The organism is Acetobacterium wieringae (genome assembly GCF_001766835.1).
In the GTDB taxonomy this organism is placed as follows: Bacteria; Bacillota; Clostridia; order Eubacteriales; family Eubacteriaceae; genus Acetobacterium; species Acetobacterium wieringae.
Window position 1 is genome coordinate 1 of record NZ_LKEU01000042.1, and the last position, 56,189, is coordinate 56,189.

The 56,189-nt window shown below is 42.9% G+C and carries 66 protein-coding genes and 3 riboswitches (1 of these 69 running past the window's edge); of the genes, 55 read left to right on the plus strand and 11 right to left on the minus strand.

All coding sequences use genetic code 11. The annotated features are described in order from the left end of the window. From ACWI_RS15695 to ACWI_RS15710, 4 genes are all read right to left on the minus strand, one after another. Positions 1-332 (minus strand): ATP-binding protein (locus ACWI_RS15695; protein ID WP_175440965.1); only part of this gene is annotated, 332 nt, incomplete at its 3' end. 89 nt (positions 333-421) lie between these two features. After that, entirely contained in the window at positions 422-1,444 is a 1,023-nt protein-coding gene (locus ACWI_RS15700) for a site-specific integrase (RefSeq protein WP_070372397.1), read from the minus strand. Next, positions 1,431-2,405 carry a tyrosine-type recombinase/integrase gene (locus ACWI_RS15705; protein WP_070372398.1) on the minus strand — a complete coding sequence of 325 codons (975 nt, stop codon included), beginning with the start codon at positions 2,403-2,405 and terminating at the stop codon, positions 1,431-1,433. Before ACWI_RS15705 ends, ACWI_RS15700 begins: the two co-directional genes overlap by 14 nt. Next, complete coding sequence (locus ACWI_RS15710) at positions 2,402-3,646, minus strand: site-specific integrase (RefSeq protein ID WP_070372399.1); 1,245 nt, start codon at positions 3,644-3,646, stop codon at positions 2,402-2,404. Before ACWI_RS15710 ends, ACWI_RS15705 begins: the two co-directional genes overlap by 4 nt. A 137-nt stretch (positions 3,647-3,783) precedes the next feature. Between ACWI_RS15710 and ACWI_RS15715 the strand changes: the two genes are divergently transcribed. The 16 genes from ACWI_RS15715 (at position 3,784) to ACWI_RS15795 (ending at position 17,282) form a co-directional block, all read left to right on the plus strand. Continuing rightward, positions 3,784-3,978: an ATP-binding protein gene (locus ACWI_RS15715; RefSeq protein WP_070372400.1), complete on the plus strand. Its 195-nt coding sequence runs from the start codon at positions 3,784-3,786 to the stop codon at positions 3,976-3,978. Between the two features lie 7 nt (positions 3,979-3,985). Further along, positions 3,986-4,381 carry an ATP-binding protein gene (locus tag ACWI_RS15720; protein ID WP_070372401.1) on the plus strand — a complete coding sequence of 132 codons (396 nt, stop codon included), beginning with the start codon at positions 3,986-3,988 and terminating at the stop codon, positions 4,379-4,381. 236 nt (positions 4,382-4,617) lie between these two features. Beyond that, positions 4,618-4,713, plus strand: a complete 96-nt coding sequence (locus tag ACWI_RS18640; protein WP_341465164.1) for a cyclic lactone autoinducer peptide — start codon at positions 4,618-4,620, stop codon at positions 4,711-4,713. 8 nt (positions 4,714-4,721) lie between these two features. Then, the gene (locus ACWI_RS15730; protein WP_070372498.1) at positions 4,722-5,273 is read left to right on the plus strand and encodes an accessory gene regulator B family protein; all 552 of its coding nucleotides are present in this window, start codon (positions 4,722-4,724) and stop codon (positions 5,271-5,273) included. 257 nt (positions 5,274-5,530) lie between these two features. Next, entirely contained in the window at positions 5,531-6,316 is a 786-nt protein-coding gene (locus ACWI_RS15735) for a hypothetical protein (RefSeq protein ID WP_070372403.1), read from the plus strand. A 512-nt stretch (positions 6,317-6,828) separates the two neighbouring features. Then, positions 6,829-7,233 carry a hypothetical protein gene (locus ACWI_RS15740; RefSeq protein ID WP_070372404.1) on the plus strand — a complete coding sequence of 135 codons (405 nt, stop codon included), beginning with the start codon at positions 6,829-6,831 and terminating at the stop codon, positions 7,231-7,233. Between the two features lie 296 nt (positions 7,234-7,529). After that, on the plus strand, positions 7,530-8,126 hold the full coding sequence (locus ACWI_RS15750) for a DUF3267 domain-containing protein (RefSeq protein WP_084633755.1): 597 nt from the start codon (positions 7,530-7,532) through the stop codon (positions 8,124-8,126). Between the two features lie 18 nt (positions 8,127-8,144). Then, positions 8,145-8,681 (plus strand): hypothetical protein, encoded by a 537-nt coding sequence (locus ACWI_RS15755; RefSeq protein ID WP_070372407.1) that lies wholly within the window; start codon positions 8,145-8,147, stop codon positions 8,679-8,681. A 101-nt stretch (positions 8,682-8,782) separates the two neighbouring features. Further along, a complete protein-coding gene (locus tag ACWI_RS15760) occupies positions 8,783-9,217 on the plus strand; it encodes a hypothetical protein (RefSeq protein WP_070372408.1) in 435 nt (144 codons plus the stop codon). A gap of 60 nt (positions 9,218-9,277) precedes the next feature. Continuing rightward, positions 9,278-9,736 (plus strand): hypothetical protein, encoded by a 459-nt coding sequence (locus ACWI_RS15765; protein ID WP_070372409.1) that lies wholly within the window; start codon positions 9,278-9,280, stop codon positions 9,734-9,736. Positions 9,737-9,879: 143 nt separating this feature from the next. Beyond that, complete coding sequence (locus ACWI_RS15770; RefSeq protein WP_070372410.1) at positions 9,880-11,100, plus strand: exonuclease SbcCD subunit D; 1,221 nt, start codon at positions 9,880-9,882, stop codon at positions 11,098-11,100. Then, the gene (locus ACWI_RS15775; protein WP_070372411.1) at positions 11,097-14,609 is read left to right on the plus strand and encodes an AAA family ATPase; all 3,513 of its coding nucleotides are present in this window, start codon (positions 11,097-11,099) and stop codon (positions 14,607-14,609) included. Before ACWI_RS15770 ends, ACWI_RS15775 begins: the two co-directional genes overlap by 4 nt. 26 nt (positions 14,610-14,635) lie before the next feature. Next, entirely contained in the window at positions 14,636-15,316 is a 681-nt protein-coding gene (locus ACWI_RS15780) for a M48 family metallopeptidase (RefSeq protein WP_070372412.1), read from the plus strand. A 112-nt stretch (positions 15,317-15,428) separates the two neighbouring features. Beyond that, entirely contained in the window at positions 15,429-15,803 is a 375-nt protein-coding gene (locus ACWI_RS15785) for a GntR family transcriptional regulator (protein WP_070372413.1), read from the plus strand. Between the two features lies 1 nt (position 15,804). Beyond that, positions 15,805-16,662, plus strand: a complete 858-nt coding sequence (locus ACWI_RS15790) for an ABC transporter ATP-binding protein (protein ID WP_070372414.1) — start codon at positions 15,805-15,807, stop codon at positions 16,660-16,662. Then, positions 16,662-17,282: an ABC-2 transporter permease gene (locus ACWI_RS15795; protein WP_070372415.1), complete on the plus strand. Its 621-nt coding sequence runs from the start codon at positions 16,662-16,664 to the stop codon at positions 17,280-17,282. The genes ACWI_RS15790 and ACWI_RS15795 overlap by 1 nt, the downstream gene beginning before the upstream one ends. 115 nt (positions 17,283-17,397) lie before the next feature. Here ACWI_RS15795 and ACWI_RS15800 read toward each other — a convergent pair whose 3' ends face one another. Further along, entirely contained in the window at positions 17,398-18,261 is an 864-nt protein-coding gene (locus ACWI_RS15800) for a 4Fe-4S binding protein (RefSeq protein ID WP_084633756.1), read from the minus strand. A gap of 218 nt (positions 18,262-18,479) precedes the next feature. On the opposite strand from ACWI_RS15800, the gene ACWI_RS15805 reads away from it, so the two are divergent. From ACWI_RS15805 to ACWI_RS15855, 11 genes are all read left to right on the plus strand, one after another. Next, complete coding sequence (locus tag ACWI_RS15805) at positions 18,480-19,202, plus strand: ABC transporter ATP-binding protein (protein WP_070372416.1); 723 nt, start codon at positions 18,480-18,482, stop codon at positions 19,200-19,202. Further along, positions 19,202-20,890: an ABC-2 transporter permease gene (locus tag ACWI_RS15810; RefSeq protein ID WP_070372417.1), complete on the plus strand. Its 1,689-nt coding sequence runs from the start codon at positions 19,202-19,204 to the stop codon at positions 20,888-20,890. The genes ACWI_RS15805 and ACWI_RS15810 overlap by 1 nt, the downstream gene beginning before the upstream one ends. Before the next feature lie 65 nt (positions 20,891-20,955). After that, positions 20,956-23,016, plus strand: coding sequence for a thioredoxin domain-containing protein (locus ACWI_RS15815; protein WP_070372418.1), 2,061 nt, complete (start codon positions 20,956-20,958; stop codon positions 23,014-23,016). Positions 23,017-23,073: 57 nt separating this feature from the next. Further along, positions 23,074-23,517 carry a peptide-methionine (R)-S-oxide reductase MsrB gene (msrB, locus tag ACWI_RS15820; protein WP_084633757.1) on the plus strand — a complete coding sequence of 148 codons (444 nt, stop codon included), beginning with the start codon at positions 23,074-23,076 and terminating at the stop codon, positions 23,515-23,517. Between the two features lie 35 nt (positions 23,518-23,552). Then, positions 23,553-24,056 carry a ferritin-like domain-containing protein gene (locus ACWI_RS15825; RefSeq protein ID WP_338076031.1) on the plus strand — a complete coding sequence of 168 codons (504 nt, stop codon included), beginning with the start codon at positions 23,553-23,555 and terminating at the stop codon, positions 24,054-24,056. A gap of 157 nt (positions 24,057-24,213) precedes the next feature. Beyond that, positions 24,214-24,825, plus strand: a complete 612-nt coding sequence (locus ACWI_RS15830; protein WP_070372419.1) for a 4'-phosphopantetheinyl transferase family protein — start codon at positions 24,214-24,216, stop codon at positions 24,823-24,825. A gap of 74 nt (positions 24,826-24,899) precedes the next feature. Then, positions 24,900-25,092: riboswitch (cobalamin riboswitch) on the plus strand. 115 nt (positions 25,093-25,207) lie between these two features. After that, positions 25,208-25,984 (plus strand): precorrin-6A reductase, encoded by a 777-nt coding sequence (cobK, locus tag ACWI_RS15835; protein ID WP_070372420.1) that lies wholly within the window; start codon positions 25,208-25,210, stop codon positions 25,982-25,984. A 46-nt stretch (positions 25,985-26,030) separates the two neighbouring features. After that, a complete protein-coding gene (cbiQ, locus tag ACWI_RS15840; RefSeq protein ID WP_070372421.1) occupies positions 26,031-26,909 on the plus strand; it encodes a cobalt ECF transporter T component CbiQ in 879 nt (292 codons plus the stop codon). 24 nt (positions 26,910-26,933) lie between these two features. Then, positions 26,934-27,797, plus strand: a complete 864-nt coding sequence (locus ACWI_RS15845; protein WP_070372422.1) for an energy-coupling factor ABC transporter ATP-binding protein — start codon at positions 26,934-26,936, stop codon at positions 27,795-27,797. Between the two features lie 115 nt (positions 27,798-27,912). After that, positions 27,913-28,677 (plus strand): energy-coupling factor ABC transporter permease, encoded by a 765-nt coding sequence (locus tag ACWI_RS15850; protein WP_070372423.1) that lies wholly within the window; start codon positions 27,913-27,915, stop codon positions 28,675-28,677. After that, entirely contained in the window at positions 28,677-29,009 is a 333-nt protein-coding gene (locus ACWI_RS15855; protein WP_070372424.1) for an energy-coupling factor ABC transporter substrate-binding protein, read from the plus strand. The genes ACWI_RS15850 and ACWI_RS15855 overlap by 1 nt, the downstream gene beginning before the upstream one ends. A 252-nt stretch (positions 29,010-29,261) precedes the next feature. On the opposite strand, the gene ACWI_RS15860 is transcribed toward ACWI_RS15855, so the two are convergent. The 3 genes from ACWI_RS15860 to ACWI_RS15870 form a co-directional block, all read right to left on the minus strand. Then, positions 29,262-29,723, minus strand: coding sequence for a EutP/PduV family microcompartment system protein (locus ACWI_RS15860; RefSeq protein ID WP_084633758.1), 462 nt, complete (start codon positions 29,721-29,723; stop codon positions 29,262-29,264). A 12-nt stretch (positions 29,724-29,735) separates the two neighbouring features. Beyond that, complete coding sequence (locus tag ACWI_RS15865; RefSeq protein WP_070372425.1) at positions 29,736-30,383, minus strand: hypothetical protein; 648 nt, start codon at positions 30,381-30,383, stop codon at positions 29,736-29,738. Between the two features lie 174 nt (positions 30,384-30,557). Then, a riboswitch (cobalamin riboswitch) is annotated at positions 30,558-30,732 on the minus strand. Between the two features lie 168 nt (positions 30,733-30,900). Next, positions 30,901-31,110 (minus strand): TOBE domain-containing protein, encoded by a 210-nt coding sequence (locus ACWI_RS15870; RefSeq protein ID WP_070372426.1) that lies wholly within the window; start codon positions 31,108-31,110, stop codon positions 30,901-30,903. A 193-nt stretch (positions 31,111-31,303) separates the two neighbouring features. Here ACWI_RS15870 and ACWI_RS15875 point away from each other — a divergent pair, with 193 nt between their 5' ends. The 7 genes from ACWI_RS15875 (at position 31,304) to ACWI_RS15905 (ending at position 35,832) form a co-directional block, all read left to right on the plus strand. Beyond that, positions 31,304-32,095: a substrate-binding domain-containing protein gene (locus ACWI_RS15875; RefSeq protein WP_242871636.1), complete on the plus strand. Its 792-nt coding sequence runs from the start codon at positions 31,304-31,306 to the stop codon at positions 32,093-32,095. 9 nt (positions 32,096-32,104) lie between these two features. Continuing rightward, the gene (locus ACWI_RS15880; RefSeq protein ID WP_070372427.1) at positions 32,105-32,929 is read left to right on the plus strand and encodes an ABC transporter permease; all 825 of its coding nucleotides are present in this window, start codon (positions 32,105-32,107) and stop codon (positions 32,927-32,929) included. Then, positions 32,923-33,660, plus strand: a complete 738-nt coding sequence (locus ACWI_RS15885; RefSeq protein ID WP_070372428.1) for an ATP-binding cassette domain-containing protein — start codon at positions 32,923-32,925, stop codon at positions 33,658-33,660. The genes ACWI_RS15880 and ACWI_RS15885 overlap by 7 nt, the downstream gene beginning before the upstream one ends. Next, positions 33,657-33,875, plus strand: a complete 219-nt coding sequence (locus ACWI_RS15890; protein WP_070372429.1) for a heavy-metal-associated domain-containing protein — start codon at positions 33,657-33,659, stop codon at positions 33,873-33,875. The genes ACWI_RS15885 and ACWI_RS15890 overlap by 4 nt, the downstream gene beginning before the upstream one ends. Before the next feature lie 15 nt (positions 33,876-33,890). Next, a complete protein-coding gene (gene modD / locus ACWI_RS15895) occupies positions 33,891-34,733 on the plus strand; it encodes a ModD protein (protein WP_070372430.1) in 843 nt (280 codons plus the stop codon). Between the two features lie 180 nt (positions 34,734-34,913). Continuing rightward, positions 34,914-35,432 carry a C-GCAxxG-C-C family protein gene (locus tag ACWI_RS15900; RefSeq protein WP_242871637.1) on the plus strand — a complete coding sequence of 173 codons (519 nt, stop codon included), beginning with the start codon at positions 34,914-34,916 and terminating at the stop codon, positions 35,430-35,432. Between the two features lie 28 nt (positions 35,433-35,460). Beyond that, positions 35,461-35,832: a NifB/NifX family molybdenum-iron cluster-binding protein gene (locus ACWI_RS15905; protein ID WP_070372432.1), complete on the plus strand. Its 372-nt coding sequence runs from the start codon at positions 35,461-35,463 to the stop codon at positions 35,830-35,832. Positions 35,833-35,987: 155 nt separating this feature from the next. Here ACWI_RS15905 and ACWI_RS15910 read toward each other — a convergent pair whose 3' ends face one another. Beyond that, a complete protein-coding gene (locus tag ACWI_RS15910; RefSeq protein WP_070372433.1) occupies positions 35,988-36,362 on the minus strand; it encodes an LIM domain-containing protein in 375 nt (124 codons plus the stop codon). 263 nt (positions 36,363-36,625) lie between these two features. Between ACWI_RS15910 and ACWI_RS15915 the strand changes: the two genes are divergently transcribed. The 11 genes from ACWI_RS15915 (at position 36,626) to ACWI_RS15965 (ending at position 43,358) form a co-directional block, all read left to right on the plus strand. Continuing rightward, complete coding sequence (locus tag ACWI_RS15915) at positions 36,626-37,150, plus strand: C-GCAxxG-C-C family protein (protein ID WP_070372434.1); 525 nt, start codon at positions 36,626-36,628, stop codon at positions 37,148-37,150. A gap of 135 nt (positions 37,151-37,285) precedes the next feature. After that, positions 37,286-37,654, plus strand: a complete 369-nt coding sequence (locus tag ACWI_RS15920; RefSeq protein WP_070372435.1) for a NifB/NifX family molybdenum-iron cluster-binding protein — start codon at positions 37,286-37,288, stop codon at positions 37,652-37,654. Between the two features lie 3 nt (positions 37,655-37,657). After that, entirely contained in the window at positions 37,658-37,960 is a 303-nt protein-coding gene (locus ACWI_RS15925) for a BMC domain-containing protein (RefSeq protein WP_070372436.1), read from the plus strand. Next, on the plus strand, positions 37,957-38,811 hold the full coding sequence (locus ACWI_RS15930) for a nucleotide-binding protein (RefSeq protein ID WP_070372437.1): 855 nt from the start codon (positions 37,957-37,959) through the stop codon (positions 38,809-38,811). Before ACWI_RS15925 ends, ACWI_RS15930 begins: the two co-directional genes overlap by 4 nt. After that, complete coding sequence (locus ACWI_RS15935; protein WP_070372438.1) at positions 38,789-39,652, plus strand: ATP-binding protein; 864 nt, start codon at positions 38,789-38,791, stop codon at positions 39,650-39,652. Before ACWI_RS15930 ends, ACWI_RS15935 begins: the two co-directional genes overlap by 23 nt. A 62-nt stretch (positions 39,653-39,714) precedes the next feature. Beyond that, on the plus strand, positions 39,715-40,074 hold the full coding sequence (locus tag ACWI_RS15940; RefSeq protein ID WP_070372439.1) for a NifB/NifX family molybdenum-iron cluster-binding protein: 360 nt from the start codon (positions 39,715-39,717) through the stop codon (positions 40,072-40,074). Positions 40,075-40,279: 205 nt separating this feature from the next. After that, positions 40,280-40,648, plus strand: a complete 369-nt coding sequence (locus tag ACWI_RS15945; RefSeq protein WP_070372440.1) for a NifB/NifX family molybdenum-iron cluster-binding protein — start codon at positions 40,280-40,282, stop codon at positions 40,646-40,648. A gap of 38 nt (positions 40,649-40,686) precedes the next feature. Then, complete coding sequence (locus tag ACWI_RS15950) at positions 40,687-41,058, plus strand: DUF134 domain-containing protein (RefSeq protein ID WP_070372441.1); 372 nt, start codon at positions 40,687-40,689, stop codon at positions 41,056-41,058. Positions 41,059-41,157: 99 nt separating this feature from the next. Continuing rightward, positions 41,158-42,051 carry an Mrp/NBP35 family ATP-binding protein gene (locus ACWI_RS15955; protein ID WP_084633759.1) on the plus strand — a complete coding sequence of 298 codons (894 nt, stop codon included), beginning with the start codon at positions 41,158-41,160 and terminating at the stop codon, positions 42,049-42,051. Between the two features lie 172 nt (positions 42,052-42,223). Beyond that, complete coding sequence (locus ACWI_RS15960; protein ID WP_070372442.1) at positions 42,224-42,760, plus strand: ECF transporter S component; 537 nt, start codon at positions 42,224-42,226, stop codon at positions 42,758-42,760. Positions 42,761-42,770: 10 nt separating this feature from the next. Next, on the plus strand, positions 42,771-43,358 hold the full coding sequence (locus ACWI_RS15965; protein ID WP_070372443.1) for a class I SAM-dependent methyltransferase: 588 nt from the start codon (positions 42,771-42,773) through the stop codon (positions 43,356-43,358). A gap of 107 nt (positions 43,359-43,465) precedes the next feature. Here the strand turns inward: ACWI_RS15965 and ACWI_RS15970 are convergent, their stop codons facing one another. Then, a complete protein-coding gene (locus ACWI_RS15970) occupies positions 43,466-44,398 on the minus strand; it encodes a LysR family transcriptional regulator (RefSeq protein WP_070372444.1) in 933 nt (310 codons plus the stop codon). An 88-nt stretch (positions 44,399-44,486) separates the two neighbouring features. Then, positions 44,487-44,681: riboswitch (cobalamin riboswitch) on the plus strand. 91 nt (positions 44,682-44,772) lie between these two features. Here ACWI_RS15970 and ACWI_RS15975 point away from each other — a divergent pair. The 10 genes from ACWI_RS15975 (at position 44,773) to ACWI_RS16020 (ending at position 55,516) form a co-directional block, all read left to right on the plus strand. Continuing rightward, complete coding sequence (locus ACWI_RS15975) at positions 44,773-45,615, plus strand: nucleotide-binding protein (RefSeq protein WP_070372445.1); 843 nt, start codon at positions 44,773-44,775, stop codon at positions 45,613-45,615. Continuing rightward, the gene (locus ACWI_RS15980; protein ID WP_070372446.1) at positions 45,612-47,198 is read left to right on the plus strand and encodes a nitrogenase component 1; all 1,587 of its coding nucleotides are present in this window, start codon (positions 45,612-45,614) and stop codon (positions 47,196-47,198) included. The genes ACWI_RS15975 and ACWI_RS15980 overlap by 4 nt, the downstream gene beginning before the upstream one ends. A 37-nt stretch (positions 47,199-47,235) precedes the next feature. Beyond that, entirely contained in the window at positions 47,236-48,324 is a 1,089-nt protein-coding gene (locus tag ACWI_RS15985) for an ABC transporter substrate-binding protein (RefSeq protein WP_070372447.1), read from the plus strand. Positions 48,325-48,358: 34 nt separating this feature from the next. After that, on the plus strand, positions 48,359-49,414 hold the full coding sequence (locus ACWI_RS15990; protein ID WP_084633760.1) for a FecCD family ABC transporter permease: 1,056 nt from the start codon (positions 48,359-48,361) through the stop codon (positions 49,412-49,414). Beyond that, entirely contained in the window at positions 49,411-50,184 is a 774-nt protein-coding gene (locus ACWI_RS15995; protein WP_070372448.1) for an ABC transporter ATP-binding protein, read from the plus strand. Before ACWI_RS15990 ends, ACWI_RS15995 begins: the two co-directional genes overlap by 4 nt. Before the next feature lie 368 nt (positions 50,185-50,552). Further along, positions 50,553-51,077 carry an FmdE family protein gene (locus tag ACWI_RS16000; protein WP_070372449.1) on the plus strand — a complete coding sequence of 175 codons (525 nt, stop codon included), beginning with the start codon at positions 50,553-50,555 and terminating at the stop codon, positions 51,075-51,077. Positions 51,078-51,124: 47 nt separating this feature from the next. Then, the gene (locus tag ACWI_RS16005) at positions 51,125-52,234 is read left to right on the plus strand and encodes an ABC transporter substrate-binding protein (protein WP_070372450.1); all 1,110 of its coding nucleotides are present in this window, start codon (positions 51,125-51,127) and stop codon (positions 52,232-52,234) included. Then, positions 52,234-53,316: a FecCD family ABC transporter permease gene (locus ACWI_RS16010; protein ID WP_070372451.1), complete on the plus strand. Its 1,083-nt coding sequence runs from the start codon at positions 52,234-52,236 to the stop codon at positions 53,314-53,316. Before ACWI_RS16005 ends, ACWI_RS16010 begins: the two co-directional genes overlap by 1 nt. Further along, positions 53,303-54,058 (plus strand): ABC transporter ATP-binding protein, encoded by a 756-nt coding sequence (locus ACWI_RS16015; protein WP_070372452.1) that lies wholly within the window; start codon positions 53,303-53,305, stop codon positions 54,056-54,058. The genes ACWI_RS16010 and ACWI_RS16015 overlap by 14 nt, the downstream gene beginning before the upstream one ends. A 126-nt stretch (positions 54,059-54,184) precedes the next feature. Then, a complete protein-coding gene (locus ACWI_RS16020) occupies positions 54,185-55,516 on the plus strand; it encodes an HdeD family acid-resistance protein (protein ID WP_070372453.1) in 1,332 nt (443 codons plus the stop codon). 26 nt (positions 55,517-55,542) lie between these two features. Here the strand turns inward: ACWI_RS16020 and ACWI_RS16025 are convergent, their stop codons facing one another. Next, positions 55,543-56,189 carry the 3' portion of a Crp/Fnr family transcriptional regulator gene (locus ACWI_RS16025; RefSeq protein WP_070372454.1) on the minus strand. 10 nt of this gene lie beyond the right edge of the window, so the window shows 647 of its 657 coding nt (coding positions 11-657); the start codon falls outside the window, past its right edge — the gene reads right to left on this strand; the stop codon is at positions 55,543-55,545.

The window sequence follows — 56,189 nt, forward strand, 5'->3', positions numbered from 1 at the left end:
GGATTGATGCGTTCATACCAGCCTTCCATCTCGTATTGTGTGCAGAAGATAATGGAACCTTCCTTACAGCGGGTTTCGACAATCTCAAGCAGATCATAGGCTTCCTGTGGTTCCAGGGTGCGGATCAGCCATTCGTCGAGAATCAGCAGTTCAACCTTCTGATAGGTTTTGATGGTCTTTCTCAAGGTGCCACAACCCTTGGCAACACTCAGCTCATCCAGCAGTTCCGGCATCCGGATGTAGCGGACCGATTTGAATTTCCGGCAGGCGGCATTGCCCAGAGCATTGCTGAGGTAGGTTTTGCCATTATGTGAATCTTTACATAATGGCAATTATGCGAAGTTTTATGTTATGTAAAGTCGAAAGCGAAAATCATTGATAGCATCTCTTTTTTCCGCCTTTAACTTTACATAATAATTACTCATTTGCAAATGTTTTTTAGCCATACCATCAGATTTTTATCATCGTTCCAGTCCGGTTGCATTGGAGCTTCTGCGTTTACATAAGCAGCTTCAAGAGCTTTACGTTTTGTTTCCGAATCGGCTTTTGCATAAATTTCCGTGGTTGTAATACTTACATGTCCTAAGAAATCGCGTATATAAATTAAATTTATATTTGACTGCAACAAGTGCATGGCTTTGGTATGTCGAAATACATGGGGAGTAACCTTCTCGGGAAAAATGATCTCGGTATTGTTCTTGGCTGCATCTACATACTTCTGTATAATATATGTAATACCTGCTCGCGTCAGTCGTTCATTCCTGCTATTAAAAAATAACGGCGAATCTAGTTTTTGGGGTATTTCCCAAAACTGCTGCTCCTTTAAATATTGAACCAGCATCTTGTTTGTCCGACTCATTAAAGGTATACTTCGTATTTTTCTACCCTTTCCCAAAAGGGTAATGGTGGCCGGGGCTGATGTTCGAACGTCCTTTACAGAAAGATTGATTAGTTCCTGAACACGGGCACCGCTATCATAAAGCAGTGTGAGAAGCATTAGGTCTCTGCGACCATGTTTTGTTGAAATATCCGGTTCATTCAAAAGTACAGACATCGCTTCAACGGAAAGATAAGTCATGTTTTCGTGAGTGCATTTTTTTGATGGTATTGCCATGATCTTCTGGAGTTCAAAGAGATTTTCAGGAAGCTCCGTTTCAACATATCGCACAAACGCATGAATACAGGCAAGTCGCTGATTTCGTGTAGAAACAGAGCAATTTCTCTCTTTTTCCAGCCAGTCAAGAAAACCTGAAATCAGTTCAGTATTGAATTGTTTCATAGACAGACGCTCAATCCGGTTGCCGGCGGTGCTTTGGTAATACTGTAAAAACAAACGAAACGTATCGCTATAGGAACTGACGGTGTTTGAACTGACATTTCTCAGAGTCGGCAGATACGATCCAAGGAATGAGGTCAGATATCTGGCAAAATCAGTTGTCTTCATCAATATCCACCTCAGGTATGACCCAACCATAGTCAACATCCAAAGTATTTACAATATCCGGATACAATTCTGCTGTCAGACGTAGGTAATACTGGCTACTTCGAATACCGGAATGCCCCATGTATGCGGACAGGTAAGGAAGGGCCGTAGTCAAATCTTTTCCGCTTCGAACCCAGTTTCTCAGGCAATGTACTGCAAAAGTGTGACGAAGATCGTGAACTCTCGGTCCTTTTCCACGCCCACCATGGGATATGCCAGCAGTTTTGAGAATCAACCGATATGGATGATAGATATCTTTTAAAGATGTGCCTTGACTATTGAAAAAGAAATGCTCTGATTGTTGCCATTGTCCATAACTACGAATATATCTGTCATAATTTTGACTTTGTTGTAATATTGTTTCATTAAGGGGGATGAAACGTTCCTTTTTAAACTTCGTTTCACGGATATGGAGGATACCGGTATCAAGATCAACATCATTCTTTTTCAACTGCATAAGTTCGCTACTTCGCATGCCGGTGCTGTATAGCATCTTCAAGATCAGTGTATACTGCCTGCTTCGAAATGGATACTTCTCTGTATCACTCATTTTAGCTGCCGATTGGAAAAGTTCTGCCAGTTCATCATTGGTAAAAATATGTGGCTCGTAGGTGTCGTTTAGAAATATTCGTGATTCCACCGAATAAACATAGGCCTGATAACCAAGTCGAATCATATAATCTGCCAGACCCCGTATAACACCAATGCGATATTGGCGGTTCTTTTCTGTCTCATAAACTGTTTTGGAAATCCAGATTTTCACAAGTGCTTCATCCAGTTGCGGTTTTGTATATCCCTCCTGTTCTGCAAGGCGAATAAATCGGTTTAATACTTGCTCATTTTTGTCATACTTAAATCCGAGGCTACGTTTTTCTTCAATGTAGTGTGATACAACCTTCTCAAGCGTTAACGGTTTATTCATCTATCAAACACCTCCTCGGGATTGAGCGCACATTCTCTCAAGCGGGCATAATCGATATGCAGATAAATTTCCGTAGATTTGAGATTGGAATGGCCCAGAATTTCTGATATAACAGGAAGTGGTATATTTTCCTCAAGGAGAGTACTCGCCAGTGTATGTCTCAAAGAATGCATTCCCAATGGTGTTTCTCTTGTAACCGGAATACCGGCTTCCCTGATATATTTTACAAGAATCCTGCTTAACGCTGAATTCGGAGTAAATGCTTCAAAAGGAGCAACATGCCTGACGAATACATACTCGGATTTTGTTCTCGGGCGGCCAGTTTTTAAATAATCAATCAAAGCCCATCCAACATCACGAAGAAGGGGAAACGATACGGGATTGCCTGTTTTGTGCTGAATTATCTGGATTGTACTGTCATGCCATTGCAGATTTTCGAGCTTAAGATTTTTAATATCTGAACATCGAAGACCATATCTTGCTACCATTAAAAGAATCGCATAATCCCGCTTTCCGGTAGGGTTTCCACGGTCTATGCATGAAAGAACTTTTGTCACCTCCTCAGTTTTCCATGTTTTTGGCATCGCTGGCGCATAGTAGTTTTTGATTTTTGGAAGGGAATCCGCCATATTCTGAGAAGTCAGTTCATTCAGGTAAAGATATTGAAGAAAACAACGAATCGCTACCATAGTTGAAGTCACTGACTTACTTGAATAATTGATGAATGTTCTGATATATTCTGCAAGTATTGTTGCATCGATACGATTGCAGTCATCAATCCCATGCTCATTCAGATAAAAAATAAAATGTCTGATGCGATTCATTCTGCTATAGTTTCCCTGTTCGGACAGATTTCTGCTTTTGCATTCTTCAAGGTAACCATTGAAGGCAGTCTGAAACTGTTTCGGGCAAACGGATGCCGCAGTCGGACCAAGCTTCCTGCGAAGAATAATCCCATGGATTTGATAATCCCCCAATACGCGAATATAGCGTACCTGTACACAGATCTTTTTTGTTGGTGAATTCTCGTGGATAGTATCATGTGTACAACCATAGTTTTCCAACAAAAACGAGCTTCCAAGATTCTCGGTGAAATAGACTTCGTTTCGCTCATTCGCAAAATTTAGAAATCGGCGGTAAAAACGCTGATAGTTGAGAATTGTTTGTTTTGCGTAGTCCATTTCACGCATTTTTTGAAGAACTGTATCAATCAATTCTTCAAGGGTTAATAATCCTTCCATTGTTTACATCCTCCTATAGAAATATTTGAGCTCTGCTCTAAATACATTCTATAGGGTTATGTAAAGTTCAAGACAAAAAAACTCTGATTTTTAGTGATTTCTGCCCTCAACTTTACATAACGCATGACTTTACATAATTGCCATTATGTGAATCTTTACATAAGGGTAAAACCCATCTGGCCGTAGGGTTGGCGGTTTGTGCGATCAAAAGTGGCTATACCGCTTATTTTCTCAGTGCTCATGAACTGATTTCAATGATTCAGGAAAATATTGTTTCCGGGCGCATTCATCGCAAACTTAAAACACTGAATAAACCCAATATCCTGAATTGACAGTATTTTGAATTTAAAAATCCAGGCAGCAGAACAACAAAATATAAAAATCGCACTTGATTTGAGTATTCCCGAAAAAATGGACATATCATCATTTGATTTGGCGATAATTTTAGGAAACTTACTGGATAACGCTATTGAGGCCGTTGCTGAGTTGGAAAAAGAAAGACAGATAAAAACCAAAATAAACTATGATAAAGGGCGTTTAATTATTCTGGTGGAAAATCCCTATCAGGGTGAACGTGTAAAAGTCGGGAATCGTTATCTGACAACAAATAAAGAGCCAAGCCAACATGGTTTAGGCCTGGAAAATGTGAAAAGTGTTTTACAAAAATACGATGGGTCGATGGATATTAACCAGCGGAGTAATATCTTCTCGGTTTCCCTGCTGTTATTTGTTTAGATGATTGCTGCGAGCATGCTTTTAATAAGCTTGCACGTTTTTTATTTGAATAAAAAAACTTAGTTCACTACAAAAAAATATATTAATTTTAACATAATCTGGCACAAGTGAAAATATATGGTAGATTTAGGACATGAAAGATAAAAAGAGGAGGTTGCTTTGAAAAATCTATTATTAAAGTGCTGTCGGGTGATTGCAGCTATGGCGTTGGTCGGGTGATTGCAGCTATGGCGTTGATGGTAACAACGTTAAACGTCAATACGGCCTGCTGGTTTTTTATGCACCAGCCAAAACTCCCGGAGGGTGCAGAAAAACTCAAAAAGTTCAAGTGAAAAGTGCAATGACGGAGAGAATCACAGATATCCTTATTAGCAATGAAATCATCATAGCAGAGAACAGAAATTTATATACCTATGGTTTACAGCAAGGACTGTTGATGATCCTCAATGTTGCTACGATTATTGGAATCGGAATTGTGTTAAACATGGTGTGGGAAAGTATTATCTTTCTTTTAACATTTGTGCCACTTCGTTTCAACGCCGGTGGTTACCATGCAAAAACACAGCTAAGATGCTATTTGTATTCAGTCGCAATGATTACAGCCACTTTGATGGGTATTAAGATTATCCCCTGGACGGGGATTATTTGTATAGCTCTGACACTATTTGTGGGAACAATCATCTTTTTCCTTGCGCCAGTGGAGGCTGCAAATAAACCGTTAGGTCAAGTCGAAAAAGCTGTGTATAAAAAAAGAACACGTTTCACTTTGGTTGTGTTTGTGTTTCTGGTTTTGCTATTTTGTTATATTGGTCAATTAGTGATTTCAGTTTGTATAATGATGGGAATTGTTATAGTTGGGATTGTGCTTGTGTTGGGAAGAGTGACGAGTTAATTACAAAGAAGTATTTAACACAAAAAGTAAAATTGAAAACATACGTAGGAAGATTGGTTGGTGGAAATTGAGTTTTTAATGATCATGAATCATTGATGTATTTAATAAGTTAATAAAAATAAGAGCTTAAGTTTTACTGCTAATAATACGAATTCAGAAATAGATTATTTTGAGGAGGTTAAAATAAAGTCGTTTTTAGAAAGATTATTCGGTTTGGATGGTATTTGTTCTTTTAAAGAGAGAGGAAAACAAATAAAATGGAAAAATGTAAATTTAGAAATTTAATAATTGGTTTAGTATTATTTGCGTTTTTGTTGAGCATGTCTTCGGTACACGCAATGGATAATTCTTCAGAACGAATTGACGAAATAGCAAATTTGAAAACTGGCAATATTGTTTTAACAGAGGAATATACAGGGAAAACCGTCTATGTTGAACCATCTGTAATTTCGGAACCGGAGGTTATTTCTTCAAATCAAAATCAACTTTTGTCAGTTATGGGTATTGAAGAAACTACAACTGAATACAAACAAGATATACAGGCAGAAATCCCAACATTAGCAACATTATTAAGTACAACTGATAATGTTGTGATATCTAATGCTGAGAGGTACGACTCTACTTATAGTATGACTGCTTATGTAACTGTTTATTTTCAAAGACAAAATATAACTGCAGGACAGTATAGTACAACACAAGAAAAAATTACAAAAGTTTCTGTATCTTATAAAGTTTCTGACAGTAACACTTGGTTTACAAATGCTTATGTTGGATATTTATCTAAAGGGCATCAATTACTGAATAATGGGAATTTCACGTATAATGAAGGCTATGACGATAAGCTTATAACTAATTCTCCTAGGTCTTGTAGTTATGCGGAAATAGTTGCTAATAAATCCGTTTGGGTTGATAAAAATGAATCAACACCGACAAATCGAGGAATTTTATATGGAACTCTTTACAATTCATCTAGAAATAGATCTTGGCTTGTAAAGTGTCCAGTAGACCTTAATGATAACTATGCACCTGGCGAACTCAATTAGGTAGCTTAATATCCAATATTTCTTTACTGAGCTTTTTTCTTAACATAGTATACTGTCGTGTTACATTAATTACTCTCATATAGGAGTAATTAATGTAACACGACAGTATTTATATGAATTTTTGGGGAGATACCACAACAATATCGTAAGTTAGTTCCAATCAATCCGCGTTAGTACCTATAGTTCTAATCCACCATTGTTTTCTTTGATTATACAAGAAGACATTCTGATCTATCAGGATTGTTGTGTGCACTGCCAGGTGACTCTGTGCCCTTAGCTGCGCAGAATGCTTTTTGTTTGAGTAATTATAATGTTTAGTTTTGATTTAAACAAATCGGAATCATAAAAAACTAAACTCCAGTTTTATTGAAGCCAGGCGACGGGCAGGTTGGTTTTTACATCCGCAATATTCAATTTTTACGTACATTGCATGAATCAGTTCTGCTTGCTATAATAAACTAAGTACATAATCTGAGGAGATTAAGTAGTATTTTTAAAATGAGGAGTCTGTAGTGAAATATTTTGAAATATTAAAACCATATCTGATTATAATCATCCTTTTTATTTATGTCATAGTTATTGGTAATGGGAAGTCTGTAGACCAATCTTTATTTTATGAAGTAATTATTAGACCAATTGAAGGTGCATTATTTGGTACATTTCTGTATATGTTAAATCTACGAGATTCAAAAATGACTTTCAAATTAAAATTTCATTATTTAATAATTGCCTTAATTTTGGTCTTGATTTATTATTCACGATACATCTCAATGTTAGCTTTTTATGCAAATTATTCGATTGAAGTGCCATATTTATTAATTACTTCACCGATTATATTATATATTTGTCCTGTACTAGTCGGTTACTATCTATCTAAAGGATTAATTTCAGAAAATATTCATTTTATCAAGAAATAGAGATTAATATCATATCTTGTGATGAATGTTTGATCAGTTATACTTAAAAACATTCTGGCGGCAAGAGAAATAATCTTTGACTGGTGAACAAAGAGCGGGAAATTTAAAAAACGTTTTTTATTTCGGATTTCCTGATGTTTTTATCATCTTTCGTAGCCATATATCCGAAATTCCTGCTGGTGGTCTGAGAATTAATCCAGTGCAATTCGTAGGAAACGTAGGTGTAATCTGGCTAATTCTATTTTATTTGTCTAAAGTGTTTCGAAAGCTAGTGTTGATGGGAAGAAAAAAGAAAGATGACGAAAGAAAGAAGGCATAGTATCATGAGATTTCTATTTGAAAAAATTCCGGAAAACAACGACTTTGATCCTGAGAATGAGGGTTATCATGCCATCGATGAGCCAAGCTTTTTAAAACGTTGTTTGATGTCAATTCCAGTTATTCTCATTTCCATGTTTATTATTGGGCTGATGTTAAAGATCCGGCTGGGAGCGGATTATCATTTGAATATGACAAACAGTTGGCGAGACGTTTTTTTGTTCGTAGTTTTGATCCCAATTCACGAAATGCTGCATGTAATACTTTATCCGGATCGGATTTTGTTTACAGAATTTATTGGTGGTTATAAAGGGTCGATTTATCGATCATTTTTTGGCGATATAAAAAAGGAAAGGCTGTTATTACTGCTGATATTTCCGGTCATTATTTTAACGGTTATACCCGTTCTATTTTTAATGATCTCAACTATAAATAATCCTCTTTTGTCAAAAATTGTTATAATGAATATGGTTTTATCGAGTATGGATGTCCTGTCATTTTATGGGATTTTGACCAAAATTCCGGCGAATGCAAAAATTCGAAATAAAGAGACACGCTCATACTGGAAATTTTAATCGCGGAGGTACTTGAAAATGAAAAAACAATATTATCTGGATTTGGGACTACTAATCATAATCCTGGGATTATCGGTTTACTTATTGTTTCAGGTTGATAATCCTATTGACACCATAATTTTGATTGGCTTTGCCGTCATATTCACCTATATCAATCGAAGATTTAGAATTATCTTTAAATATCCCTATGAGGGTAAGCTAAGTATTGGCAATTATTCCGGCTATTTTCAAATTCTGTTGGGAAAGCTGTTGTACATCATTGGCCTATTAAGTCTTACAAATGCGGATTTTGATAAGCCGCATCATTTAATTATCTACGGTTTTATTCCCGTAATCTGGTATCTATCGATCTTCCACAATACGGCTTATATCTGTAACAATTATTTAATCTACAATTTTTCAAGGGTTATTGATATCAAGGATATTGACCGGTACGAGACGAAGAAAAAAACGTTGGATATATATTCTCTAGTTGTCCATATGAAAAACAAAGAAGTGCTTAAACTGGGCCTGAATGATTTTAATTATCACAAATTAAAATTGCTGATTGAGTAATAAGAACTGCACCAGACAGAATTATAAAAGGGGAGAAAAGTCTGCCCAGCCCTGGTTGCGGCAGTAGCAGACGGTGTTGTTCAGACAAGGAGAATGATGATATGAAGGAAAAAATGATAAACGTTGCTTTAATGATCGGGTATCTGCTATTTTTTATACTGATGGATACTTGGGTCATATCCATCCAGAACAGCTTTAATACGATGGAATCGCTGAGTTATGGTTTTTATTCAAGTCGCTATTGGGGGATGATGCTGATTGGTTTTTTAAAATGGTTTATGCTTGGCTTTCTGCTGCATTTTATGAGTAAGAGTGGAAAGCTGCGACTTAAAGTTGATCTATTCTATGTTGTGATTGCGCTTATAGGTGCAGCGATATATTTTATGATACATCTAGGTATCCTTGTGCCAATGCCAGCGATTATTTATAGTGAAAAATTTATGACCCAATTAATATGCCTGATTCCGATTTTATCTGGATTCTTTATGTTTGAGAGTTTGTTTTCAGGTAGGCTGGCTGCAAGCACCGACCAATAAATTATAATGATGGATAGCTGAAAAATAGTGAAGCGTTTTTATAGAAAGGAAGCCCTTGTTTTGCGAATTTTAGAAAAGATTTATCCGTATCTGGTTATACCATCAATGATAATCTATATAGGTATTATTGAAAAGGTGAAATTTGTAGTAAAGAATAGTCCGATCGATTCAAACTTTAATTCAACCTTGCCATTTTTTTTCAGTGATGTTTTTTTCTTTATGGCTATTACGCTGCCTCTGATTAGCATGATGTTTGGAATGTTGTTAGAATTATTGACCAGAAAACCAGCAACACTTAAAATTAAAATAAACGGACCGTTTCTGATTATTGCATTTATTGTTGGCTTTTTATATTATATGCCTTACACACCGGCAGCTATTCTTTTTTCATATATGAATTTCAACTCGGCTTTGATTACAAATGCGCCAGCTTTCTATCTCATCCCGACCCTGGCTGGATTTTATTTGACAAGAGGCTTATTTGCTTCAAAAGAGAGTGCAATGACAAACTTTGATTAATGATTATACGCTTTAGCAGAACAATGGTGATAGAAGCACACAATAACCTCTCGCTCCGGCATTTGTCGGAGCTTTTTTTAGTCTATACAAAAAAAAGCGGCTGTGGGATAATAAACAAAACGGATACGAGTGAGGACACCCAAATGAGAATATTACATACCGCCGATTGGCATTTAGGCAAAAATATTGAAGGTCATAGCCGGATGGATGAGCAGGCCTGCTTTCTGGCGGACTTTGTTAAAATCGTCAAGGACGAAAAAATAGATCTGCTGATCATCGCCGGGGATGTTTATGACAGCTATAATCCACCAGCCCGGGCCGAAGAATTGTTTTATGAGACCCTAAAGCAATTGTCCGACGGTGGCAAACGGCTGATTCTGGTGATTGCTGGCAATCACGACAATCCCCAGCGGCTTGAAGCGCCGGGACCGTTGGCCCGGGATCATGGTATTCTGATGGCCGGAGTACCCAAAACGATCATCCCCACCGGGGCTTACGGCCAGCATCAGGTGGTGGAAGCGGGAGAAGGTTATGTGGAACTGGAGATCAACAGCGAGCGGGCCGTGATTCTGCTCTTGCCCTATCCCAGTGAAAAACGGCTCAATGAGGTTTTATATGATCTGACCACCGCCGAAGACGAAAATCAAAAGTCCTACAGTGATCGGATTCACAGCTATTTTTCGCAACTGGAGTGCCATTTCAGAGACGATACCATCAATCTGGTGACCACTCACATCTTTGCCATGGGCAGCGAGGAAGCCGGTTCAGAGCGAACCATTCAGCTGGGCGGCACCTATATTGTCGATGGCCAGTGCTTTCCCGAAAAAGCCCATTATATCGCATTGGGACACATTCATAAACCACAGGTAATTCCCGGTACCAATGGCCGGGGCCGCTATGCCGGGTCACCGATTCATTTTAACCGCCGGGAAATTGCCTACGGGAAAAAATGCATAATCGCTGAAATTGTTGTTAGCAATGGCGTTACAGTCAAAAATGAAATCAGTGAAATAGATCTGAAAGTATACAAGCCCATCGAAGTCTGGAAATGTGACAATGTCGATGATGCCATCGCCCGATGCGCGGCCAATGCGGATCGATCCTGCTGGGTTTATCTGGAAATTGAGACGGATCATTATATCCGGGAAGATGAAATCAAAAAAATGAAGGCCCATAAGAATGATATTCTGGAAGTAATCCCCCGGCTGACCACTTTAGAAACTGAGGCTAGCCTGGAAGCCTTGACAGAGAAATCCTTTGGCGATGTCTTTAAAGAATTTTACCGCCGGGAACGGGGCACCGAAGCCGATGATGAGGTGCTGGAACTGCTGCTGTCGCTGGTTGTTGAGGAGGATAAACAATGAGACCGATAAGGCTAAAAATTAAAGGCATTAACAGTTTTCAGGACGAACAGCAAATTGATTTTGAAACCCTGACCGAGGCGGGTATTTTTGGCATTTTTGGCCCTACCGGTAGCGGTAAATCGACGATTCTCGATGGCATTACCCTGGCGCTTTATGGCAAGCTGTCCCGCAACAGCTCCAATTACATCAATGTCAACGACGACAAGGCCAGTGTCGTCTATGAGTTTGTCATCGACGGTGCGGAGGAAAAAACCTATCAGGTCAGTCGGGAGTTTAAGCGCAATAAAAACGAAGGCATCAATCAGGGAAAATGCCAGTTATTGGAATTAAGACCGCAAGGGCCGCTGGTGTTGGCGGATAAAACCACCGAGGTGACCAATGCCTGCGAGGAAATCATTGGCCTGGGTCTGACCGATTTTACCCGAACCGTGGTGCTGCCCCAGGGTAAATTCAGCGATTTTCTGAAGCTGGAGGGCAAGCCCCGCCGGGATATGCTGGAGCGGCTGTTTAATTTGTCCAAATATGGGGATGATCTTGCCAATCGGCTCAAGTCCGAGCGGATCAGGGAAGTGGAAAAGCAAAACCAAATCCTCGGCAGCATGAATACCTATGAGGGTGTTACTCCGGAAGCGCTGGCCGAAAAAAAGCACAGTTATGAAGAAAATCAGCGCCAGCTTCAAACAAACCGGGAAAAGTTTAATACGCTCGATATCCAGTTGTTAGAAGCAAAAAAATTAATGGCCTTGCTGGCAGAGCAAAAAGATACCAAAGCAGCACTTACGGACCTGGAAGCGAGAAGTGCTGAAATAAAAAGCAAGGAACAGCAACTGCGGCTGGGAAAAAAGGCATTAGAGGTGCGTCCCTTTCTGGAAGCCTTTGAAACGCTAAAAACCCAGGTTGAAAGGGGTCGGCGCAGCCTGGCTGACAGCGAAGAAAAGCTGTCCCAATTGTTTGATGAAAAAGAGACATGTGAAAAAAGCTTTAATCAAACCGATAACTATAAAACCGAAAACCTCTTCAAATTTCAGAGCAAGCTGGAAAAGGTGGATGATGCCATTGGCTGGAAACAAGCTCAGCTGGCCCTGGATAAAGAAATTCGTGAGATGAATAAAAAAATGGATGAGGCGAATCATCAAAAAATCAACCTGGAAAATGACAAGACCAGGTTGCAGGAAGAACTGGAAAAAGAAAAAAAACAACTGATTGCCCAGCGACGGGAAGAAAAACAATGTCGGATCGAACCGGACTATCGCCAAAAAATCACCCGGGGGATGGCCGTTACCGAAGAAATAATCCGATTAAAAAATGAAATAGCGGACGATCAAATACGCCTTAATAAAAACCAGACTGAGATCAATACATTGCTTGAAAGCGAGAAGAACCTGGAAGCGCAGAAGCAGGTAAAAGAAGCCGAGCAAGCAGTTGTTGAGCAGGAGCTTATTGCTCTCGAAAAGGCCCGGCCAGCGAGCTGGGATAGTATCGGAAAGGAAAAGGAAGCGGCGCTTCACTGCCAGAATCTTTTTCTTAAACAACAACAGGCAAATGCAAGTATGATTGCGTTGGAAAGTCAGATCGATGCCCTGATTCAGACCATTGGGACAAAAAAGGCGGCGGAAAAGCTGTTAAAAGAAAAGATGGCAGCAGTGGAAGAAGAACTGATCCAGCTGGAAAACAAGAATTTCGGCCTTAAACTAAGAGAATTGTTAAAGGATGGAAAACCCTGCCCGGTTTGCGGCGCAACAAAACATCCTTTCGCCGAGGATCGGGATGAATCGGATGACGCCATTCGCAAGGCGGTGATAAAAAAAGCCCACCAGCAACAGGAGCAGGAATTAAGCGAACTGACTGCTGAAATTGCCCAGCTAACCGGCAGTTTCACCACCTTGGTAGAAAATCAGAAGCAGCTAAAAACTGAAATTGCCAGTCTTGGTGAAGCGATACCCGAAGGACAGCCGGAATTGCTGGTGGCTGCCAATACGAAGCGGAGTCAGGAACTGGAAGTTTGGGAAGAACGTTTAAAAAAGCTGGAAGCCCGAAATCAGGAGGCCAAAAACCAGTTACTGAAGCTGGAAGGGGATCTTAAAGAAAAAAACGCAAGTCGGGAAGCGCTACTGCTTCAGACCCGGGAATTGGAAGTGCTTAAAAGCAAAAAAGAAACAGCTTGTGCAGAGCTGGAGACAGAAGGGGCGGAATTAAGAAAGCAGCTCAAGGTTAATAAAGCTTATGATTTTTACGCCGCCAATGAAACCATAAAAAAGCTCGATCAGCGTCGCAGCGAATTGATGGATCATCTTGAAAAACTGGAAACGGCCGTTAATGACCAACAGCAACAGCTGGAAAAACAGAGTGAAGTCATTCATGGGGTCAACCGACAGGTTCAGGAATTTTTGCTGCTGATCGGCCAAAAGGCTCAGCAGTTTAAGGAAAAGAAAAGTGCCATTGAGGAAAAACTGGGAAAAGACTACCCATTGCCTGAGCTGGATGAACTGAAAAATAAGTTTCAAGGTAATATAAAATGGATCGAAAACGCCTGGAATACGGCCAGAACAAAGCTGGATGCGGCGCGGGAAGCCTACGAGAAAACACAGGAAATGGTAACCATTCAAAAAGCAAATCTGACAACGCTGGAAAGCCAATACGATATCACCGCGGCAGGGTTAAAAAAACAACTGATGGCGCATGGCTTTCTTGATTTGATCGCCGCTTTAAACGCCTGTATCCCGGATCAAACCATTAAAAATCTGGAAATGGAAATAGAGGGTTATCGTCAGAGTCACACCAAATTAGCGGGCAGGCTGGAAGATCTGAACCAGAAAATTAATGGCCGGGAAATGACCGATGTCGCCTATGCTGAGATTTGCTCGGTTCATCAGCGCCTGGAAGCAGATATCGAAACACAGAAAGTTCTGGATATCCGCTTAAAAGCCAGTGTTGATGAGCTGGAAAAGCGACTGGCTGAATTGGCGAGCTATTTAGAGCAAAAGGAACAGGTGGATCACCGGCTGGGCCTGATAGCTGATCTGGAGAAATTGTTTTCGGGCAAGCGATTTGTCGAATTTGTGGCCGTTTCCCGACTTAAGTACATCTCCATTGCGGCATCCAAACGGCTCACTGAGATCAGCAACGGTAATTACGGACTGGAAGCTGACGATGAGGGGAAATTCATTATCCGGGACTACAAAAATGGCGGCGCGGCCCGGGACGCCTCAACCCTGTCCGGTGGGGAAACCTTTCTGGCCTCATTAGCATTGGCGCTGGCGCTGTCCGCCGAAATCCAGTTAAAAGGACGGGCCCCGCTGGAATTTTTCTTTCTCGATGAGGGTTTTGGTTCGCTCCATGAAGATGCCCTGGAGGTGGTGATGAATTCCATCGAAATGCTGCATAACGATCGCCTGAAGGTGGGGATCATCAGCCATGTGGAATCGATCAAGAACCGGATGCCGGTTAAACTGCTGATTACCCCCGGTGAAGCCGGTGTTGGCGGCAGCAAGGTACGAATTGAAAAATAAATGGATTAAAATATAAAAGGACAACAATGACAAGGGATTATACAATCAAGTATTCAAAACGAAAAACGATGGGACTCTATATCACTAAGAACGCTGAAATTGAGGTGCGGGTTCCCAATGGAATCCCGCAAAAGGTCGTAGCGGATTTTGTAGCCCAGCACCAACATTGGATTGACACCCACCACGGGGCGGTGGCCCAACAGGTGGCAGAGCGGGAAAATTTTGCATTGCGGTTTGGGGCCAAGCTCCTATTCCTGGGCCACGAATTTCCTCTGGAGCCAATCGAAAAACCAGCTTTCGGCTTTGATGGCCAGCGTTTTTACGCCTATGCCCAGATGTCCACCGAGGAATTAAAAGCCAGTCAGGTCGATATCTACCGCTCTCTGGCCAAAAAAGTGCTCAGCGATATGGTAAAAGATCTGGCCAAACATATGGGACTAAAGCCCAAGGCTGTCAAAATAAACGGTGCCCGCACTCGTTGGGGTTCCTGCTCCAGCGCCGGTAATCTCAATTTTTCCTGGTATCTGGTGATGGCCGAAGAGGCCACCATTCGCTATGTGGTCGTTCACGAGCTGGCCCATCTGATTGAAATGAATCATTCCCCCAACTTCTGGCGAATCGTTGAGCAGGTACTCCCCAATTACAAATCGGAACGGGAAAAGCTGAAACTCCTCCAGAAAAAACTAAGCGTTCAGTGCTGGGAATAAGCGAGATCATCTCGCTTATTTTTTTTGATTAAAAACTTGACAGGTAAGGAAAAAGAGCTTATAGTGTATATATAGTATATATACACTAAGACAAGCGAAATGAGGTGGTAAGTTGAATATTGTCATTAGCAATTCCAGTGACAAACCGATTTATGAACAGATTGCCCAGCAAATCAAGAAGATGATTATCAGCGGGGAACTGAGTTCAGGGGAAGCTTTGCCAAGTATGCGCTTTCTGGCCAAGGAGCTGCGCATCAGTGTGATTACCACCAAGCGGGCCTACTCGGATCTGGAGCGGGATGGCTTTATTGAAACTGTCACCGGTAAAGGCAGTTTTGTGGCCAACCAGAATTTATCATTTATCCGGGAAGAGCAACTGCGGCTGGCCGAGGAGTTTTTGCAGAAAGCGGTGGATATTGCCAGAAGCAGCGATATTTCCTGGGCCGAACTCAGTGAATTATTGGAACTATTGTATAAGGGAGAATAACATGACGAATGCCATTGAAATTAAAAATTTAAACAAAAACTATCAGGATTTTCAACTCAAAGATGTCAGTTTTAAAGTGCCCAGAGGCAGTATTGTCGGCTTTATCGGTGAGAATGGCGCTGGTAAAACCACGACCATTAAAGCGATCCTGAATCTGGTTAGTCGCGATGAGGGAACCATCGAGCTACTGGGCATGGATAGCTTAACCGATGAGAAAAAAATCAAAGAGTCTGTCGGGGTTGTGATGGACGGGTGCAACTTTCACGATAATTTAAAGACCGGTGATATTTCAAAAATGATGAAGAGTATTTATAAAAACTGGAATCAGCAAATGTTTCAGCACTATCTGAAAGAATTCAAGCTGCCAGATAATAAAATCATCAAAGAATTTTCCCGGGGGATGAAAATGAAGCTGCAGATTGCCGTGGCGTTGTCCCACGAAGCGGAGTTGCTGATTCTGGACGAAGCCACCAGCGGACTGGATCCGATTGTCCGGGAGGAAATTCTTGATGTTTTTATGGAATTTATCCAGGATGAAAAACATGCCATTTTGATATCGTCACATATTACCAGTGATCTTGATAAGATTGCGGACTATATTGTCTTTATTCACCAGGGCGAAATTCTGCTTGACGAAGAAAAAGAGACCCTGCTTTCCCAAATGGGGATTTTGAAATGCGGCGAAGAAGACTTCCGCAAACTCGAGGGCAGTGAGTTTATCCGTTATCGCAAGAATCAGTTCAGTTTTGAGGTGCTGGTGACAGATAAGGCGGCTATCCGTAAAAAATATCCGGAGGCGGTTGTGGATGGGGTAACCATTGAAGAAATTATGTTATTTTATGTAAGGGGGCAAAAATAATGAAAGGATTGATCTTAAAAGATCTGCTTAATTTAAAAAGCACATTTAAAATGCTGAGCGTGATGATGGTCTTTTTCGCCGTTGTTTTCTTGCCACAAGGCAATGGTTTTATCTTTGGGATGATTATATTGATGTTTGCCATGATGGTGGTGACCACGATCAGCTATGATGATCTGGCCAAGTGGGACGCTTATGCGTTAACCATGCCGGTGACCCGAGCCGAAATGGTGCTCAGTAAATATCTGGTGATGGTCATCTTAAACACCCTGGGGGCGGTTTTGTCACTGACTGTTGGATTTGTTGGCAGCATTATCATGGGCAAAAGCTTTGATCTGGAAATCCTGGCTATTGTTGGGGTAATCTATCTGGTGGCCTTAATCTTTGGTTCGGTGATTATTCCCCTGATATATAAGTTTGGGACTGAAAAAGCCCGACTGATGCTGTTCCTTTGTGCGCTGCTGCCTACGGCCTTGATTCTATTGTTGGAACAGTTCAATGTCCCCATGCCAACCACCGGAAATCCGTGGATTTATTTATTCTTGTTAATCGGCCTTTCTGTCGCTGGTGTGATCCTTTCTTATCTGATCTCACTTAAGATTTATACAAAAAAAGAGTTTTAGAAAGAACCATTTTAAACGATACCACTTAACGAATTTAATGTGCGTATTGAATACAAAAAGGGGGCTGAGAAATCAGCCCTTTTGGATGTTCGGTATCATTGTAAACGTTCGGTAATTAGTCTTCCAGCCGTTCCTGCAAGGCATCTTCGAAGGCACTGATCCCGATGCGGTCGAGTACGCCACAAATCCGTTCCCCGTCTTTACCGAGCTCCAGATAGGTTTCCAGAATTTTATCAATCAGATTGGGAATCTCTTCGGCTGCATAAAGGTCGGTTAAACGGTCACCAAACCGGTACCCCCGACCCATTCGGCCACCCAGATAGACGGCAATGCCGCGAACCTCCTCGGTGATGGCACCAGTGGTGCAGGCCTGGGCGCATTTTCCACAATTAACGCACTGGCGTTCATTCCAAAGTAGTTTTTGATTGAGCATTGTCAGCGACTGGGTTCGACAGACTTTGGTGCATTTACCGCAGTTTAGGCAGGCATCCCAATCAAACTGGATGTAGGCCTGTCCCACCAGGCCAATATCGTTGGTGTTGGCCTTGGCACAATTGTTGGGGCAGCCCACAAAGGTGATTTTTGTTTTGGCATGAAGATCCCGGCCAAAAAATTGGTCATGGCAGATGCCGCACAGTTTCTGGGTGTCATAAAGGCCATGCTGACAAACCGTGCCCTTACAGGCTACCAGGGGCCGGATCTTTTTTCCGGTGCCGCCGAAAACCAGTCCACCAGCGGTGAGGGCTGATTTAACGGCATCCAGGTTTTCATAAGAGATCCAGGGAATTTCAATGGCTAAGCGAGTGGTTTCGCCCAGATAGCCCCGGCCGTATGTTTCGGCAATTTCGGCCAGGGTCTTTAATTCAGCTGAGGTCAAATTTCCGGCCCGGCTTAAAACCCGAATCGAAAAATATCCTTCCTGTTGCTGGGCTAAGATCCCCTGGGCTTTCAATTCTGCAATTTCGTTTTTTGTGATCACGCAATTACCTGCTTTCCTAAAGGTGTGAGGCAATTCAAAAAAATAAGTGGTCGCAAATAAAAAAAACTTTTCGCCGCCGACCAGTTATCCGTTTTGAATGCTGATATGTATTGTCTCTATTGTATGCCTTATTTCTAAAAACAATATTAAATTTTATCGTCGCAAACGGCTAGAGTTGTGTTAAAATAAACAGAATCACCAAGAAAAAAGGAGCGACTATGCTGATACTTGAACATATCTCAAAAACCTATGGCAATAAAAACGAAAAAGCTGTCGATGATGTCAGCTTTGAAGTACATCCTGGAGAAATTTTCGGATTTGTCGGGCCCAATGGAGCGGGAAAAACCACTACCATCAAAATGATTGTCAGTTTGCTGGCACCCAACAGCGGGAAGATAAGGATCAACGGCATCGATAATCAGACGGACATTTTGGGAGCAAAAAAACAGTTCAGCTATGTACCGGACAATCCGGAGCTGTTTGAAAAGATTAAGGGCATTGAGTATCTAAAATTCATGGCCGACGTTTATCAGGTGCCCGCTTCTGACCGACAGGAACGGATTGAACGATATCTGGACATTTTTGAAATCAAAAATGCCGTCAATGATCCGATTGGATCCTTTTCCCATGGGATGAAGCAGAAGCTGGCCCTGGTGGGAGCACTGATTCATGATCCGCAGGTTTTTATTCTGGACGAACCAATGGTCGGTTTGGATCCCAAGGCATCCTTTGAGCTAAAAAAAATCATGCGGGAACATTGCGACCGGGGCCGATCGGTTTTCTTTTCCACCCATGTATTGGATGTGGCCGAAAAAATTTGTGACCGGATTGCCATTATTAAGAAGGGCAAGCTCATTGAGGTGGGCACCATGGCTGAAATTCGTGAAAAAGCCGGGAGTCAGGAGTCACTTGAGAATATTTTTTTGGAGTTGACCGAATAATGAAAGAAATTATCTCGTTAACCAAATTATTTATCAACGAATCATTGGGATTTTCGTTGTTCTTCTACAATCAGAAGTTTAATAAAAAAGAATTTTACAAACAGTTATTTACCCTGATTATTGTGCCAGTAGCGTTGATCCCGGCCTTTTTTATGTATGTTTCACTCATGTCGGCCACCTATTTTGGACTGACACTGATTAATCAGACCTCGGTTTTTTTAAGCATTGGTTATATTATGGCAACGGTGCTGATCATTGTTTTTGGGGTCATGTACATTCTTTCAGAATTCTATTTCTCTGATAACATTGAAGAACTGATCCCGCTGCCAATCAGTCAACGAAAACTGATCATTGCAAAATTCTTAAGCATTCTGGTGTTTGAATATATTTTTGCGGCCTTTATTTTGATTCCGATTTTGATTATTTATGGTGTCGGTCAGGGCATGGGGCTGCTTTATGGGCTGCTGTCGTTTTTGGTTTTTTTAACTGTCCCGGTGCTGCCGCTCTCATTAATGACCGCCGTGATCATGCTGATTATGCAATCGGCTTCCCTCAAAGGACGCAAGGATATGCTGCAGATTGTTTTTGTCTTTATCGGGATTGCCGTCATTTTCACGGTTCAGATCTGGTTTACCAGCCAATTGGGAAGCGGTGATGAGGCGGATTTTCAGCTGTTGATGAATACGATTCTGACCAATAATGAAGGCTTATTGAACAGCATCGGCTACCTGATGCCGACTAGTTTTTTAATGGCCTGGGCGCTTAATAAAATCACCCTGATGTCGTTGGGCTGGGTTGCAACACTGCTGGGAATCACGCTGTTATCCTGTGCTCTGATGGTTACAGTCGGCAATCGGGTTTATCTTAAGAGCATTGTCAGCGGCAAAATAATCAAAAAGGGTAAACCATTAAGCGGGGCCCAGCGCAGCAAAGTGCTGGGGAAAAAGAGTCACGGAGCGATGGCAATATTTACCATGGATTTGCGGCTATTGTTGCGGACCCCGGTATACTTTTTTAATAATGTCAGCGTGGTGATTATTGCGCCGCTTTGCATTCTCCTCAGTGTTTCATTTATTGAAATTCCCCCGGAAGATTTACAGGGGATGCAGGAATTTTTCAGAGCCATGCCGATTTTGATCAACTTTTTACTGATTGCCTTTTTTATCTTTTTTGGAGGTACCTCAGCCACTACCGCCTCGACCTTTTCCCGAGAAGGAAAAGCCTCCTGGCTGACCCGGATGATTCCGGTGACTGCCAGAGATCAGATTGTGGGGCGAACCGGGGTGGCGATGTTTATTCAAAGCCTGGGGATCGTCTTTACCATCATTGCGGTGCAATTCATTTTCCCCTTACCCTTGTCCACCCTTGTGATAACCATCGTTCTGGGGATACTGGGGTCACTGCCGATTTTGTTGTTTGGATTATTCCTCGATATGAACCGACCGCTGCTCAATTGGGATAACCCCCAAAAGGCCATTAAAAACAATATGAATGTGGTGATCACGCTTTTTGTGGGGATGGCCTATACCGGGCTGTTAATTGGGATCAGTGGTTTGCTGGGATATTTTGTCAATCCAATTTTGGGTTACGGAGTATTTGCCCTGATCAGCGCAATTCTCAGTGTGGTTTTTTACCAGGTGATCAGCCGTCGCCTGGAAGCGGAATTTTTGAATTTTGAAGGTAATTAAAGCCCAGGTTAATGGTTAAGGGGCATAATAGCAAGTAACGAAAACTATAAAAAGGAGTTGACACAATGGCTCTTGACGACGTAAAGAAGAAAGCAAACCGACTTGTTCATGAAATGAGTCCTTATTTATTACAGCATGCCTATAATCCGGTAAACTGGTATCCCTGGTCGGACGAGGCCTTTAATCTGGCCAAGCGACAGGACAAACCGGTTTTCCTTTCAATTGGCTACAGCACCTGTCACTGGTGTCATGTGATGGAAAAAGAATCCTTTGAGGATGAAGCCGTGGCCGAAATCCTGAACAAATATTTTATCAGCATCAAGGTCGATCGGGAAGAGCGGCCAGACATTGATCAGATATATATGACCTTTGCCCAGGTCAGTACCGGTCAGGGCGGTTGGCCCCTTAATGTTTTTCTGACCGCTGACCGCAAACCTTTTTATGCCACCACCTATCTGCCCAAATACTCTCGGCTTGGAAACCCTGGCTTGATTGATGTATTGTTGGGTATTGAAAGCCAGTGGCGAAAAAATAATGAAGACATTATTGATTCTGCCAATCGGATGACCGGACTGCTCAATAATCTGGAGGTGCGAAAAGGGGAAGAGGAACTAAAGCGAACGATCTTTTTTGATGCCTATGATTTTTTTGATGAAAGCTTTGATGACCGCTATGGTGGTTTTGGCAAGGCTCCCAAATTCCCCGCCCCCCATCATCTTTTTTACCTGTTGCGCTGCTATCAGGCCTTTAAGCAGCCCGATGCCCTGGTAATGGTGGAAAAAACCCTGCAGCAAATGTATAAAGGCGGGATCTTTGATCATATCGGTTTTGGGTTTTCCCGCTATTCAACCGATGAACAGTGGCTGGTTCCCCACTTTGAAAAGATGCTCTACGACAATGCCCTGCTGATTATGGTTTATGCTGAAACCTACCAGGCTACTGGCAACATACTCTACAAAAAAATTGCCGAAAAAACCATTACCTATGTCAACCGCGATCTGCGTTCCCCGGAAGGGGCCTTCTATTGCGCGCAAGATGCCGACTCGGAAGGGGAAGAAGGCAAATTTTATGTCTGGTCGATGGATAAGGTGGAAAAAATACTGGGCCAGAAGCGGGCCGAGGTCTTTTTTAAGTTTTATCCGATGTCAAAAAAAGGTAATTTTGAGGGCAAGAACATTGTTAATATGATCGATACTGATCTCGATCTGATTGAAGCTAATCCCGAGTTGGAAAAAGCGCTCGATGAGATGACAGCTGATCTCTTTTCTCAGCGGGAAAAGCGGGTGCATCCCCATAAAGATGATAAGATCCTAACCTCCTGGAATGGGCTGATGATTGCCGCTCTGGCGATGGCGGGACGGATCTTTAACAAAACCGTCTATGTCCGACAGGCGGAAGAGGCCATGGCCTTTATTGAAAACAACATGGCCCGGCTGAGTGGCCGGCTCTACGCCCGGTACCGCAAGGGAGAGTCCAAAATTCTCGGCTATCTGGATGATTATGCCAGTGTCATCTGGGGGTATCTGGAATTGTATCAGGCCAGTTTTAAAACCGAGTATCTTGAAAAAGCGATTATCCGGGCGGTGGATATGATCAACCTCTTTGGCGATGAATTTGGCACTGCTGGCTTTTTTCTCTACGGCAATGATACTGAGCAACTGATTGCCCGGCCCAAGGAAGTATACGACAATGCCAAGCCATCGGGAAACGCCCTGGCTGCTTATTGTCTGCTGAAGCTGGGCAAAATAACCGGAGAGCAGAAATACATCGATATTGTCAACGGGATATTTGGCTATTTTGCCGGAAACCTCAATCAGGCACCGATGGCCAGTACGATGATGCTCTGTGCCAAATTATTCCATGAACAGCCTACTACTGAGGTGGTTTTTGCTGGCTATGAGACCGATGCGACGATTCGTGAAATGAACCGTCACTTAAATCAGCAGTTTCTGCCGTTTTCGGTGGTACTGTTTAATAAAAGCGAAACCGATCTCAAAAAGATCAATGAGTTTGCCGTTAATCAGCAGATGATTCATGGCGAACCGACTGCCTATATTTGTAAAAACTATCGTTGCGAGCAACCGGTGAATGATCTTGAAAGCTTTCTTAAAATTATAAAAGACTGATTAAGATCAGGAAAAATGGGGTAGAACAGAAGCATCACGAGAAAGGCAGGAACGATAATGAACTATCAAAAGAAGGATCAGGAGACCTTATTAAAGACCTTGACCCCGGATCAATATGCGGTGACTCAGAAAAATGCCACCGAACCACCGTTTCAGAATGAATACTACAATGAATACCGCAAAGGAATTTATGTGGATATCACCACTGGCGAACCACTTTTTTCATCCAGCGATAAATTTGAATCGGGCTGTGGCTGGCCCAGTTTTTCCAAACCGATCGATCCCAATGTGATCAAAGAACTCAGTGACACCAGCCTGCGGATGAAGCGGACTGAGGTTCGTAGCGTCACTGGTGACGCCCACCTGGGTCACGTCTTTGAGGATGGTCCGATCACCACCGGAGGCTTGCGCTACTGCATTAACAGTGCGGCGCTGCGTTTTATTCCAGCCGAGGAAATGGAAGCCCAGGGTTATGGCGCTTATTTAAATTTGCTTGAGTAGTTTAGTATAAGATCGTCAAAGGACGAGGTTAATAAATGATGAGAGGTGAAGAAATGAATAGTATTGAATTTGCAATTAAGATGGAACGTGACGGCGAAGCATATTACCGTGAACAAGCAAAAAATAATCAGGACAATCCGTTAAATGCGGTGTTTTTATTATTGGCCGAGGACGAAAATGGTCACGCCGTATTGCTAAAAAATGAGCTGGCAAAAATAAGTTACGATTTAGCTGATAATGAAGCATTGGTAGATACCAACAATGTTTTTAAAGACCGGGGTGATTTTAAAAACAAATTCGAAAAAATCCCCAATCAGCTGGATGTCTATCGGATGGCTCTGCAAATGGAAAAGGACAGCATCGAACTCTATCAGAAATTTTATCAGGAATCAGCAGATGAACAAACTAAAAAACTGTTTGGTTACCTGGTCAAGCAGGAAGAGAATCATTATAAAATCTTTGATAATCTGATTACCCTGGTCGAACGTCCGGAAGAATGGGTGGAAGACGCCGAATTTGGAGTCCGGGAAGAATACTAAAATAAATCATTTCAGATTAACGGTATTAAAAAATAAATGGGCTGGACTACCTTCATTTGAAGAATGGTTTAGCCCTTTACTTATGAAAAAAATAGTCAAGAACGAAAAAAATTGTTAAGATAGTGCTACTATTAAAGTTAAAAGTGAAGGAGTATAAATGGCAGTTTATTTATTTGATCAAATGGAAGAATTTTCAGATGAACTTTTTAAACGCAGTCTGATGTTGCTTCCTGACGAACGGCAGCAAAAGGCAACAGCGTATCGGCAAAAGCTTGATCAGAAATTGTCGGTATTGGGCTATGTTTTGCTGAATTACGGGTTAAAAAATGAATATGGTATTTCGGAAAAGCTTCGCTTTTGTTATTCGGCCAAGGGCAAGCCATATTTAAGCGACTATCCCCAGATCCACTTTAATCTCAGCCATTGTAAAAATGGAGTAATCTGTGCCATTCATACCAGTGATGTCGGGGTCGATATTGAAACCGTGGCGGCCTATGATGGCCAGCTGGCTGAATATGTCTGTAACGAGCAGGAATTAAAATTGATTAATAAAAGCGATAACAAGGCCCTGGCTTTTACGAAAATCTGGACTAAAAAAGAAAGTTTGATGAAAAAAACAGGGGCCGGTCTGAGGGATGATTTAAAAACAATTGAGTCCATCGATTCAGAAGCCATCACATTGGTTGACCCTGATGAAGCCTATGTGTTTTCCATCGCCGGAATGTCATTGGCCGAGCTGGGTTTAAGAACGGAACGATTCAGAGCGTAAAATCGCTGGGATAAAAAATACGTGACAAAACTGGAAAAATTTGATATAGTACTATTGAATTAAGAAAAATATAAGAATTAAATAAATAAACAGGTGTCGGCTGTAATCAATGTATTATAAGCCGGTGAAAAGGGAAGAGGGGTGAAAATCCCCCGCGGTCCCGCCGCTGTAAGAGACGAGTTTCTCCAGGAATGCCACCAGAAATGGGAAGGCAGGAGGCAATGTTGACGCTCAAGCCAGAAGACCTGCCTGTTTGTGTATCTCAAACTCTACGAGAGATGGAGGAGGTTTATTTTTGTGCGCATTTTTGCGGCCTCATTGTCTTGTTTAGAGATAATGAGGTTTTTTTGTGCAAAAATATAAATGAGAGTGATGGAGGAAGATGTCAAAAGTATTAGTAATAGCCGGGACAACCGATGCCAAGACTGTAATTGCGAGACTATTAGAAAATAACCATGACACGGCCGTAACCGTTACGACCCGTCTGGGTGCCGGGATGTTGGAGGAATTTAAGAATCTGGATATTTATCAGGGAAAACTCAATAAAGATCACATTACCCATTTGATTAGAACCCTAAAACCAACCTGTTTAGTTGATGCGGCCAATCCCTTTTCGTCAGAAATAACCCGAAATGCCATCAATGTCTGCAAATTTGAAAATCTGCCCTATATTCGTTATGAACGGGAGCGGGTAAAATACGAAGATGATCCGGATATTACCGTTGTTAAGAGCTATGGGGAAGCCTGTGATGTTCTGATGAACTGCCAAGGAAACATTCTGTTGACTTTGGGCAGTAATAGAATTGATATTTTCAAAAGAATTCCGGACTATTCAAAGCGGGTCTATCTGCGGGTGCTGCCGGACTGGAAGGTTTTAAGTAAATGTGAAAGCCTGGGGTTCAGCCCCAAAAACATCATTGCCATCAAAGGGCCCTATAACGAAGCCCTGAACATGGAACTCTTTAAATACTGCCAGGCAGAGGTGTTGGTGACCAAAGAAAGCGGCAACATGGGTGGCGTCGTGGATAAGATCAACGCCGCTAAAAAGCTGGGAATGAAGATCATTCTTGTTGATCGCATTGAAGAGCAGTGCAGTAATAAATTCAGTTCGGTTGATGCGTTGATTGAATGTATCGATCGTATTGATTCGGTTAAGTAGCGCAGGCAATGGACAGGAATCATAGATAAAGAAAGGATGGGTGCAGATGGAAAACAGTTCAGCCAAACGGCTTGATTTTGTCCGAACGAATGAAAAAAGCGATAACAGCCATCATCATTACAAGCATCATCATCAAATCGGTCACAAACACGGCGAAGGATCAGCCATTGATTATTATGCTTATGCCTCAAAAATCAGAGGCTGGAACCCCAGCTTTAAAGTGGCCTTTTCAGTGTTGACCCTGCTGCTTTGCATCGTGCTTAATAACCCGCTGGTCTCGCTGGCGGTGATTGTCAGCATGGCTTATTTAACAGTTGTCAAAGGTGGCTTACCGCTGGGGGCTTATCTGTCGGTGCTGATGATTCCGCTTACCTTTATCATTTTGGGCACCGTTGCCATCGGCATTGATTTTTCAAGACAGCCAATTGGCCAGTTCAATCTCTATCTCGGCTTTGGTTACCTGTATACGTCCATTGCCAAGCTTAAGGAAATGGTGTTTCTGATGATGAAAGTGTTTGGGGCGATCAGTGCGATGATTATGATGACCCTATCGACACCATCTTCTGAAATTATCGGAGTACTGCGAAAAGCCCATGTACCCAAGCTGATCATTGAACTGATGAATCTGATTTACCGCTATATTTTTATATTGTTGGACGTATTTAACAACATGCGCAATTCCGCCGATTCCCGGCAGGGTTATTGCGATTTTAAGACCTCCTGCCAAACCTTTGGCAATGTCGCCAGCAATATGCTGGTACTTTCCCTTAAAAAGGCCAATGCCTATTATACCGCCATGGAAGCCAGAGGCTATGAAGGCGACCTGGTTTTTCTGGAGGATGAAAAACCGTTTCAGATCAGTCAGGTGATCTACGCCGTCGGGTTTATGCTTTTTCTGCTGCTGCTTTGGTATGTTACAAAATAAGGATTCAATTTGAAAGGTCAATCGATGAGAGAGCCAATACTTAAAGTCAATAATCTTCATTACAGTTATGGAACCGGTAACCCGGCCCTGAAAGGGGTCAGCGTCAATATTTACAATGGTGAGAAGATTGCCGTAATCGGATCCAACGGCTCCGGAAAATCGACGTTTTTTCTTAATGCCAATGGGGTGCTGAAGGCCGATCATGGCGAAATCAGCTATCAGGGTACCGTCATTAATAAAAAGAATTTAAAGGAACTCCGAAAAAACATTGGCATTGTTTTTCAGGATGCCGATAACCAGATCATTGCCTCCACAGTGATGGCTGAGGTTGGCTTTGGTCCGATGAATTTAAAACTGCCCCGGGAAGAAGTGCTCCATCGGGTCGATGAGGCCCTGACTTACATGAATATTCTCGATTTTAAGGATCGTCCACCCCACTATTTGAGTGGTGGCGAAAAAAAGCGGGTCACCATTGCCGATATTATTGCCATGAAATCCGAAGTGATTATCTTTGATGAACCCACCGCCGCCCTGGATCCCCTCAATGCTCAAATGCTGGAAGATGTGCTGGTCAAGCTGGGGCAAGAAGGCAAGACGATGCTGATCTCCACTCATGATGTCGATTTTGCCTACCGTTGGGCCGAGCGGGCGATTGTTTTTGATCGGGGGAAAATCATCGCCGATGGGACACCGCTGGAGATTTTTAAAAACCGGGAAATTCTTAAACAGGCCAATCTGAAGCGGCCGACGATGTTGGATGTCTATGAAATGCTGGTGGAGAAAAAAATGGTAAAGAACACTGATGCTTATCCCACCACCCCCAAGGAACTGAAGATTTTGCTGGAAAACAATTTGTATTATCCTGAATCATCAGTACCGATGATTTAGCGAGTAACGATAAGGGATACAATTATTAAAGATTAAGCAGGTTTTGCAAAAATTAATATGAGCGCTCAACGGTTTTTGCAAACCCTTAATATATAGTAAAACAAGAGGAGGAACTATGAACACACGTTTAAACATTAGAGAAAAAAGATTTGTTGCCGTGGTAGCAGCCATTGCCCTGGTTTTCGGATTTACCCCGGTGGCCAGTGCCATGCACATTATGGAAGGGTATCTGCCCGTTGGTTTCAGTATCGCCTGGGGGGGAATCTGTATTCCCTTTTTAATTGCCGGTTATCTGTCAATTAAGAAAACCCTCAAGGAAAATCCTAAAACCATCACCCTGCTGGCCATGGCCGGTGCCTATGTATTTGTGTTGTCATCGTTAAAAATTCCATCTGTTACCGGCAGCTGTTCCCATATGACCGGAACTGGGCTGGGAGCAATTCTCTTTGGACCGGCAGCAGTTAGCATTCTGGGCATCATTGTTCTGTTATTTCAGGCCATTTTACTGGCCCATGGCGGTTTGACGACGCTGGGAGCCAATACCTTTTCAATGGCGATTGCCGGACCATTTGTAACCTATGGTATTTTCATTCTTTGTAAAAAAATAAAGATCAATCGCCATGTCGGAGTTTTTCTGGCTGCCGCCATTGGCGACTTATTTACCTATTGTGTCACGGCATTTCAGTTGGCCTTGGCCTATCCCTCTGAAAGCGGCGGAGTTGCGGCCTCAATGGTAAAATTTCTGGCCGTGTTTGCGCCAACTCAGTTACCACTGGCGATTATTGAAGGGATTCTGACCGTGGTCATCATTATCGGCCTGGAAACCTATGCGCAACCAGAACTTAATGATTTGGGATATCTTACCGGAGGTGTAAAATAATGACAGCAACAAGAAAAACGGTAATTGGTCTTTTGGTATTGGTGGTATTGATTGCTCTGGTGCCCCTGTTTATCCTGCAGGATGCGGAATTTGGTGGGTCGGATGATGCCGGTAGTGGGGTGGTTTCAGAGATTACCGGAACCGAATATGAACCCTGGTTTACCCCGATTTTTGAAACGGCCATTAATGGTGAAATCCCCGGCGAAGTGGAAAGCTTGTTTTTCTGCATTCAAACCGGTATCGGTGTCGGTATTATTGCTTTTGTGATGGGTCGCTTTGTTGAACGCAAGAAGCAGGAAGAAGGCAAGACCGGCAAGAAAAAAACGAAATAGGTTGCAGTTTAGCGGCAGATCCTTTTAAGAAACAAAAATTAAATTAGGTTTTATTTGCGTATGTCTAAAAAAAAGCGCGTTATTTTCACAATGAAATTAACGCGCTTTTTAAACGATATCAAGAAATCAGTGCCTTTGAATCGTTTGTGTTCAGTCAGAAAATACTATTTGGCTGGTCAAATAGGGATTTTGTCTGCCTGGGGTAATATCAGTGGGTGGCTTTATCATTCAAGTGATTGTGTGCTTTCTCACTTAGATTTCAAAAGTGATATATTTCTGAAGAACCGCTTTCAGCTCCCTGATCCCATCCCCGGTAATGGCACTGACCGGATGAATCTTATCCGGATGGATACCTGCATAAGTCAGGTAACGCCGACTGCGTTTCAAATCGCTATGCCTGTGGTCGATTTTGGTGATGACCCCGATCACCGGGATGTTGTAGGTACAGACAAAATTTGGGGGCACCGAGTTTTGGTGATCGGTGCTGGAATTAATCAGGACGATCAGTCCAGCGTCACAGGTCACATTGATGGCCTGAGGATGAAAACAGGGCAGTTCAATAAACTCACCGGGGGTATCAATAAAATGGTCAGAATAACTGACCTGCTGAGTTTTGCCATAAGTGATCAATTCATTGGTCAGCCGTTGGAATAAGGTGGTTTTTCCACTGCCAATCCGTCCGATCAGGGCGACGCGGTTTTTATTATTTGCCATGAAAATTCTCCGTTAGGCTGATTGGACAAAACGTGCTTCCCGACCGATACAGGCATCGAAGGGGCAGGTTTGACAATCGCAGTAATCCAATAAATCCTCAAAAAGAATGCCTGAAGAACTGTAAAGCGGGCGCATGGTGCTGTAGGGGGTTATTTCCATGCCGATGCTTTTGGTCGAGTTGCCAAAGGTATTGAAGATGATTTGATTGGCCTTAATCGACCAGTCCGGGAGTAGTCCGGGATTGACCATCCCGATGTTATCAAAGCCGTTCTCCAACTGGATCGTTTTTTTCAGATAGCGCATCGCTGAAGCCATAACCGGCAGTTTAAGCGAATTTACCAGATATTTTTCGGTCTGATTGAGGTTGGTTGGCATGTCGCCGATGGTCAGCAGGTACAAAAACACCCTTTGATTGTCCGATAAGAGATGTTTCAGGATTTTACTTTTATATACATGGCCGCCGATCAGAATCGTGTTGCCGGTGGTTGTTTCGACCGGACATTCTTTGAGAATGGCCCGGGGTTTAAACCGTTGGCTTAAAATATTCGCAGCATGGCTGTACTCTTCATAAGCAGAGGAATCCGCCTCAAGGGGCTTCTTTCCCAGCAATTTTTCAATATCTGTTCCAATGGGAATCTTTTTGATAACAACGTCTTTCATTTTTTTCCTCTTTTCTTGAGTGTTCAGTTTTTTTATTTCTGCAAAAAAATAAAAAAACCTTTTCAAAAAAAGGTTTACAAATGCGGGACTATTTCAGTGACGTCATTTAATTAAAGGAGAACGTCATTTCGTTTTCTTCTCACATTTTGCAGCCTTCTTTGAAGCTTCAAACAGATGATGCGTTTACAAAAATATCCTGACTTGGAGGGACTCCCTGCACCCAGCCTTCTCGGTTTTCCCAATGACTGAATACGTCCATATTCTCCTTACAGTAGCAAAGAAACTGTCGCAGATTTTCACCGCGTTCCTTTTGTAAATGCTTTTCTATGCCAATAATAAACTAAAAATGGGTGTTAATCAAGTCTATTATTGTTTTTTTCAAGATGAAGGTAAAATACGTCCTTGGATTAGAGACAATAACTGACTTAAATACTATTTGCAAAGCCGGAGATCTCAGCTACGCTAAAACACAGAAACGGAATTGCTATCCGCTTCTGTGTTTTGAATTGAGATTCGTCTAGTCAACCATAACCATAACCGATGTTGCTTTGATGACCGCAGTTGCATCACCGCCGACGACTAATCCAAGATCTTTGATTGCCGCCATGGAAATTGTTGCTGAAATAATGTTGCCATTTCCAATATCAATTTTCACGATCCCGCTCACCGCACCATCTTCAATTGCAACAATTTTTCCTTTTAACTGGTTTCTCGCACTTAATTTCATTTTGACACCCCCTTTCTGACAAGGTAATCATTACTACCTTTTTAATTTTACCCATTTTAAGCCAGACAAAACGGTGTTAAACGGCGAAGCGCATTTAACCGAAATGATCTCTTGACATAAAAGAAGGGTATACAATATAATAACATTCATAACAAAACAAAACAATACTAAGTGAATCAAAAGGAGAAGTTGAGTGAAACGTAGCGGAAAATGGTTCGTAGTTTTATTGGTAATGGGAACACTGCTTAGTCTGTTGTCAGGCTGTGGCAGCAATTCAAGTCAGACCGAAGAAAAGGCTGATACGACAAAAAGCCTTGATGGTCAAACGTTGTTTGTATACTGCGGAGCCGGGATGACCAAACCCTTTGGTGAGATTGCCGATCAGTTTAAAGCAGAAACCGGTTGTGACATCCAGGTGGTTTATGCCAATGCCGCTCAAAGCCAGAATCAGATTCAGACAACTGGCGAAGGTGATTTGTTTATTGCTGGCTCGGCTGATGAGCTCAAACCGGTTCAGGATAAGGTAATCGAAAGCATCGATCTGGTTAAACACATTCCGGTGCTGGCGGTAAAAAGCGGCAATCCGCTTGGCATCACCGGCTTAAACGACTTAACCGGGGCCGGGGTCGAAGTTGTGTTGGGGGATGGTGAAGCGACACCAATCGGCAAGATCGCCAATAAGGCCTTAACCGACCTGGGCATTTTAAACAATGTGAATGTCGTCGCCCGGGCCGCAACCGCCCCGGAAATAGCCAATGCCCTGTCAGTAGACGAATGCAATGCAATTATTATCTGGAAAGAAAATGTGCCAGCCAATGCTGAAATTGTCAATACCCCAAACCTCAATGCCTATGTAAAAACAGTCCCGGCAGCCAAATTAAGCAGCAGTGCCAATACAGAAGCGCTGGCAGCGTTTATGACCTATCTGGATTCGGATCCGGTCAAGACGATTTGGGAAAAAAACGGTTATGAAGTACTCAACTAGACTGTTGGTATGAGATGGAAAATATCAACCTTTGATTTTTTTGAAATCCTGACCATTATTATTACCTTTATTGTCATTATCTTTACGACGGCCTTGATATTGGCAATTGTACTTAAAGGGATCCCTTATTTAGGGGCCGCGTTTTATTCGGAGGAAGTACGGTTCTCCATCAGGCTAAGCTTATATACCGCCAGTATTGCGACGCTTATTTGTATGTTGCTGGCGATACCGACTGCTTACGCATTAACCCGGACCGTATTTCCATTTAAAAAGGCATGTCAAATGATAATTGAACTGCCGCTGTCGATGCCCTATCTTGTTTTGGGGCTTAGTTTGTTGATTATTTTCTCCTCGGATTTTGGGAAAGCCTTAAAAGAGCTGGGGTTTAAAGTCGTATTTGATAAAAATGGGATTATTATCGCCCAGACAGTTGTCAATTTACCGTTTGCCATTCGCTTTATTCGCACGGCATTTGAAGAAGTTGATGAGCGGCTGGAATTTATCTCCGGTAGTCTGGGAGCGACAAAGTGGGAGCGATTTATCACCATTACCCTGCCCCTCGCCCGAAATGGTATTTTTTCAACGATTATTCTGACATGGTCGAGAGCTTTAGGCGAGTTTGGCGCGACCCTGATGCTAGTCGGTGCGACGCGGATGAAAACCGAAACATTGACGACATCGATATATTTGAATCTGGCGACTGGTGATACCGGAGCCTCAATGGCTTCGGCGACAGTGATTCTGATCATTTCGCTGCTGTCTTTGTTTCTGACGAATTGGATCGGTCGAAAAAATAAGCAAGAAAGCCGGATGAAGGATGTGAATAGATGGTAAATGCAATGGTTGAAATTAACAATTACTCCGTCCAACTGGGAAAATTCAAGTTGAATCAGATCAACTTAAACATCGGTGAGAAAGAGATCTTTGCGGTTTTAGGCAGAACCGGGTCGGGTAAGACCGTTTTGCTTGAATCGGTCGCAGGATTTTACCGGAAATTTTCCGGAAAAGTAATGATTCAGGGGATCCCGGTCATCGATGTACCGCTGGAAAAGCGAAATATTGGTTTTGTTTATCAGGACTTTGGTTTGTTTCCCCATATGACTGTTTTTGATAATATTACCTATGGATTAAAAATCCGCAAGATGGACAAAGGCGTTCAAAAAGAAAGGGTCGATAAAATGGCGGAAATATTATCAATCGGCCATATTCTAAAACAATATCCCGGAACCTTAAGTGGTGGCGAACGACAGCGAACGGCACTGGCCCGGGCTTTGATTTTAAACCCGCAGCTGCTTTTGATGGATGAACCCTTTTCATCTCTGGACCCGGCAACCAAAGAAAACATGTATGAACAGATTAATAAAATTCATGACATTTTTGGCTGCACGATTCTATTTGTGACCCATGATTTTAATGAAGCTCAGCGCATGGCGGATCGAATCGGCATCATGGTCAATGGTGAATTAAAAGCCGTCAGAAAAAGTACCGACTTATTTGAGTGGTGTCAGGATGAAGAAATCAATCAGTTTTTGGGCAGGAATTATGAAGGGAGCGTGCACGAATGAAAGAGCAAGTGTTTGCGGTAGACGGAATTATGTGCCCCAAATGTGTCAAGAAAATTACGGAAGTACTATTAAAACAAGATGGGATCAATCAGGTTGGGGTCAGCGATGATTATCAATCCGTTACCATTCTATTTGACGAACAGCGGATCATCGCCGATACTATCAAAGACAGCATCGAAACAATCGAAGGCAAAGCATTCAAAATAATCACCTGAAACGGAGGAAAAAATATGTCATTTATATCAATCAACGAGATTGACCAGTTAATTAATGAGGACGTTCCCTATATTGATTTGACCAGCTGGGTTTTGGGGGTCAGGGAACAGCCGGGAAAAATTGCTTATTTTACCCGGGAAGATGCGGTTGTCTGTGGCACCGAAGAAGTCAGTTCGGTCTTTGAGCGATTACATATCAAAACAGAATCGATGGTGGCTTCAGGGCAGAAAGTCAGTGCCGGTGACGAACTGATTACCGGCACGGGACGGGCCGAAGATTTACATAAAGCCTGGAAGGTGGGTCAGAATATTCTTGATAATTGTTCGGGAATTGCCACCAAAACCCGAAAAATGGTGGATATGGCCAAGAGTGTCAGTCCGAACACAGCGATCTTGACAACCCGGAAGGGATTTCCCGGAACCAAGGCATTGGCGATCAAGTCGATTATGTCCGGCGGGGCCATGCCCCATCGGTTGGGTTTATCGGAAACGATTCTTATTTTTAAACAGCATCTGAATTTTATTGGCGGGTTTGATGGTCTACTAAAAAAAATGCCGGAGCTCAAAGCGGAATGCTGTGAAAAGAAAATTATTGTCGAAGCCACCACTTTGTCCCAGGCAATTGATCTTTGCCAGGCCGGGGTAGATGGAATCCAGTTTGATAAGCTGACGGTCGAAGATCTGAGCGCAGCGGTTAAGCAGTTGCGCAGTGAATTTCCTGGCGTTGTGCTGCTGGCAGCAGGCGGCATCAATGAGACGAATATTTCCGCTTATGCCAGCACCCAGGTCAATGGCATTGTGACAACCTGTCTCTACAGTGCCAAACCCATTGACGTTGGAGTTAGAATTAATCAATAGCATCATTTCAGGATACAAGCGTGGTGACTTGTATCTTTTTTTGTTAAGTGATCAATACGGGATGGACTTCGATTTAATCAATTCCATTATTGACATATGCTATTTATGGCTTATAATATTGTATAGCAGGATCGATTATTTACGTGGTGCAAAAAATAAGAAAAAAGCGGGGAAATGAAGATGGAAGAAAACAAGAATCAATTGCTCAATGATTATGCAATCGAGAATTTCAAAAGTGGCTTAAACTGTGCGGAAAGTGTTTATGATGCCTTGCTTCGTGCCGGAGTTCTGGATGTTCCCCGGGAAACGATTGCGATGTGTACCGGTTTTGGCGGTGGTATCGGCCTTGTCGGTGAAACCTGTGGTGCGTTATCAGCTGCCGTGATGGCAAACAGTGCGGTCTATGGCCGCAAGGATCCCTGGAGCATCGATGCTGAGATACGTGGCCCGGAAGTCGGACAAAAATATTACCGACGTTATAACAATCTGGTTGGCGAGTTCTGCAAAGCCAATGGTGGGGCAACCTGTCGTGGAATCTGTGAGCCGTTTGAAGATTGGAATGGAAAAGACCGTCGGCTTCACTGTATGAAAATGGTAGGAACAACCGCTCAATTAGCGTACAAATATCTGCAAATTCCGCAAAATGAAGCCTTCGAGCTGCCATATGGCGAAAAAATGAGTGATAACAACAAAAAATGAGAGCTGGAAAAAGGAGGGCGGCGTAAAAATGTATTTAGCGATATCGATGGACGGTAAAACGCTGGAAAATAATGTTTCGCAGCAGTTTGAGACGGGGAAGTATTTATTGGTGGTCGATACCACGAATTTAAGTGTGAGTGCAATTGAAAACTGCCAAGGTTTTTCGGCAGAAAGCTTGGCGCAAAAAGTTATTGATCTTAATTGTGAAGGGATTATCACCGGAGCAATCAGTGATCCGCAGGCCTTTGAGATCCTGGCTGATGCCTGTATTACCCGTTTTCTGGGGTCTGGCAAGACGGGCATGGAAGCCCTTGATTTAATGAAGAAACGTGACCTAAAGCTCATCAGAAACATTGAAGGTACCGATGGTTGTGGTGGCGATCATGACCATCACCATTAAACAATAGCTTATCACAGAAAAAACCCTAAAATATAGGGTTTTTTCTGCGTATAAGGATGCTTTAATTACTATCCTTAAAGCCGGATTTCGAGCAATCCGGTCAGCGGATCGCTTATTCGAAATCCGCACCGCAAAAAGATGGGGCTCTAAAATAATCAGGCTTCCCAAACAACAAAATAAACCCCATCCGCTCGCTTTTGCCCCTTGGCCAGCTCGAGATGTCGCAGGACGGACATATTGGTGCTGATTTCATCTGGCGTTAAGCCGAATTTTTCGACGCATTGCGGCATGGTTACACCACCGCAATCTTTCATAAATAAATAGAGATTCTTTTGCGGATCGGTTAAACCGTCAATGCCGGTCTGGCCGGAATTTTTGCGATCGAGTTTGGCACTGTGAACGGCACTGGGGTCGCAGGTCTGGGTCACCTTATGTTGGCCCATGGCACAATCATCACAAAAAATTTTTCCTTTGACTTCATAAACATCATCGTCTTCAAGATTGATTCCACAACTAAAACATGTTTGCATAGCTACTCTCCCTGGCATTTCTAAAAATTCTGGTTATTGTAACATACTGATCAAAATAAAAATAATTTTAATCGACAGCCTGATTAATTACATATCATATCATTTTTGCGGCGGGCTTGCTATAGCATTGAATAATTTTATCATGATGAGAAATCACGGCGGTAGTTATTGACATATGTTTATTATGGCATATAATACTTATAAAAAGCGGAATACAGCGTTGATCGAAGATCGGTGTTAAGGCGAGAAAGGATAAATTTGAAATGAAAAAAGAGAATCAACAAGCCGAGTTGATCGGGGCAAAATCACATCAAAATTTAAATACAGGACATCGCAAGTTGGCAAAGGATTTATTCCGACAAGGATATAATTGTTCTCAAGCCGTTTTGCTGGCGTTTAGCGATGAGTGTGGCCTGGACTTTGAAACGGCTGCCAGGCTTAGTTCATCCTTTGGCGCAGGAATGGGAAGACTTAGAGAGGTATGCGGTGCAGTGACCGGGATGTTTATGGTGGCAGGTCTGCTTTATGGCTACAGCGATCCCCAGGATCAGTCCGGAAAAACCGCCCATTATCAGCGGATTCAGGAGCTAGCCAAACAATTTGAGGACAAAAACCAGTCGATCATCTGCCGGGAATTACTGGGACTGGGAGCAGGCAAGGATAGTCCGGTTCCGGAGCAGCGAACCGCAGCATACTATCAAAATCGGCCCTGTGAAGCGTTGGTGGGGAATGCAGCAGCGATAATGGCAGCATATATTGAAGGACAAAAATTGCACCAACAGGAATGACACCACTTACTTAGGTTAGCAAAATCTGGAAGCTTAAGGCGAGTAATTAAATTCAAATAGTTATTGACATATGTTTTTAAAGAGGTATAATCATAAGTGATAAAAACATATGTCAATAATAAAAAGGAGAATTTAATGAAAATAGCAATACCTGCAGATGAAAAAGTTTTGGCGAGTGAAGTATGCATGTCTTTCGGAAGAGCTCCCTATTTTTACATTTATGAGACCACGACAAAAATGGGTGATTTCATTGAAAATGCTGCCGCCAGCAGTCCTGGCGGGGCGGGGGTTAAAGCGGCCCAGATCGTTGTCGATAGCCACGCTGATATCTTAATCACTCCACGATGTGGTGAAAACGCCGCTGAGGTTTTTAAAGCGACGAAACTGGAAATTTATAAAAGCACGCTGGGCTCGATTCAGAATAACATCGATGCGTATATGGATAACAAACTGGCTGTCCTCGACCAGTTTCACGCAGGGTTTCATGGGGTTGGCGGAAACTAAGTCATGAAAACGCAATTGATTAACGGTGTATCCCAGGGAACCCTTGGTATTATTTCACGCAAAGTTGGTGACAAGAAAATCGTTGCGCAAATCCTTCAGAATGAGTTTACAGCGGTTGGTTTGTGTCAGGGGGATGTGGTCAGAATGCTGGTAGCCAGTGACATTGCCGAAAAAACGTCTGACGTTGTTGTCACTGAAATCTCAGGGGTTTGTCCACAACATATCATTTGTCTGGCAATTCTGGGTGATGTAACCTCAGTGGAAGCAGCCTTGAAAGCCATAGAAAGTAGGTTGATGAGTAAGTGAAATTAGCAGTGCTCAGCGGCAAAGGCGGAACCGGAAAAACCCTGGTATCTGTCAATCTGGCAGCTGTGGCAAAAAATTCCGTTTATGTCGATTGTGATGTCGAAGAGCCAAACGGACATTTGTTTTTTAAACCGGTGGAGATAAAGAAGGAAAAGGTCAGCATCAAAATACCTGTTGTTGACGAAGATCTTTGTCTGGGGTGCCGGAAATGTGTCGACTTTTGTAAATTCAACGCCCTCGCCGCCATTATCAACAAGTTAATTGTTTTTGATGATATTTGTCACTCATGCGGGGGTTGCATCATGCTTTGTCCAAGCCACGCTTTGACCGAAATGGACAAGGTCATTGGAGAAATAAATAGTGGTATTTCCGAAAAGGTCAAGGTGATTTCCGGTATTTTAAATACGGGTGAAGCATCGGGAATACCCATTATCAAAGAATTGCTGAGTAAAATATCAGCGGAAGAAAAGATGACAGTGATCGACTGTCCGCCTGGCAGTGCCTGCATTGTGATGGAAAGCATCCGGGACGTTGATTATTGTATTTTAGTGGCAGAACCGACAGTATTTGGCCTGCACAATCTGGCCCTGGTTTATCAGCTGGTGAAGCTGTTTAATAAACCCCATGGTGTTGTCATCAATAAATGGATGGCCGGTGAAAATCTGATTGAACGGTTTTGTAGCGACAATCAGATCACGGTATTAGACAAAATTCCTTTTGAGAGTGAACTGGGAACAATTAATTCTGATGGGGAAATTGCGGCAAAAAGCGAAAAATACTATGGTTTATTCTCGGAGTTGCTAAAAACAGTCGTTAAGGAGGTGGAACATGAAACAGTTACTCATTCTTAGCGGTAAAGGTGGCACCGGAAAAACAACCCTGGCCAGTGCATTTATCAAGATGGCTCAGGCAAAAGTATATGCAGATTGTGATGTCGATGCGCCTAATTTGCATCTGGTTTTAAGGCAGTCGGTAAAGCCGCAGGTAAAAGATTTTTTCGGGATGCCAAAAGCCGAAATCAATCCCACGCTGTGCGCCAAGTGCCATCGCTGCCTGGAACATTGCCGTTTTGAGGCGATCGCAGTCAATGATGATGTCTACCGGGTTGATTCATTTGCCTGTGAAGGCTGCGGCGTTTGTGAAATGGTTTGTCCAGTCCGGGCGATCAGTCTAAAACCGCATATTGCCGGTGAATTGATGCTGTATGACAATAAAGAGAGTCTCTTTTCCACCGCTTTGCTTAAAATGGGCAGTGGAACATCGGGGATGCTGGTCACCGAAGTGAAGAAGCAAATGAAGTCGGTTGATGTTGGCGCTGCTTTGGCAATCATTGACGGATCACCGGGAATTGGTTGTCCGGTGATTGCATCGATCAGTGGGGTGGATTTGGTGCTGATTGTTGCGGAGCCATCGGTTTCCGGGATCAGTGATTTGGAACGGATCATTAAAACGGCACAGACCTTTCATACGAAAACCGCTGTCTGTGTCAACAAATTCGATACCAATTTGAAAAAAACTGAAGCGATTATTGCGTATTGTAAAGAACAGGGCATTCCCTATATGGGTAACATTCCTTATGATGAAAATGCTGTTAAAGCTATCAATCAGGGCTTGACCATTGTGGATATCGTATGTGATGCAGGCTTGGCAGCCCAGGAAGTATTTAATAAGACGATGCAAATAGTGTTATAAGTGAATACTTATGCAAAATTATTAAAAAAATTGAACAAAATTAAAAAGAAAACGGAGAAGATATAATGAAAATAGCAGTAGCAAGTGATAATGGTATGGTTTCAGGACATTTTGGACATTGTGAGAGTTTTATGATTTATGATACAGTAGATGGCAAGGTGGTAAAAACTGAAGCAGTTCCCAATCCGGGGCATCGACCAGGGTTTTTACCCCTATTCTTAAATGATCAGGGCGTCAACGTCATTATTTCTGGCGGCATGGGCGGCGGGGCAGTTGATATTTTCAATGAAAAAAATATTGAAGTCATCACCGGTGCCCAGGGAAAAGCAGAAGATCTAGTTGATCGTTATTTGTTGGGAGAATTGAAATCTACCGGTTCGGTCTGCCATGAGCATCAACATCATGACGAGTGTGGTCAATAATTAAGGTCAGTTTAATTTTCAGTATCTCCAAATAATAAAATCAGGATTGATTCGCAGTGCATCATTTTATTTAAATGCCTTAAAAAGTATCGGTCAAATTTAGATCGTTATTGACATATGCTGTTAATGTATTATAATGTTTTTGTTAATCGCATATGTCAGTAACAATGCGAATCAATCAGTAACGATAATTTGGAGGAAGATTATGAAAATTGCATTACCAACTCGTGAGAATTATATTGATGGCCATTTTGGTCACTGTGAGTATTATACGGTGTTTACCATTGATGACAGCAGCAAAGAGATATTAAGTCAGGAGACCATTGCTTCCCCTCAAGGTTGCGGCTGTAAATCCAATATTGCTACCACGCTGGCCGAAATGGGTGTCAGTCTGTTGCTTGCCGGCAATATGGGTGAAGGGGCAGTCAATGTCTTGCGTCGAGCGGGCATCGAAGTGGTTCGGGGATGTTCCGGGGATGTCAAAGAAGTGGCATTGAGCTGGTTGGCCGGATCCGTAATGGATTCTGGCGAAATGTGTCATGCCCACGAAGCGGGCCATGAATGTCAGCACTAAGCCCTTATAAAAACAGTTTTGATAAGGAGTATTAAGCGATGCCCAGACCTGTAAAATGGAAAAAAGTCTGTTGTTTGCCGGAAACGGATTTATTTGGACCCCTTAACGCCAAAAATACAGAAGAGGGTGTCATCACTATGACGGTTGAGGAGTATGAAACCATCCGTCTGATTGACCTGGAAGGGCTGCTTCAGGAAGAATGTGCCGAAAGTATGCATGTGGCACGAACAACGGTTCAAAAAATATATAACGATGCCCGCAAAAAACTGGCCGATGCGTTGGTTAACGGCAATGTCTTAAAGATCGAAGGCGGAAATTATAAGCTGTGCGAAGAAGGCCAGGAAACCTACGGCTGCAGCCGCTGCCGCAAACGTCGGGGCAATGGCCGTTGTGATCAGACGCAGATTTAAAAATCAATATAGCAAACAATAGGCAATTGCGAAACTGGGTGCAAAGTTCACGCTATTTTGGAATTGCCTGTAGCAAACAATTGAAAGAGGAGAATTTTTATGAGTGAAGATTGTAGTCAATCCTGTGGGACTTGCGGCGAAGAATGTGCCGATCGAAAAGTTGATTTTTCCGAGCAGCCTCATGAACTAAGTAAGATAAAAAAAGTTATTGGTGTCGTCAGTGGCAAGGGTGGCGTTGGTAAATCGATGGTAACCTCGCTGATGGCGGTAAGCATGAAGCGACAGGGATATAATACCGCCATTCTTGATGCCGATATTACCGGTCCGTCAATTCCCAAAGCCTTTGGCATCAAAGAAAAAGCCATGCCTTCAGAATTGGGATTGTTTCCGATCACCAGTAAAACCGGGATTGAAATCATGTCAATTAATCTGTTGCTGGAAAATGATACCGATCCGGTAGTCTGGCGCGGCCCGATTATTGCCAACACCGTTAAGCAGTTCTGGACCGATGTGATCTGGGGCGATGTCGACTATATGTTTGTCGATATGCCACCAGGAACCGGCGATGTGCCATTAACGGTATTTCAATCGCTGCCAGTGGATGGTATTATTATTGTCACCTCACCCCAGGAGTTGGTTTCGATGATTGTTGCCAAAGCCGTCAACATGGCCAAGATGATGAACATACCAGTAATTGGTTTGGTGGAAAACATGTCTTACTTTGAATGTCCGGACTGCGACAAAAAGCACTACTTATTTGGCGAAAGTCGGATTGAAGAAGTGGCCAAACAGTATGGCATCGAGGTTGTCGCCAAAATGCCGATTGATTCTTCGCTGGCTGGCGGCTGTGATAAAGGTCTGATTGAGTTATTTGAGAATAATTGGCTGGATCCGATCGTTAAGACACTGGAAAAAAGTGAACAAGCAGATGCGTTGTTTGTGCCGGAATTTGCCAATCAGGATGTCCCGGCTCAGACGGGGAGTCGAGTTTAATAAACCGTTTATAGAATCATGAAAAAAACTAATTATTGACAAATGTTATTAATTAGGGTAAACTAACGTCAACTCAATCGTGTTATAAAAATAAGCCAATAAGGCATATACTTCTTGAAAGAAGTTGTGTTTTGTTGGCTTTTTTTTGAAAAAATTGAAAGCAGGTATTGTTATGAATGAATCAAAAACAAAAAATCTTGTAGGAACAGGTCTTTGTATGGCCTTAGGGCTCTTACTTCCTCAGTTGTTTCACGCCATTGGAGCTGGTACCGTATTTTTACCTATGCATATTCCCGTTTTACTTTGTGGTCTTTGCTTTGGGTGGCAGTATGGTTTGATCTGTGGGGTCATTACGCCCTTATTGTCTTCAATTTTAACCGGGATGCCGCCCATTTTTCCGGTGGGATTAACGATGATGTTTGAACTTGCGGCTTATGGCGCTTTAACGGGTCTTTTGTACCGGAAATTTAATTTAAACATCTATATTGCTTTAATTGGTTCCATGCTGGCTGGGCGCATCGTTTCAGGACTTGCTTCGACTCTTTTTTATGGTATGGCGGGAAAAGAATACGGATTACAACTCTTTTTAACCGGAGCTTTTGTGACGTCGATACCCGGTATTATACTGCAAATCATCATTATCCCATTATTGGTCATTGCTTTGGAAAAAGGTCGTGTTGTTACACAGCCGATAAAATTAAGTGCATAGGAGTGTTCCAATGAATCATTGTCAATCAACGAAAGAATATTTTAATAGCATTGCAAATAAGTGGGACACGATGTGCCATCATGATTCCGAAAAAATATCGGCAATTCTAACTTTGGCAAATATTAAGAAAGATAGTCGTGTTCTGGATATTGCTACCGGGACTGGGGTGCTGATACCGCATTTACTAAAGACGGAACCTACTGAAGTTAAGGCTATCGATCTTTCAGAATTAATGATCGCACAGGCGCAAAAAAATCATGATGACAATCAGGTTCGATTTCAAGTGGCTAATTTTTACGAGTTCGATCAAACTGGATTTGATTTTGCAATCGCCTATAGTGCATATCCTCACTTTTGGGATAAGGAAGGGTTTGTCCGGCATCTTGCTGAGAGTTTGAATTCTCAGGGTCGTTTTATGATTGCTCACAGTGAAAGCAAAGAAACAATTAATGGTAGACATTCTGGAGATCAAGTCCGAAAAGTTTCAGCTTCGCTAAAAGATGCGATGACCGAGTCCAATTACTTTAAAGCCGCATTTGATATTGACATTCTTGTTGATACGGATGAAATGTATATTATTTCCGGGAAAAAGAAATAAACCACAGTAATCCATTAGAAAACATTTCTTTGTCTGAATTAGAAGTTGCTTTTGTAAAAATGACCTGGATACAAGCTATATCTGTGATACAGTTTGTATCCAGTTTTTTAGATTGTCATACAATTTATTTTATTTTCTAGAGTAGCTATATAGCGTATCCCAATAGTGCTTAATGTGTGTTCACGGCGCATGATATAACCAGCGTGTAAAATCTGATTGTGTTCTGAAAACTCGATTGCCTGAATCTCGTTTAATTTTGAGTGCATCTTGTCACCATCACTGTTGGTCAGATCCGGACCGATACTGAAACAATCGGTGCCGCGAACCAGGGCGATTTTGGTGCAGCGGTCAATCACATGTATATTTTTATCGAGGATTTCATTGAACAAAATTTCTTCGGAAAAATGAAGCAGATTGTCGTCGCCCTGATCATAGGTTACAAAGGGGTAGGGTTTCAGCTCATCAAGAGTGAGTGAGTCTTTTTGGGCGAGGGGATGCAGTTTTCTAAGAAAAACATAGGATTTGATTTTCCCCAGAATATGAAAAGCGAGATTACTGGTATCCAAAAGTTTTTGCATGGTATTCAGGTAATGATCATTGATGCACATGACGCCGATTTCGCTGCGGCGGGTGGCGACATCGTGGATGACCTCATGGGTTGGACCTTCCCGAATGGCAATATCATAGCGATCCAAGCCGATTTCATCGATGATCTTGATAAACGACATGGTCGAAAAGGGCAGCCGCTGGGTGGAGACGGAAAAGCGCATCGGGATCGATTTCTGATGCTGGTAACGTCGTTCCAGATATTCGGCCTGTTCGACGATATCCCGGGCATGGTTCAGATAATCCTGACCTTCATAGGTTAATTCAACGCCGCGACTGTTCCGCTTGAATAATTGAATACCCAGGCTTAGCTCCACTTCCTTAATTGCAGTCGATAAGGTGGATTGGGAAATATAAAGCGCTTTGGCTGCCGCCGAAATCGACTGATGCCTTGAAATTTCGATCATATATTTCATGTTTTGTAGTGAAATCATCGCGTTCCTCCTGTTTTTTTATTCCTATACTATCAAAAATATTGATAGCTGGCAATTGGAAATTAGAAGACCTGGGCTAATTGTTTGAGCTTCTTACTTGTGATATAATACGTCTCAATTGAATAACAAAGTGTAGTATGAAAATCGGTTAAAATCCGATGCGGTACCGCCACTGTAAAAGTGAGCCGCTGTAAATTGATCAACACTGGAAAGAAATTTCTGGGAAGTTGTTACAGCCGGCGATGATCTTAAGCCAGGATGCTTCTATATTTTGTGATAACCAAGCCTAACGGATTATTGGGCGAGGAATTTATTTTTTATAATAAAACTCTTCTGTTTAATAATTCAGAAGAGTTTTTTTTATTGGAGGGAAAATGAATCTAGACAACAAACGGATCGCATTTTATGGCAAGGGCGGGATTGGTAAATCGACGATTGCTGCCAATGTATCGGCAGCGCTGTCAAAGGCTGGTAAAAAGGTCCTCCATATCGGCTGTGATCCAAAATCGGACTCGACCCGGATTCTGATGAAGCGACGGATTCCCACCGTCTTGAAAACACTCAAGGAAAAAGGGGAGCAGCTGAATCAAGCAGATATTTTGTTTACGGGGGTCTACGGTGTCACCTGTGTTGAAGCCGGCGGCCCGGAACCAGGGGTTGGTTGTGCCGGGATGGGTATTTCGGCGGTGATCGAGACCCTGGAAAAGCTGGACGTCTTTACGATGGACTGGGATCTGATTGTCTATGATGTGCTGGGTGATGTGGTCTGTGGTGGTTTTTCGATTCCGATGCGTAGGCAATGTGTTGATGCGGTTTATATTGTGACCTCGTCGGAATTTATGTCGTTGTACGCCGCCAATAATATTTTAAAGGGCATTGCGCACTACGAAACCCCGGCCCAAAAACTATTTGGCGGTTTTATCCATAATCGTTGGATGTCTCAAACCGATAAAGAGGTGGTTGATCAGTTTATCCAAATGACCGACAGCCGTCTGATTGCCTCAATTGAACAAAACCAGGCGATTAAGCTGGCCGAGTATCAAAGAAATACCATGATTGAGGCCGATCCTCAGGCTTCCCTTTCACAGGTTATTAAGACCTTGGGGAAGGATCTGTTTTGGGAGGTTCCAGCCTGTAATTCCCGTCCCCTTGATGATGACGCAATGGAAGCCCTCTTTGATTTTGTTTCCGCAAAGAACCAGGAAATCAGCAGATGAGCAGTATTACCATTGAAGCGTCGGTCTATAATTTAGGTGATATGGAATTGGCCAAACGAATTTTTGAGATACCGGACACCTTAGTAGTAGCCATCGGACCGCCAGCCTGTATTCGCATTTTATACTTCAGGGCCTTGGAATGCGGGCACTTGTCCAAGCTCAAACTCATACCCATTGGTGCATTGGATTACACCTTTGGGGATTATCTGAAAAAAATCAAGGGAGCTATTGCAGCGGCGTTACAAAAAACCTGCTATCAGGGTATTATTCTCTATGTTTCATGCCCCGATCTGCTTTGCCAAACTGATTTTGACAGGATGGTTCAGGAACTTGATAATCCCCGGCAGATACCGGTCGAGATTTTCAAACGTGGTCCCATGGAGAAACGAAAAACCAGCCCATCCCAACGTTTGGATAAGATTGCAGTAAAAATCGCGGACTTTGTTAAGACCCAGCCGCTGGTATTCTCAAAAAATGAAGCGGTTTGTGAGTTGCCGCCGCTGGCCGCAGATTATACGGGAGTACTTTCTTTATTCCCCGATGATCCGGCTGTTTGTCAGTTTTTGATGACCGGCTCCGGCTGCGCAAACTGTCCCAGTTCCATTGATAAATTGAATCACAATCCGTTTATTTTTTCCCGCTTTGATGACTTGCAGGCGGTTTATGGCTGCACAAATGACATCGGTGAAGCCATTACAAAGCACTTTCAAATGCACCACCAAACCAAAGAGAGTGAATTATTGCTATCCATTGGCACACCGGTTACCTATATGACCGGGATGAATGATCATTCTTTACAAGGCTGTGATCTGTTTACGACAACCGCTAGGATTGAGACCAACGGTTTTCAGACCGCCGAAGAAGGGGTAGCCAGGGCCCTGTTAAAAATCGCCAAAGCGACGCTTAAACAAGTTGAAACCCGCAAAAAACGGATCAATCTTATTGGCTATAATCCATTTTTATTTGGCAAAAGGCAACACTTTCATGAAATTGAAACCTGCCTGACATCCCTGGGCTATACGGTCTGCTTTCTCGGTTACGAGAGTCTGGATTCGTTTAAAACGGCAGCAGAAGCTGAGTTGAATCTCGTTTTTTCCAGGCACGGTCTGAGTTTGGCAAAATGGATGGCGGAGATGTTTGCAATACCTTATCATTTTGCGATGCCGATCGGCCTTGAAGGTTTTAATCAATGGCTGAAAGCCGTTGGCGCATTGTTAAAAACAGGGATCCCGGAATCCTATTACGTAAATAACGAGCCGCAGCCATTCCCGAACATTCGAGTGCTGCTACTGGGCGAAAATGAAATCCTGGATCAGCTTGAAACAGCAATCCCAAATGATTTTGGGATTCCAACCATTCGGGCAAGCAAAATTACGGATCAGGAATTATCGCAAATGACGGTTACCCACATCATTGCTGATCCGCTTTATCAAAATAGAATCAACATGATGTCATATCAATTTATTCCCATGCCCTATCCCAGCCTCAGCGGTAATACGTATATAGAGTTGGAGTATCAATACATGGGACAAACAGGCTATGCTTATTTAAAGCGTTTCTTTGTAAATGAAGTAACGGCTTAAATTAAGAATAAAATAAAAATACTGAGGAGTAGAAGAGATGAAAAAAAGAGTGTTATTGGTTATCTGTATCGGTCTGATTATGTGTATCGCCATGGCCGGCTGTGGCAGTCAGACCAAGGAGTCGGAAAGTAAAACACCCGAAAAACGGACAGCGGTAGTGGATCAAGGTGGTAATGAGGTGCAATTACCGGAAACCATCACCAAGGTTGCCATTACCCCGATTCCCTGGGCGTCAGCGATGTGGACCATTGACGGCGGCAGCGAGCGGATCGTATCGATTAATCCCAGCGCAATGGCTCAATATAAGGCCAGCTTCATGCCCACCCTTGATCCGGCTTTTGCCGCTATTTCAACCGCTGAAATCACCAAAGACTTTGCCATCAATGTGGAAGCCTTGATGAACTTAAAGCCGGAGATCGCCTTTATCTGGAATGATCAGACAGCTGAAGCGGAACAATTAAAAGCGGTTGGGATTACCCCGGTCATGTTGAATTATGCAGAAAACCTGGACGACTTAAAAAAAGATCTGCTGCTGGTTGGTCAGGTCTTGGGTAAAGAAGAAGCAGCTGAAAAACTGACGGCTTATCATACCGAAGTCGAAAATTATTTTATCGACAAAAAAGCAAAACTTGATACCGTGACAAAAAAGAAAGTGTTGTATTTACAGAACAGTAAACTCAGCGTGGCCGGGGCAAAAAATATCAATAATTATCTGCTTCAATTAACCGGTGGCGTCAATGTTGCATCCGGACTCGATAAAAAATGGTCAGAAGTGAATATGGAGCAAATTATGGAATGGAATCCGGAAATCATCTATCTGTCAAATTTTGATGAAACAATGCCGGAAGACCTGTATCAAAATAAAATAGAAGGTCAGGATTGGAGTAACATCGATGCAGTAAAAAATCACCGGGTTTATAAAACACCAGTCGGAATCTTGCGTTATGATGCCCCCTGTGTGGAAACACCACTGATGCTTAAGTGGATGGGAAGTATTCAACAACCGGAGTTATTTAAAGATTACGATCTCCGTAAAGATCTGAAAGCCTTTTATAAAGAGTTCTTTTCCTATGATCTGACCGATGAAAATATTGATACGATTTTGAAAGTCGATGCAAATAATTAAGTCGGCCAATCGCAAAATCAGAAAGTTGTTATAAATGTTAAAAAATATCAGTTTTCAAGAAAAACACTTGCTTAAAGAAAAACGCTTGAATTTTTCAGCTTTGCTGGTGCTGCTAGTCGTTATTTTAGGAACCCTGGTGATTGTTTCATTATGCATGGGACGCTTTCCCATTTCAATACCAGAAGTCATCCATGTGCTGGTGGCTAACATTTTACCGCTGCCGCAAGTTGGGGACGCAAATGTGGAGAGTGTGGTCATGACGCTGCGTTTCCCCCGGGTGATGGCAGCGATTCTGGTGGGTGGTTCATTGGCCTTGTCGGGGGCGGTGTATCAGGGGGTTTTTCAAAACCCCCTGGTTTCCCCGGATTTACTGGGGGTGTCTTCCGGCGCCTGTGTCGGAGCCGCCATTGCGATTTTAATCGGGATTGGCACCTTTGGTATTCAGATTGGGGCCTTTGTCGGCGGTATTCTGGCGGTGGCGTTGACAACAACGGCACCGAAGCTGATTAAAAACAGTTCCAATATGATGCTGGTGATGTCAGGGATTATTGTCGGGGGATTGATGAGCTCAATCATGGGGATCATCAAATATATTGCTGATCCGGAAACCGAACTGGCTGAAATAACCTATTGGCAGATGGGCAGTATTGCCAAGGTGTTGCCAAAGAGTATCCTGATGGTGGCACCGGCGATGATTGTGGCAATCATTATTATCATGATTCTGCGTTGGAAAATCAATGTGTTGTCATTAGGCGAGACGGAAGCCCGAAGCCTGGGGATCAATGTGAAAACCACCCGACGGATTGTCATTATCGGTGCCACCTTGTTAACGGCCAGTTCTGTTTGTATCAGCGGAACAATCGGCTGGGTTGGTCTGGTGGTGCCGCATCTGGGGCGATTGATGGTCGGCCCCAACAATATGAAATTATTGCCGGTTTCTTTCGTTTTGGGAGGAATCTTTTTGCTGATGATTGACACCATTGCCAGAACCATCACCAGCGCCGAACTGCCGCTGAGTATCTTAACCGGTTTGATTGGCGCGCCATTCTATTTTTATCTGTTAAAAAAAGAGAGGATGAATCTGTCATGAATTTAAGGATCGCTAAACTGGGCTTTGCCTATCCCAACGGCAAACAGATTTTTACAGAGGTTGATTTCAGTCTGAAAAAGGGCGAAATATTCACCATCTTGGGGCCCAACGGTGCTGGAAAATCGACCTTGCTGAATTGCATCGGCAATCTGAGTGAGCCGACACAAGGGGGAATCTTTTTAGAAAAGGATAATATTAAAGATTTGACACTGTGCCAGTTTGCTAAGCGGGTTGCCTATGTGACCCAGATCCACCAGCCGACCTATGCCTTTACCGTTGAAGAATTTGTTGCCATGGGCCGAACCCCCTATTTAAGTGCCTTTAAAAAACTGGGGCATCAGGATCAGCGGATGATTGAAGAAGCCATGGAACTGGTCAGGATCACCCATCTTAGGAGCAAAGCCTATACGCAGATAAGCGGTGGGGAACGACAGCTGGTAACCATTGCCAGAGCCATTGCCCAGGAACCGGACTTTATTTTACTGGATGAACCCACCGCCCATCTGGATTTCGGGAATCAGATCAGAACCATGAAGCTGGTTAAAAAATTGTCGGATCGCGGCTATGGCATTATTATGACAACCCATAATCCGGATCAGGTGTTTTTTATTGGTGGTCGAGTCGGGGTGCTTAATCGCTCGGGGGTCTTTGAAATCGGCGTGGTGGATCAGTATTTATCCGAAGATTTGTTAAGCCGTCTCTACAATGAACCGGTCCATCTATTTTACTCAAATCAACTGCATCGTAATATCTGTACTGCTGGGGCTTAGATATTTAGATTTGGGGCAGGGATATGATTTTTATACTAATTTCACAATATGTTATTGACAAATGTTAATAATTAGGGTAAACTAACGTCAACTCAATCGTGTGATAAAAATAAGCCAATGAGGCATGTACTTCTTGAAAGAAGTTGTGTTTTGTTGGCTTTTTTTGTAGAGGCGAATTAACAGAATTTTAAGGCAATTGCTCAGATCCGATTTGAAATAGGGGCTGTCACTTTTGAAAAGTGTCGTAGCAGTAAAGTGTCTTTGGAGTAGTGGTTTACAAAAACAGTTTAATATTGATGTCAATTATGTGTCTGAAGACTCACTTATGTGGGTCTTTTATTTTTTGAAAATTTAAGGAGAAAAGAAAAATGAATCAGGAATTATGGGAAAAATCAGTTGAATTTCATGGACATCATTGTCCTGGGTTGGCCATTGGCGTCAGAGCTTCACAGGAAGCGATTAAGGCACTCAACATCTCTTTTTCAGAAGATGAAGATGTGGTGTGTATCACCGAAAACGATGCCTGCGGTGTTGATGGGGTGCAGGTTATTTTAGGCTGCAGCGTGGGAAAAGGCAATCTGTTGTTTAGAAATCGGGGGAAACAGGCTTTTACTTTTTTTAATCGCAACAGTGGCGAAAAAATCCGTCTGGTTTTAAAAGCTTTGCCGGAAATGGAACGGGATGAAATGGAAGCCTTCATTTTAAACGAGCCTGATGCCAGCAAGATCTTTGATTTTAAAACCCCGGATTATGACCTGCCGGAACGGGCCCGGATTTTTCAAAGTGTGATCTGCGAGGAATGCGGTGAAAAAACGGCCGAGCATATGATCCGGCTGGAAAACGGCAAGAAAGTTTGTGTTGATTGCTCGAATCCCTATACCCGAGGTTTTTAATTAATTTTTGAGTGGGAAATGCAGTGAGTTGAAAGAGGAGAAAAGTAATGAAAAATAGAATAAAAAAAGTGGCGATCATTTTGTTAAGTTTAGTGATGATGGTATCTTTTGCGGCCTGCAGCAATGCAAAAGCAGATGATACCGAAAGTAAAGAAGTAGAGGCCACCACAAAGGTAGTAACCGACAGCCTCGGCCGTCAGGTGGAAGTGCCAGCCGAAATTGACAGTGTTGGTTCCCTTGGGGTGATGCGGCTGTTAACCTACATGGATGCCGTTGATCTGGTTAAAGGTGGAACTGATATGGACAATGTTCAGGTGTTAACCCGTCCTTATACCCTGGTTAATCCAAATTTTGCCAGTTTAACGCAAATTGGGCAGGGTGGTTCCGGTGGTATTGTTCCTTTTGACGAAGAAATCGTTAAGTTGGCACCCGATGTCATTTTTGTCGTGTCGGATTATACCCAGTCTGATGAGTTGCAGGCAAAAACCGGTATTCCGGTGGTGGCCGTAGCCAGCCCCGGCTTATTTGATGGAAAAATGAGTGCCTCCATGGATCTAATTGGTCAGGTATTGGGCAAAGAAGATCGGGCCAAGGAAGTCAATGAGTATATGGATCAGGCACAAAAAGATCTCAATGACCGCACCAAAGATATTCCGGAAGCCAGTCGACCCAGTGTTTATAATGGCGCTCTGAATTTCAAAGGCAAACACGGCTTTGACGGCACCAGCGGGAATTATGGCCCCTTTGTGGCCATCAATGCCAATAACGTGGTCGACCAAACCGGTCAAAAATCGGCCTTCTCCATTGACCTTGAACAGGTTCTGGCCTGGAATCCGGAGATCATTTTCCTGAATCCGGAAAATATGGATCTGGTCAACGAACAATACACCCAGAACCCGGATTTCTTTAATTCCTTTCAGGCGGTTCAGAATAACAAGGTTTACACCCAATTGGCATATAATAATAACTACACCAATGTCGAAATTGCCCTGGCCGATGCCTATTATGCCGGTACCATTATTTATCCCGATAAATTTAAAGATGTCAATATTGAAAAGAAAGCCGATGAAATTTTTGAGTTTCTGCTGGGCGAAAAATTATATGCTAAATATACGGCAGCGGGACAGGGCTTTGGTCCACTGACAATTGGAAAATAATGGTTAATCAAAAAAAGACAGCCTGCGGCGTCAACTATGATCAATACATCTACCGTAAGATTCTGACGATCGTGATTCTGGTGATACTGACATTTCTAACCGCACTTTTTGCGATCACCGCCGGTTCGGCTGATATTCCGGTTACCGAAGTGTTAAAGGCCTTATTCGGTTTGGGTGCCGCCAAAAATGTACTGGTTACCGTCAACATCCGCCTGCCCCGGATTCTGATGGCCATCGTCGGCGGGATTGGTTTGGCAGCGGCTGGCTGTGTCATGCAGAGTATCTTAAAAAATCCGTTGGCATCAGCATCCACCCTGGGGATCTCCCAGGGTGCTTCCTTCGGGGCCGCCATTGCCATTACCTTCCTGGGTGGGGGCACCGTCATGGGGAACACTGCCGATGCGGTGACCGTCAACAACCCCTATTTAACCAGTATCTGCGCTTTTATTACCTCGATGTTTGTCACTTTTGTGATTTTGGGTTTATCGAAAGCCCGCAAGGCATCTCCTGAAACTATGATTCTAGCCGGGGTGGCCCTCAGTTCCTTGTTTGCTGGTGCTACGGCGCTACTGCAGTACTTTTCCTCAGATGTTCAGATGGCCGCCATTGTCTTTTGGACTTTTGGCGATCTGGGCCGGGCCAGTATGCAAAATATCCAGGTGGCGGCAATAGTGACGGCCGGAGCGCTGATTTATTTCATGTTTAACCGCTGGAACTACAACGCCCTGGAATGTGGCGAACATACCGCCACCGGCTTGGGGGTTAATGTCTCCCGGGTACGGCTGATTGGGATGACGGTCGCTTCGCTGACGGCGGCGACGATTGTATCCTTTGTCGGGATCATCAACTTTATTGGTCTGATTGCCCCCCATATCATGCGGCGCTTTGTTGGCAATGATTACCGTTATCTACTGCCGGCTTCAGCCCTGATGGGGGCGCTGATGCTATTGATTAGCGATACCTTTGCCCGGTTAATTATTTCACCGGTCATTCTGCCCATCGGAGCCATTACTTCATTCCTGGGGGCTCCGCTATTCTTATATCTGATATTTAAAGGAGTGAGTCACAATGCTGAAAATTGATGCTTTGGAATTTGGTTATCGATCCAACCGCAAAATTCTGGATCGCATTGAATTTGATGTTGCTAATGGCGAATGCGTCGCAATTCTGGGAAATAACGGGGCGGGCAAAAGCACCATGCTAAAGTGTCTGAATAAGATTATCGCACCTCAAAAAGGCCGGGTCGTCGTCAATGAGGTCGATATTCTCAGGATGACCCGCCTGGACATTGCCAAAAATACTGCCTATGTTGCCCAGAAAAGTGAAGGGAGTCAAATAACGGCTTATGATGCTATTTTATTAGGGCGCAAACCCTATATTAAACTGGCGCCGAAAAAAGAAGATTACGAAATAGTTGAAACGATTATTGCCAGTATGGGATTGGAACAATTATCACTGCGTTATATCGATGAGTTAAGCGGCGGTGAACTGCAAAAGGTGATGATTGCCCGGGCTCTGGCCCAGGAACCGAAAGTGCTGCTGCTTGATGAGCCCACCAGCTGCCTGGATTTAAAGAACCAGCTGGAGGTACTAAAGCTGATTCAGAATATTACCAAAGAAAAAGAGATAGCGGTGGTCATTGTCATCCACGATTTAAATTTGGCGCTGCGATACTGTGACAGGTTTCTCTTCTTAAAAGACAGTGAAATTTTCTGTTACGGTGGTTTGGACATAATGACCTCCGAAAACATTGGCGCAGTCTATCAGGTGCCGGTGGTTGTGGAATCCTATCAAAATCAGAAAGTCGTGATCCCTTTAACGTAAAAAGAAAAGCTCTGGTTTGCATGTTGAATCAGAGTTTTTTTTATTGCCGTTGAGCTAAATAATACGATTGTCGCCTTTGAAGAATTCTGATAAAATGAATAAAAAACCAAAAGGAGGGCTGTTCTTATGTCAGCATTCAAAAACACCGCACCGGTCGTCTGGTTATTGATAGCCATTGCCGTATTTATTGGCGGCATGATTATGCTTTTAGACGTGAAATTGGCTTGGGATATTATTATCACCGGCATATCGATTATGTTAGTCGTCGTGGGAATAATGTACCTGTCAGCCATTTTTTTAAAAAAAGACGAAAGTAGGCTAAAGGAGTTGGGGATCGGGTTATTATGCCTGTTTGGGGGCATTTTTACCTACGCCAACCCGCAATTTTTGAAAGTTCCGTTCAGCTTTGTCATTGGTATGCTGGGGATCATTATCGGTTGTTTTGTTTTAATCAGTAGTTTGAAACTTAAGAGCGATGGAGCGCCCTGGGGCTGGACCATGCTGGTGGCCCTGGTTTATATCGGGCTGGGTATTGACATGGCTTTTTTTGCCACCACCGGCCGGATTTTTGGCATCATTTTTGGAGTTTATCTGATTTTCTTCGCTTTTAATATCTTCGGCGATGCGCTGGTCAGTTTAATGAAACACAATAGCGGTGCTCAAAAAGCCAAGAAGCACATGCGCGTCTCCCTGCCGTTGGTATTTGCGGCTTTTTTACCGATGCGGATGTTAAAAAAGGTCAATCAACTGGTTGAAGAAGAACCGGATGCGCTGTTGTTATTGGAAGACCACAGCATAGAAAGAACTACCGATATGGAAATATTTATCCACACCAGAGAAGGGTTGATTCCGGGAATGGGTCATGTGGATGCTTCAATTGGGGAGTGTGTTTACAGTTATGGCAATTATGATGATTCCACCTGGAAATTAGGAGGATTCTTAGCTGATGGTGTGTTGGTGGAGATGCCTAAAGAGGAACATGTAAAACAAGCCCTGAAAGTTGAAAAGAAAATTTTAATGGGATATGGTTTGTCGCTGACTCCGGAACAAAAAAGCGGGGTTCAGGAACAACTGGAAAAATTGCTTTCGCAAACAATGCCCTGGGAACCCAAAGCAGAACAGGCCGATAAAGGTGAAATAGCAGGCGAGCCGAGAGATTTTTCCGATGTTTCCAGTCAGCTTTATAATGATGCCAAAGCAAGTTTTTATAAATTCAAACAGGGCAATGAATTTAAAACCTATTACGCCCTGGGAACCAATTGTGTTAAGCTGGTCGATACCATTGTCGGTAAAACCGGGATTGACCTGATCAAGGTCAATGGCATCATCACCCCCGGCGCCTATCTCGATTATCTGGATCGGCTTTATGACCGCGGCGATTCGATTGTGGTTTCCCGCACGCTTTATCAGGATATCGAAAATAATATGGCAAAAGATAACCGTGTCAGTTCGGTGTAAAAGTTGTGAAACCGTGCAATTAAATGTTACAGCAGTTTGAAATGGTTATTGGTGTATTCAATGATGCCTTCTTTCTGAAGCTTGGAAAGCACCCGGGATAAGGCAGAGCGATCCACACATAAAAAATCGGCCAGCTCATTGCGGCTAAAGGGAATCTCAAAAGCGAGGTTTCCTTTTTTTTCGGCCTGCAGCGACAAATAGGAGAGGACCTTGTCCTGAATGGTTCGACGGGATAACAGTTGATTTTTATTACTCAGCAGAATGTTTTTTCGGGCCAGAATTTTTAGCAGATTTTCGATAAGCTGATTGTGAAAAATGCAGGAGTTGGGGCAGGTATTGATAATCCGTTCGATGCCCAGAAACATAACACTGGCGTTGGTCTTGGCAAGCACAGTTACGGGGCTTTCTTTAACCCCGGCACTGGCAAAGGCTTCGCCGAAAATATGGCTGGGGCTCAGTTCGGTAAGAATCGAGCGATTGCCATAATAATCCTCTTGAATAACCTGAACTTCTCCCGATAGAATAACCCCGACTGCGGGAACTGGTTGGCCGGTTAGCAGGATGATTTCCCCCCGATCATAGGTTTTTACCTCACCACCGAGACACTGCAGCATGGCTTCGAGATTTTCATCAATGCCATCAAATAGTTTAACTTTTCTTAAGACTTCGATAT

Excerpts from the sequence above, each read along its gene's own strand:
- ACWI_RS15700 (WP_070372397.1), bottom strand. The coding sequence starts at position 1,444 with ATGAAGACAACTGATTTTGCCAGATATCTGACCTCATTCCTTGGATCG.
- ACWI_RS15705 (WP_070372398.1), bottom strand. The coding sequence starts at position 2,405 with ATGAATAAACCGTTAACGCTTGAGAAGGTTGTATCACACTACATTGAA.
- ACWI_RS15710 (WP_070372399.1), bottom strand. The coding sequence starts at position 3,646 with ATGGAAGGATTATTAACCCTTGAAGAATTGATTGATACAGTTCTTCAA.
- ACWI_RS18640 (WP_341465164.1), top strand. The coding sequence starts at position 4,618 with ATGGTAACAACGTTAAACGTCAATACGGCCTGCTGGTTTTTTATGCAC.
- ACWI_RS15730 (WP_070372498.1), top strand. The coding sequence starts at position 4,722 with ATGACGGAGAGAATCACAGATATCCTTATTAGCAATGAAATCATCATA.
- ACWI_RS15735 (WP_070372403.1), top strand. The coding sequence starts at position 5,531 with ATGGAAAAATGTAAATTTAGAAATTTAATAATTGGTTTAGTATTATTT.
- ACWI_RS15750 (WP_084633755.1), top strand. The coding sequence starts at position 7,530 with ATGACGAAAGAAAGAAGGCATAGTATCATGAGATTTCTATTTGAAAAA.
- ACWI_RS15755 (WP_070372407.1), top strand. The coding sequence starts at position 8,145 with ATGAAAAAACAATATTATCTGGATTTGGGACTACTAATCATAATCCTG.
- ACWI_RS15760 (WP_070372408.1), top strand. The coding sequence starts at position 8,783 with ATGAAGGAAAAAATGATAAACGTTGCTTTAATGATCGGGTATCTGCTA.
- ACWI_RS15770 (WP_070372410.1), top strand. The coding sequence starts at position 9,880 with ATGAGAATATTACATACCGCCGATTGGCATTTAGGCAAAAATATTGAA.
- ACWI_RS15775 (WP_070372411.1), top strand. The coding sequence starts at position 11,097 with ATGAGACCGATAAGGCTAAAAATTAAAGGCATTAACAGTTTTCAGGAC.
- ACWI_RS15780 (WP_070372412.1), top strand. The coding sequence starts at position 14,636 with ATGACAAGGGATTATACAATCAAGTATTCAAAACGAAAAACGATGGGA.
- ACWI_RS15790 (WP_070372414.1), top strand. The coding sequence starts at position 15,805 with ATGACGAATGCCATTGAAATTAAAAATTTAAACAAAAACTATCAGGAT.
- ACWI_RS15795 (WP_070372415.1), top strand. The coding sequence starts at position 16,662 with ATGAAAGGATTGATCTTAAAAGATCTGCTTAATTTAAAAAGCACATTT.
- ACWI_RS15805 (WP_070372416.1), top strand. The coding sequence starts at position 18,480 with ATGCTGATACTTGAACATATCTCAAAAACCTATGGCAATAAAAACGAA.
- ACWI_RS15810 (WP_070372417.1), top strand. The coding sequence starts at position 19,202 with ATGAAAGAAATTATCTCGTTAACCAAATTATTTATCAACGAATCATTG.
- ACWI_RS15815 (WP_070372418.1), top strand. The coding sequence starts at position 20,956 with ATGGCTCTTGACGACGTAAAGAAGAAAGCAAACCGACTTGTTCATGAA.
- msrB (WP_084633757.1), top strand. The coding sequence starts at position 23,074 with ATGAACTATCAAAAGAAGGATCAGGAGACCTTATTAAAGACCTTGACC.
- ACWI_RS15825 (WP_338076031.1), top strand. The coding sequence starts at position 23,553 with ATGATGAGAGGTGAAGAAATGAATAGTATTGAATTTGCAATTAAGATG.
- ACWI_RS15830 (WP_070372419.1), top strand. The coding sequence starts at position 24,214 with ATGGCAGTTTATTTATTTGATCAAATGGAAGAATTTTCAGATGAACTT.
- cobK (WP_070372420.1), top strand. The coding sequence starts at position 25,208 with ATGTCAAAAGTATTAGTAATAGCCGGGACAACCGATGCCAAGACTGTA.
- cbiQ (WP_070372421.1), top strand. The coding sequence starts at position 26,031 with ATGGAAAACAGTTCAGCCAAACGGCTTGATTTTGTCCGAACGAATGAA.
- ACWI_RS15845 (WP_070372422.1), top strand. The coding sequence starts at position 26,934 with ATGAGAGAGCCAATACTTAAAGTCAATAATCTTCATTACAGTTATGGA.
- ACWI_RS15850 (WP_070372423.1), top strand. The coding sequence starts at position 27,913 with ATGAACACACGTTTAAACATTAGAGAAAAAAGATTTGTTGCCGTGGTA.
- ACWI_RS15855 (WP_070372424.1), top strand. The coding sequence starts at position 28,677 with ATGACAGCAACAAGAAAAACGGTAATTGGTCTTTTGGTATTGGTGGTA.
- ACWI_RS15860 (WP_084633758.1), bottom strand. The coding sequence starts at position 29,723 with ATGGCAAATAATAAAAACCGCGTCGCCCTGATCGGACGGATTGGCAGT.
- ACWI_RS15865 (WP_070372425.1), bottom strand. The coding sequence starts at position 30,383 with ATGAAAGACGTTGTTATCAAAAAGATTCCCATTGGAACAGATATTGAA.
- ACWI_RS15870 (WP_070372426.1), bottom strand. The coding sequence starts at position 31,110 with ATGAAATTAAGTGCGAGAAACCAGTTAAAAGGAAAAATTGTTGCAATT.
- ACWI_RS15880 (WP_070372427.1), top strand. The coding sequence starts at position 32,105 with ATGAGATGGAAAATATCAACCTTTGATTTTTTTGAAATCCTGACCATT.
- ACWI_RS15885 (WP_070372428.1), top strand. The coding sequence starts at position 32,923 with ATGGTAAATGCAATGGTTGAAATTAACAATTACTCCGTCCAACTGGGA.
- ACWI_RS15890 (WP_070372429.1), top strand. The coding sequence starts at position 33,657 with ATGAAAGAGCAAGTGTTTGCGGTAGACGGAATTATGTGCCCCAAATGT.
- modD (WP_070372430.1), top strand. The coding sequence starts at position 33,891 with ATGTCATTTATATCAATCAACGAGATTGACCAGTTAATTAATGAGGAC.
- ACWI_RS15900 (WP_242871637.1), top strand. The coding sequence starts at position 34,914 with ATGGAAGAAAACAAGAATCAATTGCTCAATGATTATGCAATCGAGAAT.
- ACWI_RS15905 (WP_070372432.1), top strand. The coding sequence starts at position 35,461 with ATGTATTTAGCGATATCGATGGACGGTAAAACGCTGGAAAATAATGTT.
- ACWI_RS15910 (WP_070372433.1), bottom strand. The coding sequence starts at position 36,362 with ATGCAAACATGTTTTAGTTGTGGAATCAATCTTGAAGACGATGATGTT.
- ACWI_RS15915 (WP_070372434.1), top strand. The coding sequence starts at position 36,626 with ATGAAAAAAGAGAATCAACAAGCCGAGTTGATCGGGGCAAAATCACAT.
- ACWI_RS15920 (WP_070372435.1), top strand. The coding sequence starts at position 37,286 with ATGAAAATAGCAATACCTGCAGATGAAAAAGTTTTGGCGAGTGAAGTA.
- ACWI_RS15925 (WP_070372436.1), top strand. The coding sequence starts at position 37,658 with ATGAAAACGCAATTGATTAACGGTGTATCCCAGGGAACCCTTGGTATT.
- ACWI_RS15935 (WP_070372438.1), top strand. The coding sequence starts at position 38,789 with ATGAAACAGTTACTCATTCTTAGCGGTAAAGGTGGCACCGGAAAAACA.
- ACWI_RS15945 (WP_070372440.1), top strand. The coding sequence starts at position 40,280 with ATGAAAATTGCATTACCAACTCGTGAGAATTATATTGATGGCCATTTT.
- ACWI_RS15950 (WP_070372441.1), top strand. The coding sequence starts at position 40,687 with ATGCCCAGACCTGTAAAATGGAAAAAAGTCTGTTGTTTGCCGGAAACG.
- ACWI_RS15955 (WP_084633759.1), top strand. The coding sequence starts at position 41,158 with ATGAGTGAAGATTGTAGTCAATCCTGTGGGACTTGCGGCGAAGAATGT.
- ACWI_RS15960 (WP_070372442.1), top strand. The coding sequence starts at position 42,224 with ATGAATGAATCAAAAACAAAAAATCTTGTAGGAACAGGTCTTTGTATG.
- ACWI_RS15965 (WP_070372443.1), top strand. The coding sequence starts at position 42,771 with ATGAATCATTGTCAATCAACGAAAGAATATTTTAATAGCATTGCAAAT.
- ACWI_RS15970 (WP_070372444.1), bottom strand. The coding sequence starts at position 44,398 with ATGATTTCACTACAAAACATGAAATATATGATCGAAATTTCAAGGCAT.
- ACWI_RS15975 (WP_070372445.1), top strand. The coding sequence starts at position 44,773 with ATGAATCTAGACAACAAACGGATCGCATTTTATGGCAAGGGCGGGATT.
- ACWI_RS15980 (WP_070372446.1), top strand. The coding sequence starts at position 45,612 with ATGAGCAGTATTACCATTGAAGCGTCGGTCTATAATTTAGGTGATATG.
- ACWI_RS15985 (WP_070372447.1), top strand. The coding sequence starts at position 47,236 with ATGAAAAAAAGAGTGTTATTGGTTATCTGTATCGGTCTGATTATGTGT.
- ACWI_RS15990 (WP_084633760.1), top strand. The coding sequence starts at position 48,359 with ATGTTAAAAAATATCAGTTTTCAAGAAAAACACTTGCTTAAAGAAAAA.
- ACWI_RS15995 (WP_070372448.1), top strand. The coding sequence starts at position 49,411 with ATGAATTTAAGGATCGCTAAACTGGGCTTTGCCTATCCCAACGGCAAA.
- ACWI_RS16000 (WP_070372449.1), top strand. The coding sequence starts at position 50,553 with ATGAATCAGGAATTATGGGAAAAATCAGTTGAATTTCATGGACATCAT.
- ACWI_RS16005 (WP_070372450.1), top strand. The coding sequence starts at position 51,125 with ATGAAAAATAGAATAAAAAAAGTGGCGATCATTTTGTTAAGTTTAGTG.
- ACWI_RS16010 (WP_070372451.1), top strand. The coding sequence starts at position 52,234 with ATGGTTAATCAAAAAAAGACAGCCTGCGGCGTCAACTATGATCAATAC.
- ACWI_RS16015 (WP_070372452.1), top strand. The coding sequence starts at position 53,303 with ATGCTGAAAATTGATGCTTTGGAATTTGGTTATCGATCCAACCGCAAA.
- ACWI_RS16020 (WP_070372453.1), top strand. The coding sequence starts at position 54,185 with ATGTCAGCATTCAAAAACACCGCACCGGTCGTCTGGTTATTGATAGCC.